Consider the following 57,671-nt stretch of genomic DNA (forward strand, 5'->3'; position numbering starts at 1 on the left):
GTTAGATTACTCATTTAATAATAATTTAATATCCTGTTTTAATTCTGTTATTTGATCTTTGAAACCATGTTCATCTAAAGCCCTATAATATATTATTGGATTTCCGTGCTCATCATATCTTGAACGAATATTTCCATTTTTATCAACCAAAGCAAACAAGCCTGAATGCTCAAACCCTCCGTGCGAAACCTCCCCTTTTCCTGCATACATCTTGAACCCTTTATTGGCCAAGGCATACACTATCTTATCTGGCTTTCCAGTTAATAAATTCCAATTTTTATGATTTATACCGTTTTGTTCTGCATAAGCAAGTAAACTTTGAGGTGTATCTAATTCAGGAGTTATAGTAAAAGAGGCTATTCCAAATTTAGGATTTCCCATAAATTCATTTTGAATTTCAACCATCTTTCTATTCATAATTGGACATATTGTAGGACATGTTGCAAAGAAAAACTCAACCACGTATACTTTTCCTTCATAATCTTTATTTGTTATTAAATTCCCATTTTGATTCGTAAACTCAAAATTAGGAACTTTGTTAAAAGTATGAAGATTAGCCGACTGAAAATGTTTTATTATTTTAGGGATGGAATAGACTCCAAATAATAAAATTATAAATGAAATGCCTACGTAAGAATAATTACCTTTTTTCATTTGAAATACGATTTTTTCTTCTGTCTTCACTTCTATTCTTCTTCAATGCAAAACTATACTCGGCAAGAACTACTTTAACATCGTCGTGCATATCTCCCTTTAATTCTGCTACTGATCTCATATTATAACCAAATAAATCGACCTTTTTTAATTCGTTTATCGTTGATTTACCTCTTCTTTGGTTATTTTCTTTGTCAATTATAAATGCTTTCTTCGAATGATAATTGCCGTCTAAACTCTCATTTGTCTTAAGAATTTCATAAAGAGCTTCTATTTCATTCTCAGAGACAAATAAAAACTTCCACTTTATCAAATTAGTGTTTATACTAAGTTTTTTCTTTAATTTCTCCACCTTCTGTTCTTCTTTCTTCGTAACTAAAGAGACTAATTGAAAATCAGTATATCCATAAAATTTCTTATAAACTTTTTCATTAAGATTAAAAATTTCTGCATCTGCCAATGCTATATCATTACCTAAAAAAGTCAATACAGTTACTTTATTTTCAAAGGTGTGTTCTTTATTTAAAAAAGAAAGATCAATTACTCCTTTGGACACTATTGGTAATTTACCAAAATTATGCGTGCTAAACTGTAATGAAATATAAAACAATAATGGCACTATAAAGAGTATAAATAATACTATAAACTTTTGCTTCCTACTCATTTTAGATTTGTTTTAAGACAAAAAAAGGTGGTCTTTAACCACCTCTCTTTTGTTTTATATTTTACCACTTTACTAGTGGCCCCAATGTGTCGTATAAATAACCTCCTTCAATAAGTATTAATGTTACTAGATAACATATAAGAAATACAGCTGTCCAAACCACCGAGCGTCTAAACCATGTTTTTTCACCCTCGAGGTGCATAAATGCCCATGCAATATAATATGCTTTCACAATAGTTAAGATAATAAATATCCAGTTCAAAAAACTAGTTCCCAAAAAACCGCTTAAGTAAAGTGAATCTGGCTTATAGATTCCTAATACTACCTCAACTGCAGTTATTATTGATAAGATTGCTAGAACAATCCAGATTCTTTTCGTATTCGATTCGTGTGCGTGACCTGCCATTGTTTACTATTTTTTAATAATTATACCAAGTAGAAAAAAGTAAATACAAATACCCACACTAAATCAACAAAGTGCCAATATAAGCCAACTTTTTCAACCATTTCATAATGCCCTCTTTTTTCGTACGTTCCTAAAACAACATTAAAAAAGATAATAATATTTAGAACAATTCCCGAAAAAACATGAAATCCATGGAAACCTGTTATGAAGAAAAAGAAATCTGCAAATATAGGGTTTCCGTATTCATTTTGAATTAAATTAGCTCCTTCAACAACACCTGTAGCTTTCTTTAATTGCGCTAAACTTTCCTCTCTTGATAAGATAATTTTTTGTTTTGTATCTGGATTAATTCTTTCAGTTCTTATAAGTAAAGAAGGATCGTTTTTAAATGCTTTTTGAACTTGAGTAATAGAATAGTTAGATATCGTCTTCTCACCTTCAAACCATAAACCATTCTTTCTCGAATGCTCCACCCTACCATCAACTCTCTCATTGTATACAAAATCAGCCAATGCTACTTGATGACCGTCTTTGACAAACTGCAATATATGATTATCCGATGTTTTCAGTGCCCCGTAAGAACCATTTATAAAAGTTTTCCACTCCCATGCTTGCGAGCCAACGAAGATTAGACCAAAAACAATAGTAACAAACATATATCCTGCTACTTTTCGCTGTTTCATCTGATGTCCTGCATCTACTGCTAACACCATTGTTACAGATGAAACAATAAGAATAAACGTCATAAATGCAACATATATCATAGGGTAATTACCGTGAAAAAATGGTATATGAGTAAATACTTCGTCAGCGATAGGCCAAGAGTTAATAAATTTAAAGCGAGTTAATCCATAAGCCGCCAAGAATCCAGAAAAGGTTAACGCATCTGATAATATGAAAAACCACATCATCATTTTACCGTAACTAGCTCCAAATGGTTTTACACCACCTCCGCTCCAAGTCTCTTTTTTGTCAGAATCTACAGCAATATTTGCTTCCATAAATACTTTTTTGTTATTTCTCGTTATTTTTGTTAAAACAATGCTTCAAAATTACGCATTTTTAATTACCTAATAAAATAGAAAAAGAAAAATAGATAAATCCACAAAACATCAACGAAATGCCAGAAGATTGCACCTAGTTCAAACCCAAGCATATTAGCACTTGAGTACTTCTTTTTAAAATGATTATAAATTACAACCAATAATACCAAAACTCCAGCTATTAAGTGGATAACATGCATAAACGTAATCCCTATAATAAATGAAGTCGAAACTGTGCTTTCGGGGCCTGTGAAATACAAACCCATTTCTTTTAATTGATTAAAACCGATATATTGGAACCAAATAAATCCAAGCCCCAAAATAAAAGTCGTTACTAAGAGTATAAAAGATTTAGGTAATTGGTTCTTTTTTAAGGCTTTTTGAGAGAGCCACAATGTAAAACTACTTAATAAGATAAATATGGTGCTCAAGTAGAAGGCTTGTGGAAGACCAAAGCTAACCCAATCCTCCCTTTTCATACTTATAACATAGGCACTCGTTAAACCTGCGAAAAACATAACCATACTTATCATGGAAACCCATAACATTGGCTTTGCTGACTTCCTTCTACCTTGTCTTAATTCATCATCAATTGTTTCTATTTGTTCAGTCATTAGTGTAAAAATTTATCTATTACATATATTATAGGTACCACCGTTATATAAAAAACACTTACTAGCATTAATTTTCTCGCATCTGAATTATCTTGTGACTTATAAAGTTTAAAAGCTCTCCATAACATAAGTCCTCCCAACAAAAATATAACAAAAGCTGTATAAGAATAAATATAAAATTCTCCGGTTACCTTCAATACAGGGGCTATAGAAACCAACATCATAATGCAGGTATAAAAAATAATTTGTATCACTGCTCCTTTATCCTTCTTATCCATTGGAAGCATATGTAAACCTGCTTTACTATATTCTTCGTATTGTAACCAACCAATAGCCCAAAAATGAGGAAATTGCCAAAAAAACTGTATCATAAACAAAAAGCCAGCTTCAATACCGAATTTTCCTGTTGCTGCAACCCACCCTAACATAAACGGAATAGCACCTGGTATTGCTCCTACAAAAACAGCTAACGGTGTATATGATTTTAGGGGAGTATAGGCTGAAGTATATAAAAAAATAGAAATGGCTCCAAATAAAGCGCATTTCGGATGTATTCCATACAATATTGACAACCCCGTTATTGTAAAAGAAACAGCTATAATCATGGCTGTAGTAACAGACATCCGCCCAGAAGGCAACGGTCTATTTTTAGTTCTTGTCATTATTGAATCAATATCCTTTTCGATAATCTGATTAAATGCATTCGAAGCCCCAACCATAAAATACCCTCCTATACCTAATAATAGGACGATAGTATAATTAATTTCATCTACGCCTAGAAGATAACCTGTAATTGATGTAAACACCACGCTAACTGATAACCCAACTTTAGTAAGTTGCTTAAAATCAGAAAAAAGTGTTTTGATAGTTATTTTATTTTGTATTGCTGAAACAGAACTCACTGATTTTTCAAACTTTTTTGCAAAGATATTTCTTTCTAATTTAACATCCGAATTTTTTGAAATTATTTAAAAAAAAAGAAAAAGGACTTTGTAATTAAAAAAAACAATTTATATTTGCATCCGCGTTCAAATAGCGCGACGTTCATTAAAATAAATGAATCGACTACGCGAAAGTAGCTCAGGGGTAGAGCATCACCTTGCCAAGGTGAGGGTCGCGGGTTCAAATCCCGTCTTTCGCTCCAAGATTTATCAAAATTTACGCTGAAGTGGTGGAATTGGTAGACACGTTGGACTTAAAATCCAATGAGCCGTAATGCTCGTGCGGGTTCAAGTCCCGCCTTCAGTACTAAGACTTATTCAAGAATAAGCTTAAATTTAGTTATTGTCGATAACTATAAAGCAGAAGTGGTGGAATTGGTAGACACGTTGGACTTAAAATCCAATGGGCCGTAATGCCCGTGCGGGTTCAAGTCCCGCCTTCTGTACAAAAACCTTAACATTTATTTGTTAAGGTTTTTTTTGTGAAAATTAGTTTGCTTTTCATAAAATTAAATTTTTAATTGTTTTAATTACGTATTTTTGTTTAACAATAACTAGATATAATGAAACAAAAAAACACAAATACTTGGGTTAGTTGGAATGAAAACTTAAAGTACAACTTCGAAAAGCTATATAAAGTCACCACTGAAGAAGAACTTCAAGAAGCAATATCTTCGAATGAAAAAATTCGTTTTTTTGGAAGTAAGCAATCTTCGGCTGATATTGCCGCTGGAACAAATGCATTGATAGATATGACTGGCTACAATAAGATTGTTTCTTACGACTACAATAAAAAAACAATTACAGTTCAATCTGGTTTAATTTTAAGAGAGTTATTAGAGGCAATTGAAGCTGTTGGTTGGTGTATTTCTTGTTTACCAGACATTAACACTATTACAATTGGTGGCGCATTGGCAACTGGCACACACGGTACAAGTGGTAAATTATTAAGCGAATACATGATTGAATGTAATTTGGTATTAGCTGATGGTAGCTTAAAAAAAATTACAAAAGAGGATCCGTTGATGGATGCTGTTCGCGTTTCTTTGGGAATGTTAGGTGTAATGTCTACGATCACTTTTCAGTGTGAAGAAGAATATACGCTTCATGTAAAGGAAGGTCCTGAGAAAGATAGCGAGTGGCTACCAAAAATAAAAAGCAGATTAAAGAAACATGATTTTTTAAGAATTTTATGGTTACCCCATACTGACAGAGGATATGTTATTACAGGTGATAAAATTGATCCAGAGACTGAAGTTACAGAAAATTTAGGACCTAGATATTTGAAACATAGAAGGAATGCTTCAAAGATTTTATACAAATACACTCATATTTTTCCTTGGTTAACTGCCATTGCAAATAAGTTGTTATACAGAGGATTTTTCAGTGCAAAAAAAGAACATAAAGGATCTCTTTACCAAGCAACCGTAACTAAATCAAGAGGTTCCACTTTGGAATTAGCTGAATGGACTATAGCACTGGATAAGTTTCCAAAAGTTTTTGCAGAATTAAAAAGAGAACTGAACAAATGGGGTAACAAATCTTTTGTCCATATCCCAATGGATGTTCGCTTCGTATACCAAGATAAATCCTGGTTGAGTTACGCTTATGGGCATGATACTGTAACTATGGGTTGTGTTTCTAGAAATGCCGCAACTGCAGATACTTATGAAGCTTTTAAAAGTGTTGAAAAAATATTCATTAAACATGGAGGAAGACCTCATTGGGGGAAACGCTTTGTGGCTAAGGATGCAGAACTTTCTAAAATTTATCCTATGTGGGAAGACTTTAAAAGATTAAGAAGCGAATTAGATCCAACCAATAAATTTTTGAATCCATATTTAACCAATTTAGTTAATGAAAAAAACAAAGTTAATGCAATTGCCTAAAGGTTTTCTATTCGATTTTGATGGTGTAATAGTTAATAGTTTCCAAAGCCATAGAAGTGCATGGGAATCAGCCTTTAAAGAATTATTTCATAAAGAACTTCCTGCATTTCCCATGGAATTAGCAGGAGCTTCTCCTTATAAAATAGCCGAATATTATGCAAGTACAGTTGGTAAAGAAAATCAGTTTAAAGATTTATATTTTTTGAAAGACGAGCATTTAAATAAATTTTTTAAAGTACCTGAATTATTGCCTGGTATACGAGAAATTACCTTTTTTTTAAAGGAAAATAACACACCTTACGGAATTGCAAGTAATGCAACGAGACAATTCTTAAAAAACAGTATTTATCATTTAAATATTGATTTTGAAACTTATTTTGGAGTTCAAGATTATAAAAAACCAAAACCAGCACCAGAAGCTTATATTACTTTAGCGAATAAACTGGGTTTTACAGTGTCAGATTTTAAAGATATTTGGGTTTTTGAAGATAGCTTAACAGGAACTACTGCAGCGAAGTTAGCAGGGATGGTTCCTATTGGAATTTTAACCCAATATTCAGACTCTGAGTTAAGAGAAGCTGGAAGTCAATTTATTTTTCCCACAGTCTTAGAAGCTTTTGAGTATTTAAAAACTCACGTCACTCAGAAATGAGAATAACCGAGGACTCTAAGAATAAAAAAGACTTACCTTGTTTTTAGTAACATCTTGTATTTTTTCAGTATCAAATCCTAGTTACCAAGTATTTTCACTCTTATTCGTTGCCTTATTTTTGTTTTCTAGAGAAGAAAAATAGATACTAAATTTGTTTCTCAAATATAAGTTTTATAATTTGAGTGGCGTGTTTTTGTATATCAGCTAACAATTGACCCAACACAATTTTACCTTTTTTATAATAATTGGTCGACCACAAACAGTTTCTACTTGTTTCACAACATCTACTTTTATCTGCAAATACTATAGTTTTGTCATATAACAACGACAACTTGTTTTTTGCTTTGAAATTTAAAATCTAATCAGCAGATCTTCTCACCATCAAAATGTACTGTAAATATTTTGTACATGGATTTAAATCATTATCATTGAACACAACTCCCAAAACTTAGGCAAAGTTATAAGTATTCAATAAATTAATATTTATTCTTTGAGTTTATTTGTCAGCTAACTTTTTACAAAAGCAACTCTAACACTAACAACCAACAAGTTTTTCTTTTTTTACAAAAAAGATCGCCTAAATAACTTAGACGACCCTAATCACCGGTTTATTATGTTTATCTGCTACTTTTGTTCAATAACATCCCAATGCTCCACTATCTTTTGATTTTCTAATCTAAATAAATCGGCAAATAAATAATTATCACCCCCAAATATTCCTTTTGAATATACTAAAACCATGTCACCCTTCGCAAATGAAGTCACTATCTCTTCATATTTCAAAGTTATTCCTTGGTTTTTTAAATAGTCTAATAAAACATACAACCCTTTAACATCATCTTGAACTGTTGGATTATGCTGAATTAGTATTCCGTTATTAAAAAAATCGGGAAGTGTTTCATATTTACCATCTATCCAAACATTTTTTATAAATTTATTTATGTGTGTTAAGTTTGAAACTGTATTATTAGATTTTGTGGATACTAGTTTTGCTCCTTCAAACATTCTATTCTCCGAAATTTGATTTTTTGGCACCTTTTGAATAGTTGTATATATTTTTTTATCTCCTGTTATTTCCAAAAGAGCCATATGAGCATACTTTTCTCCACCTCTTTTTGATTCAAAATGAGCAAAAATTTGATTTTCGTTAGAAAATAGTCTGTGCACTTTAACTTCTTCTTCCTTCTCAAAATGACTCATTATTAAGTCTTTTTTTTCTTGCTCATTAACTACATCTAACAATACCTCTGCTAATTTTTTTGGTTGAGAAAAATTAGGACAATGGCTACTATTAAGCGTATATACTTTAAGTACATTTCCCTTATACATGCTTTTTTGTATTTCTATAGGAATAGCTTTATCTTCCGTTGTTTCAATATAATACTTAGGAATTCTTCCGAAATTCTTATCTGTTATCTGTAATTTATACTTTAATGGTGATAAAGGCTCTGAAACTATGTATGGTTTAATATTAACATCGTAAAATTCCTGAGAAACATCATGAACGAGAGCATTTTTTTGTTGATTTTCATTAATATACGCAGAATAACCATCGTCTGACACCTTAAAATTATCTACAGCATTAGAGCCTGAAACCCCTTGAACTGCTCCTAAAAAAGAGCTCTCATTAGGAAGTAAAAATGCAGCCATATAAACAAGGCTTTTTACTTTATTTGGTCTTAACTCTGCCACCCTACTAATGGTTATTCCATTAAAACTATGCCCTACCAGTATCACTGGTTTATCTTGCTCGTCTAAAATACTTACCAAGGTGTTAACATAATCATCCATAGTAATATCCGATGCAGGTGTGCCATCACTTCCATGTCCCGGTAAATCGGGAGCTATAACTTTATGGCCTTTATTTGTTAAAATAGGAACTATATTTTCCCATTGCCATTTTCCCAACCAAGCAGAATGAACCAAAACATAAGTTTCTTTTGGTAAATTATCTATTGAGTTATCATTGATATTCGTCTCTCCTTTACATCCTAAAAGAGCAAGAAGTAGGCTTAGAAAAAGCAGCTTAAATTTGATCATTTTTTTGTTTTTTAAATTATTGATCAAAAATATAACAGGACAACTGACCTAATTTGTACCTTTAGGTACAAGTAATAAAATAAATCACTATTAAGCATAATACTCAATAGAAAACAACAAAAAGAAACATAACACTTGAAGTACGCTTAAAAAGTAAACCCCTTCAATAAAGTATAAAAAACTTATTTTTCCTATGTGAAGTCAATACAGGTATAAATAAGCAAAAAATTATAAACATATTTGTAATCACCAATAAAAAAAAACGTCTAACTAAAAACAGATTCTAAATTCAATTTAATATGCAAAAAATATTTTTTCTTTTAAGTCTGATTCTCTTCACAAATACTTACAGCCAAACAAGTATTTTTAATTCATTACTAAAAAAACATGTTAATAACAAGGGAAATGTAAACTACAAAGCTTTTAAAAATGAGGAATCAAAACTTCAAGAGTATCTAAATTACTTAGAAAGGACTACTCCTCAAAAAAACTGGTCTCCTGCTAAGAGTAAAGCTTTTTGGATCAATACCTACAACGCTTACACTATCAAACTAATATTAGACAATTATCCTTTAAAAAGTATTACTACCATTAAAGAAAAAGGCAAGGGCGCATGGGATATACAATTTGTAAAAGTTGGAGGTAAAAATTACACACTAAACCATATTGAACATGAAATATTAAGGAAAAAATTTAACGATCCCAAAATTCATGTTGGTGTAAATTGTGCTTCCGGATCTTGCCCTCAATTAGGGAATTTCGCTTTTACTGAAGCTAATTATGACGTCAAAACTACCCTGTTACTAAAAAAATTCATTAATAATCCACAAAAGAATAAAATCTCTCATAATGAAATTCAACTTTCAAAAATATTTGATTGGTTCAAATCTGATTTTACTCAAAATGGTTCTATTATTGATTTTCTTAATAAATATTCTAACACAAAAATTAGTACAACGGCAAAAATTAAATATTTAGAGTATGATTGGAGCCTGAATGGGAAATAACTTTTTTTCAAAATAAATTTTGATAATACATTTTGTATTTTTATCACTTTGAGTGAATTTAGAAATAGACTATTGAATCATTTTTTTTTATAATATTTGATTTCTTCAACATCATTGAGCCTATTTCAAGCATAAAACTAGCAATTAATAAAGAAATAAGATATATGTCTAAAACGTACTATGACCCAACAGATCTAAAAAAATTTGGTAAAATAACGGAATGGAGCGAAGAACTTGGTAACAAATTTTTTGATTATTATGGAAAAGTTTTCGAAGAAGGAGCTTTAACCGCCAGAGAAAAAAGTTTAATAGCACTCGCTGTGGCTCATACAGAACAATGCCCATATTGCATTGATGCTTATTCAAAAGATGGTTTACAAAGAGGTATTACTAAAGAGGAAATGATGGAAGCGATTCATGTTGGAGCGGCAATCAAAAGTGGCGCAACACTTGTTCATGGAGTTCAAATGATGAATAAAGTAAATAAATTAGATATGTAGCAAAATCTAATTAAAAAATGACATCAAGTAGTTTTCGACGGCACTTGACCTTATAAATCATAAAATACAGAATGAAAAAATCTTTACTAGCTAGGAATAATGATTTGGCAAATACAAAGCGTCAATTGGAAATTTTATCCAACGGAATTTTTAAAAATGAACTTCCAACCTTTGCTGATAAAATAAAAGAGACAGGTCAATTTCCTTTAAAGCCAAGAAAACTGGAAGTTCTTCAAATTAATGTTGGGTATATGTGTAATCAAGTTTGTGCACATTGTCATGTTGATGCAGGGCCAGATAGAAAAGAAATCATGACTACTGAAACTATGAAACAATGTTTAGATGTAATTCGTAGAACAGGAGCTCATACCTTAGATCTAACGGGAGGAGCTCCAGAGATGAACCCTAATTTTAGATGGTTTGTTGAAGAAGCTTCCAAAGCCGGTATAAAGGATTTTATTGTCCGTTCAAACCTAACCATCATAAGAGCTAATAAAAAATATTTTAACCTGCCAGAATTCTTCAAAAAGCATAACGTTCATGTTGTTTCATCGATGCCTCACTGGACAAGAGGAAAAACTGATAAACAAAGAGGTAATGGCGTTTTTGACAAATCGATTAAAGCGCTTCAAGAATTAAATGCCATTGGTTATGGTGTTGAGGGGACAGGTCTAAAACTTGACCTAGTCTATAATCCTTCTGGAGCATTTCTTCCTGGAGATCAAATCTCCATGGAAAAAGATTTTAAAAAGGCTCTTGCCGAAGACTTTAACATAACTTTTAACAACCTATTTGCAATTACTAACTTACCTATTAGTAGATTTTTAGATTATTTAATTGCCTCTGAAAATTACGAAGATTACATGTACACTTTAGTAGAAGCCTACAATCCTAAGGCAGTTGAAAATGTAATGTGTACCAATACGTTATCTGTAAGTTGGGATGGGTATTTATATGATTGTGATTTTAATCAGATGCTTAATCTTAAAGTTTCTAGCAGAGTACAACATATTTCTGAATATAACGAGGAACTATTAACTAACAGAAACATTATTATTAATCAACATTGTTATGGTTGTACGGCTGGTGCTGGAAGTAGCTGTCAAGGAACTGTAGCATAAATTGTTAACCATGAAGAAAATACTACTGTTACTACTTTTTCTTTTAATAGTTTCTGTCAGTGCTCAAAAAAAGGAGTTGAAACTGTTATTAAAAAAACACAATAATGAGAGCATTCCTTACATAAGCGTTGATGAATTAAAAAAAGAACTTTCAAAAGTTATTCTTCTAGACGCAAGAGAACCGATAGAGTTTAAAGTAAGTCATATCAAGAATGCCTTACCTGTTGGCTATAATTATTTTAACATCCAAAACACCGTTTCATTAATAAAGAATAAGAATACCAAGGTTATTGTATATTGCTCTATTGGAATTCGGTCTGAGGATATTGCTGAAGAGCTAAAGAAAGCAGGCTTTTTAAATGTTTACAACCTTTACGGTGGGATTTTTGAATGGAAAAACAAAGAAAATATAGTTGTTTCAAACGAAAATAAACTAACAGAACAAATTCATATTTATAGTAAAGAATGGGGAAAATGGTTATTAAAAGGTAAAAAGGTCTACTAACTCCCCCTAAAAAATCGTGTTAAACTTAAAATAACCCTAATTAAATTTTACTTCCTTTTAAAACAGAATTTATTTAATTGTAAACAATCTTATTCTATTTTCCCGTATGCTTTTTTTATCACTTCTAATGCTGGTTTATTTTGAGGAGTAAATCTATTGTTATTATTCCCACCAACTTGGCCATGATTATGGAACCACTTCCATAAAAACCCCCCTGCAAACCATGATTCATCCCAGAATTCTTCGTACAAAACTTCCAGTGCTTTTTTTTGTGATTCTAGATCTACATTTCCCTCTATTGTATTTGAATTCCAAGGTTCTTTTCCTGTATAAGAAACACTTCTGTATCCGTACTCTGTAAATAAAACTGGCTTTTCAAACTTATCTTTAACAGCAATAATTTCTTTCTTGTATTTGTTCCATCCTTTCTTAAAATCTTCTTTTGACGGTGACTCTTCATCACTTAGAGGAAAATAAGCATCAACTCCTATATAATCTAACACGTTCCAAAGATCTATTTTATGATATTCATCCCAATTAGCAGCATACGTTATTTTACCGGTATACACTTTTCTTACCTCTTTTATCAGATCGTTCCAATATTCTGGTCTTTTAACTACAAACCGTTCTAGTTCAGTGCCAACGCAAAATAAATGCGCTTTCACTTTTTGAGCAACCTTAGCAAAGGTTAAAATAAATTTAGTATAATTTTTTTCTAATTTTTTCCAGTCGCTTTCTGTCTTCATATTTATCAACCCAGTATATTCTCCTTGCCAAACCCATATTTGGGGTTTAATCATAATCTGAACCTGCTCTCTGTGGAATTTCTCAGCATATTGTTCAACACCTTCAGAGGTCTCTCCAAACCATTGTTTTGAAGCATTAAATTGCACCTCTGGAGAACTTATATTTTCTATGAAAGCATATGGCATCAAGGCTACGAAATTTGCCAAAACCTCTTTAACTGGAAGCGTGTGTTTAAAATTTATTTGATCCGATGAAGCAACAAAACTAACTCCATTAACTTTTTTTCTTTGACTCTCGCAAGATGTATGAAGACAAATAATTCCAAAGATAAAAAGCCATTTAATCTTAATTTTCATAGTCGCAAGTTACCTTTTTTATAATAACCCAACAACTAAAGCATTGGTAAACAGCACAAAAATATTAACACTCAACTCACACTACTATATCTAGGGACCTTATCTATTTTTCGACAAAAAGCTAAAAAAAACACTAAAAAACCTTTAAAACAAAGGATTAACCAACACAAAAAAGCAATCAACAAAATAATCGAATAAGCAGTAATTAACGGCTTTCTTAGAAGTTTATAATTGCATTATTTGCAAAAATTAAGAAATTTAAATTTCTTTCAGTTTAATACGATTATATTTCTATTTCATTAAAGTTAGAACTATAAGATTCGTATGTTTCACGATTAACTCAAATTAGAATACTACTAAAAAATTAACTACTTAACTCTTTTGGTTAATGTTTTGGTCATTTAAAGAGCGTTTTATGTATTGATTCCCAAAATATAAAATGATGTTAGCATTTTTCTTAATTAAAGTAACTTTATACTCTGAAATTTAGTCAATCTGCAAAAAGATATATACTTGATTCAAAGCTCTTAAAAAAACACAATAACCTCAATCGCTATTTATAATCATTCTAAATTTATTTTATTCATTAAGTTATTAACTTTAATGACGACCTAATTTTCAAATCAACTTTTTTATGGAACATGTTGTAATTATTGGTAATGGGATTTCTGGAATTACAGCCGCTAGGCACATTAGAAAATTGTCTGATAAGAAAATCACGATCATTTCAAGTGAAACGAAGTACTTCTTTTCAAGAACAGCACTTATGTATGTTTATATGGGACACATGAAGTTTGAACACACTCAACCTTATGAACCTTGGTTTTGGAGAAAAAACAATATTGATTTGAAGGAAGGAACCGTTACGAAAATTCATCCTTTGGCTAAAAAAATACAGTTTGACAATGATGAAATCATGACATATGATAAGCTCATTATTGCAACAGGCTCAAAACCTAATAAATTCGGATGGCCCGGTCAGGAGGCAAAAGGAGTTTTTGGAATGTACCATAAACAAGATTTAGAAAAGCTCGAAAAGTATGCTCCTGATAACAAAAAATGCAAAAGAGCTGTTATAATTGGCGGAGGACTTATAGGAATAGAACTTGCAGAAATGCTTCACAGTAGAAATATTCCCGTAACTTTTTTAGTTCGTGAAAGTAGTTTCTGGAACAGCGTATTGCCTAAAGGTGAGTCTGCAATGATTAATAGAGAAATTTTAGAGAATCAAATCGATTTACGTTTAGGAGTGAACTTAAAAGAAATTAAAACAGATACAAACGGAAAAGCTAAATCAGTAATTATAGCTGAAACAGGCGAAGAGATTGAATGTAATGTGGTAGGGCTAACCGCTGGAGTATCACCTAATGTTGATTTTTTAAGAGATAGCGATATTGAAATTGGAAAAGGCGTAAAAGTAAACAGATTTTTAGAAACAAGCATTCCAAATATTTATGCAATTGGTGATTGTGCCGAGCAACATGAGCCCATCGGAGAAAGAAGAGCTATTGAAGCAGTATGGTATACAGGAAGAATGATGGGTGAAACCGTAGCTCAAACCATTTGTGGTAACAAATTAGAATACAAACCTGGACATTGGTTTAACTCAGCAAAGTTTATTGATATCGAATATCAAACTTATGGATGGGTTTGGGCAAAAACTAGAGAAAACGAAGCTCGTTTCTACTGGGAACATAAAAGTGGTAAGAAATGTATTCATGTTAATTTCGATAAAAACACTCGAAAGTTTATTGGTATTAACACTTTTGGAATACGAATGAGACATGAGTTTTTTGACAGAGTTCTTACGAATGGTGAAAGCATAGATCATGTTATTGAGCATTTAGCCGACGCTAACTTTGATCCAGAATTTTACAAACTTCACGAACCCGAAATTGTTCAAAAATTCAACCAAGAAAACAATACTAATATTAAATTAAAAAAGAAAAGCTGGAAACGCATTTTTAGCAGAGTTTAAAATATGAAAGCAATCAAACAACTTGGCCTTGTACTATTTTTACTTGGATTAGCCGTATTTTCAGCAAGTCTATTTACTGGTTCTTTTAATTTAACTTCTGCTGAATTAGAAAACTATATCAAAGAAAAAGGATTTAAAAGTGAGATCATAAAAGATGAGTTGGCGAAAGCAGTGATCACTGATGAACCATTGAATATTTTTGAATTTTCATCAAGAGCACGTCAAGCTTTTAACAACACAAATGACCATTATGATCAACTTATTGCAAAATACGATGCTGAAAAAAATTGGGATTTAAAAGGAGCTCAATTTCAGTATAAAATCTATGGAAAACCGCATACTTTAAGTTATGACTTAGCTAAAAAAGCTGGCAAAGGTTATATCAAAGAAAATCCAGGTTTAGTATGGTTTTTAACTTTTGGCCTTGGTATCATTGGAGCTTTGTTATTTATAATTCCAAATGTAGTTTTATTAGGCCCTAAAGGAATTAAAAACAATGGTATTTACTTAGAATCGAGTACAAATAGAGGTTGGATTGCCTGGCTAGTATTATTTTACCTAGTGCTATTTTATATCCTCCTATACTTTTTACCAGATTATGTTGTGAATTGGACCTTTATTTTAGATCCTATTAGCAAAACTTTAAACGGAGGAGCTGCAAGTCAATGGTTCGTATATGGTTTCTTGTATTGTGTAATCATGACTGTTATGGGAGTACGTATGTACATTAAATACCGCCATAACAATTACCAAATTGTTCGTACTACTTCTGTTTTATTCTTTCAGATAGTATTCGCTTTCTTAATTCCTGAAATTATGACAAGCTTGAACATGCCTGGATATGACTTTAAAAATGCTTTCCCTTTAGACTATGATTTCTTTTTTGAATGGAATTTAGCTTCTTTATCAAAAAGTGGTGGTATTGGTGTTTTTATTCTGGTATGGGGAGTATTATTAACCTTAGTTTTTGTTCCTGTCATGGTTTATTTCTTTGGTAAAAGATGGTACTGTTCGTGGGTATGTGGATGTGGAGGTCTTGCAGAAACTTTGGGAGACCCTTACCGTCAACATTCAAACAAAACCTTAAAAGCATGGAAACTTGAACGTTGGGTAATTCATGCTGTATTGGTATTCTCTGTTATTATGACGATCGTTACATTGTACTGTTATTTTACTGGTGCTTCTTCTTTTCTTGGAATTAACTCTCAAGGAATTAAAGATGCCTATAGCTTCTTAATCGGTGCGTGGTTTGCTGGTGTTATTGGAACTGGGTTTTACCCAATATTTGGAAATAGAGTTTGGTGTCGATTCGGCTGTCCTTTAGCTGCATATCTTGGCTTGGTTCAACGATTTAAATCTCGCTTCAGAATTACCACAAATGGAGGGCAATGTATTTCTTGTGGTAACTGTTCTACGTACTGTGAACAAGGTATTGACGTAAGGGCCTATGCACAAAAGGGTGAAAATATTGTTCGTGCCAGTTGTGTAGGATGTGGAATATGCTCTGCGGTATGCCCTAGAGGAGTTTTAAAATTAGAAAACGGACCAGAAGAAGGTAGAATTAATCCAACGGATGTTTTACTTGGGAACGATATTGACTTAATGACATTAGTTAATGACAGTAAATAAGTCAAGTAAAAAAGCAGAATAATGATTAAAAAGAATATTGCTTTACTTTTTCTAGTTGTTTTCTACCAACAGATATGGTGTCAAAGAATATATTATAAAAACTATTATGCTAACGGAAACTTAAAGGAAGAAGGATGGCTAGTAGGCAATAAAAAAATCGATTATTGGAAATTTTATTACAAAAATAAAGCACTAAAAAAAGAAGGGGGTTATAAAAACAATCTTCCTACAAATTATTGGTACTTTTACCACAAAGATGGGAAGAAAGTAAAAGAAGGACATTTTGTTAATGGCAAACAAAATAAATGGTGGTTATACTATGATAAAATGGGAAACGTTAATCATAAATGTCAACTGAAAAATGACAAAAAAGATGGATATTGTTTACTTTATCGAAAAAAACAATTAATAAAAGCTGTTAAATTTAAAAACGGTGAAAAAATAAATGAGTGGTCTGACTTTTCCTCTTTTAAAAAAGAGAATGATCTGAATGATTTAAGATAAAAATGAACCAAATAATTAAAGTTATTATTCCTGCTTATAATGAACAAGATTCTATTGCAAATGTAATAAATGACGTCCCCACTATAGTTGATGAAATAATCGTTGTAAGTAATAATTCTACTGATAATACTGAATTAAATGCTAAAAATGCTGGAGCAACTGTTCTAAAAGAGTCACGAAGAGGTTATGGATATGCTTGTTTGAAAGGAATGAATTACATTGCTAATCAAGCTATAAAACCTACAATTTTGGTATTTCTTGACGGAGATTATTCTGATTATCCCGAGCAGTTAACTGAAATAATTGCCCCGATAATTAATGAAAACATTGATTTCGTCATTGGAACCAGAATTAAACAATTACGTGAAAAAGGCGCTATGACACCGCAACAAATTTTTGGAAACTGGTTGGCTACTTTTTTAATGAAACTCTTTTTTAAAGCTAAATTCACGGACCTTGGTCCTTTCAGAGCAATTAAATATGAAAAACTTCTAAAATTAAATATGGAAGACAAAACCTATGGATGGACTGTTGAGATGCAGTTAAAATCTATAAAACAACAACTTACTTATAAAGAAATTAATGTGAAGTATAGAAACAGAATAGGTATTTCAAAAGTTTCAGGAACCGTTAAAGGTACTATCTTTGCAGGCATAAAAATTTTAGGTTGGATATTTAAATATAGTTTCAAATAATGATTTTAGAATATATTGTAATCGTTTTATACACAATATCGCTAGTTCTAATTTTAATGTATGCGTTAGCTCAATTAAATCTACTTTTCAATTATTTAAAAGCAAATAAAAAGCAAGATGATTCACCCAAATTTGATTTGACAAAATCAGAAGAGGTTCCTTATGTAACTATTCAATTACCAGTTTACAATGAGCTGTATGTAATGGAGCGTTTGTTAAACAATATTGCCAAAATAAACTACCCAAGTGATAAGCTTGAAATTCAAGTACTTGATGATTCTACTGATGAATCAATAGAGACTACATCAAAACATATTGAAAAACTGCAAAAAAGCGGGTTAGATATTCAGCATATTAGACGAAAAAACAGAAACGGATTTAAAGCAGGGGCATTAAAAGAAGGTTTAAAAACTGCTAAAGGAGATTTCATTGCTATTTTCGATGCGGACTTTTTACCCAAACCCTGTTGGTTGACCAAAACAGTTCCCTTTTTTAAAGACTCTAAAATTGGAGTTGTTCAAACACGTTGGGGACATATTAATCGAAATTATTCTACATTAACCAAAATTCAAGCGTTTGCTCTTGATGCTCATTTTACGTTAGAACAAGTAGGTAGAAATAGTAAGGGGCACTTTATTAATTTTAATGGTACAGCTGGTATTTGGCGTAAAAAATGTATTTATGATGCTGGAAATTGGGAAGGAGACACTTTAACAGAAGATCTAGACCTGAGTTACCGAGCTCAATTAAAAAATTGGAAATTTAAGTACTTAGAAGATGTAGAAACACCAGCAGAACTTCCTGTAATTATTAGTGCTGCTCGTTCACAACAGTTTAGATGGAATAAAGGAGGTGCAGAAAATTTTCAAAAAATGTTAAAACGTGTTATTATGAGTAAAGATTTTTCTATTAAAACAAAAATACATGGTGTTTTACATTTATTAAATAGTTCAATGTTTACCTGTATTTTTATAGTAGCAATTCTAAGTATTCCAATGCTATATATAAAAAATGAATACGCGCACTTAAAAATTTACTTTTTAGTAATGAGTTTCTTTATAGTTAGTACACTTATTTTCTTTATTTGTTATTGGTATATGTACAAGAAAACTTATGGTGGTGGCTTTATGAATTTCATAAAATATATTGGAGCTTTCTTATCTTTTTTCTCAATAGCAATGGGGTTTTCTCTTCATAATACCATTGCTGTTCTTGAAGGGCACATTGGTAAAAAAAGTGAATTTGTTAGAACTCCTAAATTTAATATAAAATCTCTTACTGACAGTTGGGGAAATAATAAGTATATCAAAAAAGAGCTCTCATTAAATATCATTATTGAAGGTCTATTAGCTATATACTTTGCCTTTGGTATGTACAGTGCGTTTATCGTTGGTGATCAAGGTGGTGACTTTGGTCTATTTCCTTTTCATTTAATGCTTTTTATAGGTTTTGCGTATGTGTTCTATAAGTCTATATTTTCAAAAGCTTAATGATATTATCAGGAAATATAGCTTGATAGTAACCTTAATTATCTTAATTTTATATTTCTTATTTGCATTTTTACTTGAAAGAGCCTCTTTTTACTCTTTGCTAGCCTTATGGAGTAGTTTGTTTGCTGGTTCCTACCTTTTATTTCGTTCCCAAAAAGAAAACTTTCGCTTTTTATGTGGAGTTTCCATATTATTTAGACTGGTTTTTCTATTTGCCATTCCAAACTTATCGCAAGACTTTTATCGTTTTATTTGGGATGGAAGAATGCTTTTTGAAGGATTTAATCCCTACCTATCATTACCAGAAGCCTTTATTGAAATGGGAAAACAACCTATAAATGAAGCTACTGAACTTTACAAAGGAATGGGGGAAATGAATGGAAGCCATTTTACAAATTACCCTCCTATTAACCAACTGTGTTTTTATATTGCCGCGTTATTGGGGAATCATAGTATTTTTATTTCCATAGCAGTAATGCATATAATAATCATTGTAGCTGATCTGGGTATTCTTTTATATGGAAAAAAACTATTAAAACTACTAGAACTACCTATATCAAATATTTTCTTTTACATTTTAAATCCATTTGTGATAATTGAATTAACAGGTAATTTACATTTTGAACCTGTAATGCTTTTTTTTCTTGTTTTTTCGTTATATAAGCTAGCTAAAAATAAATGGATAATAGCTGCTATATCTTTAGCATTTTCAATATCGGTAAAATTAATACCGCTACTTTTATTACCCATAATATTCAATTATTTCGTAAATAAAAAAATGTCCTTTTTTAATGGTATGAAAAAATTAATTGCTTTTTATACTCTAGTGTTACTTACACTTATAATAACTTTTAGCCCTTTCATATCCAATGACTTTTTTGCAAACTATATAAATTCTATTGGACTTTGGTTTAGAAGTTTTGAATTTAATGCTAGCTTTTATTATGTTGCTAGAGAAATAGGATATTTGTTTAGAGGATACAATGAAATCGCAATTATAGGAAAGATAATGCCTTTAATAGCAACATCATTCATCATTTGCATAACTTTTTTTAGAAAAAATGAGGGACTTCAAGAATTAATCACGGCAATGCTTTTGTCCTTATCTTTCTATTATTTAACATCAACAACTGTACATCCATGGTATTTAGCAACATTAGTTTGTCTAAGTTGCTTCACTAAATATCGATTCTCTGTTGCTTGGAGCTTTCTTATTGTACTTAGTTACCAAGCATATTCTAATACTCCATGGAAAGAAAATTTGTGGATTATTTTTATTGAATATATAGTAGTTTTTGTAATCATTTCATACGAACTAAAGTTTATCAAAACCAATTTAAAGATAAATCTAAACTAACAAATTAATTACATCATTTATAATCGTTTTTCGTATTATTGTTTTTTTACTATTCACCACATTTATATGAAAAGGCTAACAATAAAAGACATTGCCAAATATCTTAATGTTTCAATCTCTACAGTTTCTAAAGCATTAAATGACAGCTATGAAATAAGCGAAACTACCAAAGAAAGAATTAGAAAATTTGCTAAAGAAAATAATTACAGGCCTAATATTACTGCTGTTAATTTAAAAAATAAAAAAACTAAAACTATTGGTATCTTAATACCAAATATGCTAAACTACTTCCTAGCACAAGTATTTAAGGGAATTGAAACAATAGCAAGTAAAAATGGTTATAAAATTATTTCTTGTATCTCGAATGAATCCTACGAAAAAGAATTAGAAGCTGTTAAAATGTTATCAAACGGTAGTATTGATGGTCTTATACTTTCCTTGGCTGAGGAAACACTGAGAAAAAGAAATTTTCTTCATTTTCAGGATGCAATTGATAACGGTATTCCTATTGTGATGTTTGATAGAGTAGCTCAAAATATTGAATGCGATAAAGTAATTACAAATGATTTTGAAGGCACCGTAACTACAGTGAAACATCTTTATAAAACTGGTCATAAAAACATCGCTTTTATTTCAACAATCAGTGACTTAAAAGTTGGAGAAAGAAGGTATTTAGGATATATCAAAGGTCTTGAAGACCTTAACATTCCTCTTAATAAAAATATAGTAGTTAACATTTTTGAAGAAGATTACAAGAAGTATGAAACAATACTAGCTCCAATATTTGAAAAAAATCCAATAGACAGTGTAATTACAACAGATGAATCATCTGCTATTGCTGCTATGAAAGTAGCGACTAAAATGGGCTATAATATTCCTAGAGATTTCTCTGTAATTTCTTTTTCAAATGGAATACTAGCAAGGCATTCAAGCCCAAAAATGACTACAGTAAGCCAGCATGGTGAAATAATGGGAGCCACTGCAGCTAGAATGTTAATAAACAAACTAGAAAGAAAAGTGAAGCATATTGAAACAAAAGTAATTAAGACCGACTTAGTTGTAAGAGAATCAACGAGATCAATCAAGTATTAATAAACAAAACCCACTCAAAAAAATCTGAGTGGGAAAAATTGCTATGAAAAAGAAAAAGAAAGTGGTTTATTCAACCACGAAGCAAATTTAGAAAACTTTTTCTTTTCCACAAATTTTTTATTAAAAAATATTACTTATTATATTACATAATCTTTTCTTTTACCATATTTCCTTTTTTAAAATAAGCAATTTCGGATTCTCGACAATAAGCTATCCCTTTTTCATTAAATTTTAGTTGATGTCCATACTTGCTTACCCAGCCTATTTGTTTAGAAGGATTGCCCACCACTAAAGCATATTGAGGAATATTTTTAGTAACAACAGTACCTGCGCCGATTAACGCATATTCTCCAATCGTAACTCCACAAATAATCGTTGCATTCGCTCCAATAGAAGCGCCTTGCTTTACAAGAGTAGTTTTAAACTCATTTTTACGATCAAATTCACTTCTGGGATTTAACACATTAGTAAATACCATTGAAGGACCTAAAAAAACATTATCTTCACATACAACACCCGTATAAATAGATACGTTATTTTGAACCTTTACATTTTCTCCAAGAACAACCTCAGGTGCAATAAAAACATTCTGCCCTATAGTGCAATTTTCGCCAATTTTAGCGTTAAACATAACATGGCTAAAGTGCCATATTTTAGTTCCATTACCAATTATACTTCCTTTATCTATAACAGAAGTTTCATGGACAAAATATTGTTGATTAAAATCCATAAATACAAATGTAATAAACACAACAAATAATATTAACCAAGTTATTAACTTAATCAAGATGATCTGCTATAATGAATTGCAAACTTTTAAGTATTCTCTTTTTCTTACGTGTATTGTATATTGAATGATTAGTGATTTAAAATCATAAAAAAAGAGCAACAAATTTGTTGCTCTTTTTTTGTATATATTTTATTATTTTACTCTACATTAAACGTGATTGGTAAAGTATATCCTACACGTACAGCTCTACCCCTTTGTTTTCCAGGCTCCATCTTGGGAAGCTTCTTAGCAATACGTATTGCTTCTTGCTTTAACCTTGGATGCGGAGCTCTTGCTTTTACATCTTCTATATTTCCTGTTTTTCCAATCTTAAAAACAAGATATATTCTTTTCTTTCCTGGAGCTAAACCTAATTCATTCGCCAAATCAGCATCAAAATATCTTTGAACATGTTTGTTCATCTTTTCATTAAGACAAGATTTTTTTTGAGCCTTTGATCCTTTACACCCTGGAAATACTGGTACATCTTCTATAATAGAGAAAGGTACATCCTCTACTACCTCCTCTTCTTCTTCAACTTCTTCAATTTCTTCAACTACTACTGCCTCTGCTTCATCAGTCTCTGTTGACTCAATGATAGTTTCTTCAACTTCTTGTTCATCTTCAACTATTTCAATTTTTTCAGGTGCTGGAGGTGGTGGTGTATTCTTAGGAGGTGGAATAACTTCTTGCTGTATTTCAAAGGTTTCTTCTTCAACATCAGCTGACATGTTACTTTCTCCAAGTTCTCCGTACTCTTTGTCGTACGTCTTATTTTCGATAGCAACGTATGTCATAAATAAAGCTAAAACCAATCCTAACTGAACAAACAGCTTGCTGTAGTTCTCAAGATTTGATTTTGGATTTTTCTTAATTTCCATCCTTTCTGTTTTTAATAGTGTGCTAATTTAATTAATTTATTTTAACTTTTACAAGCTATTTTTTCGAAAAACTATCTTTTTTGTAAAAAAAAGCATTGAATAATACAAAAGCTAAAAGTACACCTATCAGATTAGCTATGATATCATAATATTCTCCTACCCTATGTCTCGTAAAGACTTCTTGAGATACCTCAATAAGTATACCATAAAAAAAACACATAACTATTATCAACAATGAGTTGTGCTTTTTAAAAGAAAATAACCAAAATAATGTTAAAAAAAAATAGGCTATAGAATGTTCAATTTTATCAAAATGCTTGATCTTAACTGGTGGACTGTCAAATTTAACTAAACCTAAAATAGCAATACTTATCGTAATAAATATCGCTATTAAAAGCATAATTTTATGATGACGGAATAAGGTCTTTATAATCTTCATCTGTTAGTAAACTCTCCATTTGGGTAGTATCAGAAACCTTAACTTTAATTAACCAACCTTCTCCATATGGGTCTGTATTAACCAATTCAGGTTCATCTTCCAAGGCCTCATTAAATTCAACTATTTCTCCTGTTAAAGGCATAAATAAGTCCGATACAGTTTTTACAGCCTCTACAGAGCCAAAAACCTCCTCAACTTCAACTGTTTCATCTAATGTATCTACATCAACGTAAACAATATCGCCTAACTCTCCTTGAGCGAAATCTGTAATCCCTACAGTAGCTATATCATCTTCTATTTTAACCCACTCGTGATCTTTTGTGTATTTTAATTCTGATGGAATGTTCATTGCTTTGTTTGTTTTTATTCTTGATTATTTTTAATTTCCTAAATTATAAACTAGGTTTAATCCTGCATTAATTGATTGTCTTGGAAATGTTGTTGAAATTGCATAATTAAATGTTTGATGATTGTAATAAAAAGATGCCGTTATGTTTTTACTTAAATTATAATCTGCTAAAAACTTAATACCAAACAATCTTTCCCCACCTGTAACTTGATTATTGCTATCGTCAACATTTCTGATTAACGTAAGGTTGTCTCTCAAGGAGATATCTGCTCTTAAATTAACATCCCCTTTCAACGTCTCTTTTTTCCCAGTAAATCGAGTTACAAATTTAACATCTCTTATCTTATATCCAAATCCAAACACATATTCTGTTCCATTAATATCTGTAATTGTATTATTATTAAAATTTAAAGTTAAACTTCTATCTCTTCTAATCTCTCCTTTAAATGAAAGTGCACTTTTCATTCTAAAATCAACTTTTATTAATGGTGAAAATTCGTCAATTAATGTTACCGATGATATCAATAAATCTGGTTGAAAATTCCCAGAAGTATTTCCTACACCTGGCTCATATTGTAAATTATTGGTGTAATTTCCTAGTGTATAAGATGATTTATATCCGTGAGTAAGCGTAAACGACGAGAAATTTTTCTTAAACCATTTATACTTCATTAAACCATTGTAGCGCAATGTCCAGTTAGGAATTGGTATGTTTCTAAACGGACTCGTACTTACAGCATCAGGAGTTTTTCCTGAATAAGCCGCTAAAAACGCAGGAAGCATTGCTTGTTGACCGTTTTCTTTAAATGCAGGATCATCAGGGTTAACAGGTCTATTAAAGCCAGATTCAGCATAAAGTTTGTTTGCTATTGTTCCTCTGTAATCTCTAAAGTTTTGATATAAAATATCTCCGTCAGTAAACATCGTAGATAACATAAAATGACTAATACTAAAATCTCCTGTTTCAAAAGGCTTAATGGTGTTATTTTGTTCAAAAACATCTTCCCCATTTCCATTTACTCCTGTTTTAATAATATCAAGTTGTTGCGTTAATCTTCTAGTTTGAATTCTATTTCCCCTCAAATCAATGGTGAGACTCTTTAGAGGTTTAACAGAAATATTATAATCTAATTTGGTATTACTGTTTTTACCGTAATTTTTATTATAATAAGTATCATTAGGATTATTGGGGTCTCTAGTAACTAACCATCCATTATCTATAGCGTTCCTAATCATATCTGTCTGACTTCCAAAAACAAATCCTAAAGAAGGTGCTAAACCTCCCCCATAACTATTTCTACCTAAAAACCCAACTGATGGCTTATATCCTTGCAAAAGCGTACCATTATTTTGACTATAACTAATTTTAGCCCTCTTTACAGAGGTTAATACATCATAAAGACCTTTCAATGCTTTTTGACTAAAACTAGCATTTTTCCTCAATTTTAATCTTTCTAAATTTTGGTTTTCGCCTAATTTCAAAGAACCTTTTTTAACAGGTTGCTTTTTAGCTTTTTTAGCTAAGAGCTTATCTAATTTTAATGTTTTATAAAAACGTCCAAAATCTACGGTAGTATTTAGGTTGTGGGTATTGGCATTCTGAATCATATTCCCAACCTTGTCGCTTACATTACCTGTTTCTACCATCTGACCATTAATCTCTTCAATAATTGGACTTTGCGACGCTCCTTGCCAGTCAAAATCTGCTGTGTACCCATAATCTGCCGTTATAAATCCTAAAAACGGAATTTTATTTATAGGCACCTTGTACGTTCCGTTTAATTTCTGGTGGTACGTATTGGGCCTTCCAATGTTGAAAAACTTATCATAAAGCTCCAAATCTTCAGTCTTACCAAAGCTGTCATAAATGAAACTATTTGTTGCATTAAAATTAAGTTGTAATGACTTTGTTAGATCAAAGCCAACCGTGTAATCCCAATCAAACATAAAGTTACGCTGTTTCAACTCTGGTTGTGGAGTCAAACCTTCTATTAAATTTCTTGATCTTTGTGAGCTAAAATTTCTTTTGATCCTTGAATTTACTGAGATAGATTTAGGTACTGGGTTAAAATTCAAGTCTTTGATAAATTTTAAATATTTACTTCCTAAAATCTTAGTCTTTTTAAATGGTTCTATGATAAAAGGCTTGAAATTAAAATTATAGCTTGCTCCTGCCATCAAGTTTTGATTAAGATATTTTTCAATATTATAATCTCTATGGTATTCTTCATTGAAAGAATAAGATGCTGAAAAATTCTCTACGTCGTAAAATTTTTGTTTTTTCTTACTCTCTGGGTTTCTATTCTTTTTAACATTAATGAAACTAATACTTTTTCTACGTGTGTAATCTTGAGCGTTTGCTATATTTTTTCTTGCCTGGACATTATTTGAATTTTCTGCCGCAGTGCGTGCTTGCTCTAATGTAATATCTTGTGATTGAGGGTCAAATTTTGGATCACGAAACTCTTCTCCATAGGTATAATTCATGGGTATTTGCATGTTCCATTTCTTAGGCATCATTTTGCCTAACTGAACATTTGTTGCTACATTATATTGTTTTACCTCTTCAAGACTTCTTTGTTGAACACGATCCTCAACGTTTCCAAAACCAATAGTAGACATTCTTCCACCAACAGAAAAATTCATAACATCGGCAAGGTTAGCATCAGCATTCATAACAGCTGCCCAACCTCCTTTATTATCAAAACCTACCGCTCTCAATTCATTATACCAAACCTCTATAGATTTTGGACTTGGAGATGTATTTTTCACTCCTAAACTAACAGTCCTAATTTGAGCCAAAGTAGGGTTTCCTTTTACCGATATTTTAAGACCATTAGAGCTCGTCCCAGAAAACAAATCTGTAACAGACGAACCTGCAGGACGTTGCAACTTCAACCCTGATAAATCCTCTAAAATCACATCTAAATTATTTTCCTCTGGCCATACTTGGCTTGCTACAGGAGTACCTCCCAAAGCAGAATAAACCAACGGTTTTTCTATTTCATAGTAATTTTCGTTTAAATCAGTCCCCAAACGAATAATAGCAACAGCTCCTGCATCTTGTCCTTGACCTGGATTTGCAACGGGATCTTCGGCGTGCAAAAACATTCGCATCTTTTTATATCGTCGCATGTCAATACTTATATTCTTGTATATTGTGCGAATAGAATCTGCTGGTAGGTCTGTTACTTTTAAAGTAACTGATTGTTCATTTTGCCTTTGAATTCTATTCGTTCCTTGTAATAATTCTCGTTGAATTCCTGGTGGCAACTCGTACTTATCACCATTCTGTTCAATATTAACAACTCCAATTTCAAAATTGTTTAATTGATCGTTAGGAACTGACTGCACGTACCTTCTCCAATCACTTCTTACAAGCTCTAATTCTCCAAAACGCAAAACAACAGGCATTTTAAAACGTGTTAAAAACATTCTTGCAAAACGGATACTATTGAAGTCAGAGATACCGTTTATTGGCGTACCCGACCTAACAGGAATTCTAAATTGATACCATCTGGTTGTTCTTTCAGTTCCATTGGGGCGTGTTACTTGTGTATCTTTTATATCTACAATATGATTAAAACCAATACCTCTATTCAAGTCAACTTTATCTAACGATACTTCATATTCGTAATAACTACTCACAGGATTCATCGTTTGGTCCTTATTAATATCTTCTGTATCTGGATACGTAGTCGATGAAGTTGGATAGGTTTCTGAAGATTGCTCAGGTGTTGGAGAATTTCCTTGCGTATTATTATAATTCTTGTAACGAGATAAAATAGATGCATTTGCATTGTCTAAGTCACCACCTCTAAAAAACTGAAAATTGTCTCCCGCTGGATCTGGAAATTGATTGTAATTTCTTCCTCCTACAGGCACGTTGAATCTTGCTTTTTCTTCACTATCATTTAATCCATCTAAACCAAGATCCTGATTACTCCTTGCTGCAGGGTCTGAAGCAAAAGCATACAAAATTGACGGATTAATTGGAGTAAGCCCCCAAACAGACTCTCTCACGTTACTTCCTACAGTCTTTAACCCATCTTCGGGGAGTCCATTTTCATACTGTTTACTTCCATCACGTAAGATATCTTCTGAAATATTACCTAAATTAATTACCAGCTTACCTACTTGGTTTGCAATATCAGCTGGTTTAATTCCAACAGGTACTCCTTCTTGAGTAGTTAATGAATAATTATCATAAGGATCCATCAGCCAAAATTGAATGTACTCTACATTTGCCTGTTCAAAATTGTTAGTTGTTAATGAGCGCATAATTCCTCCCCAATTATTTTCTGGATTTGTTAGGGTAACACTATTCCCTCCAGGATCAACACTTACCTCACTTGCATTCGCATTAAAATTATAGGGACCTCTCTCTGAAGGATAGTACGCCAGATCTAATGTTCTTACCAAGTTTTGCTGCGTAATATCTAGATCAAGATCAAAAAGTTCCTCAAATCGAATTTGGCGAACCTCATCTCTTGAAAGCTCATTTTCGTCAATATTACTGGGCCTATTAACAGTTCCATAAAACAATTGATCTACGTTGTACCAAGCAATCTTTGCTCTATGATCATTATATGCTATATTGTTATTCTCTTTTCCATCATCTTCAAAGCCTTGCGATTCTGGAGTACTCGCTAAAAACCATTGTTGAGGTGAGTTTAAATTAATCGGAATCTGCGATGCTTCAAAATCGTCTAAATAAGAAGTAGCTGTACCGTTTACATCAATTCCACTAGGCGATCCCGGTAATAAATAAGCCATGTCTGCTCTCACTGAGACTTTAGATGGAGCCTCTGTTTCTACAAAAGGGAGTTTGTTGGCTAACTTCGTTAAAAAAGGCGCCTCTGCTGAGTAATCAAAATTTAACCCCAGCATTACGTTATCTATGGGTTCTCCTCCAAAATTAACTTTAGGCGTAATTGGGCGTTCACTAACATTTAAAAATGTACCTCCTAAAGTAAAATCATCTGAAAATCGGTGTTCTACATCAATACCTATGAACGTCTTTCTTTGTTGATTAAAAAAAGTATTGTTTTCGACGGTCGCGTTAATTGGAATTCCCGAAGCCTCCAGCCCAGGATCAAGAATCTGAACTCTCCCCAATTGATAATCTACCACATAATCTACTCCTTCAACAAGAGTTCTTCCTCCTGCTGTAACATTAACCGACCCTCTTGGAATATTGAAAGCACCCAAAGAAATACCTCTGCTTGTTTCAGATTTATAATACCCTTTTAAAAAGAATTTATCCTTGTTCTGATATTCGTTCTTGGCTTGAATTTTAGTGGTTAAATACAATTCTTCAAATAAAAATTTCTTATCATCGTTTGCATTTATTAGTTCACTATCTAAATATGAATTTGAACCAAATGGCTCTGGGTCTGGAAAAATAATGTATCCCTTTTCGGAATTTACAGTAGACCCCTCTACAAAATCAAAATAACCATCTCCTCCAGTTATCTGATTTTGACTCTGATCTAAACGATCAATATGAAAAATTTGCATTAAGGGTTTCTTTTTTATATCACCATCCGATGCATTCTGCAATGTGTTCTGTAGTATCCCTGTTTCATCATCTCTATATAACAACTCAAAACGAAATCCTTCATTTCTTAGTGGATATGCTCCCAAAGCATAAACATTTTTCATCATTAATTGCCATGTCGGAAATGGCTGAGGTGGCACAGCCCCTGGTCTTGTAGTTGTTAAAATCTCACTTCGTAACAACTTAACTCCCAAGTTCGCAGGTGCTACCACTCCATCGTTAGAAAATTCTCCTACTTTAAAAACAGTCTCGTTTGTTGAGGCTCCAACCACAGTGTATTCATAAGCAACAGCCAACACCTCTCCATCTAGCAACCTGTTATTCAACGAAATAAATCCTAATTGCGGATGTAATCTGTATTCATTGGGTCTTAACTTTCTTGCGTTTTGTAAATATGAAAAGTCTGTTCCTTGCGTAACTCCTGTAATTCCTTCGTTCTCAAAGGCACTTTGCATTGTTGCGATATCTCTTATGCCTCCATTCTCTACTAAGAGCCTATTAAGTTTATTTACACCGTTGTAGGGTAGATTTACCCCATTTGCCTGAATAGGTGTAATGGAAGGATCTACAACCAAATTATTAACAAGATTATTAGAAAGAGGCGTTGTATTTGACTCTCCCAAATCTGCAATTGCAACAATACTTCTAAAATCATCAACTGCCTGTGCTCTATTAGTTTTCCAGACCTCAATTCTTGTAATGTTAATAGGGCTATTAATTAACGGATACTGTGCAAGTGCTTTTTTATAATTTTCTCTAAAATACTGAGCAAGGAAAAAGTGTTTATCATTATCATAATCAGAGGCTCTGAACTCAAATTCCTGAAGAGCTGCTCCTCCTTCAGCAACAACGGTTCTTGATTGTGAATTTTGCTGAGAGAATGCAGCAGTTACTCTCGTTTTTCCAAACTGAAGCTCCGTTTTAACCCCAAATAAGGCTTGTGCTCCATTTATCAAAGAGTTTTTAATCGGCATGCTTATATTACCCGCATCAATACCTTGAATAATATCGTCTTCTGTTGGTGTATACTCAAGCTTTATCAAATTTTGGAAATTAAAGGTAGATTGAGTATCATAGTTTGTTGTTACTTTCAATCTTGTTCCAATTTGAGCCTGTAAACTAGCACTAATCTGTTGGTCGAAATCAAAAGTAAAACTACTTTGCTGATCAATCGATATCTGAGGGTTTTCATTATTTTGATATACCCCACCTAACTTTATGTTTACCTGACCTCTTGGAATTACCTCAACTGTATTTCCTCCAAAGATGGATTCAAAAAACTTAGAATTAACATAATATTTAGGCAGTAAATTTTTTCTCCCCCCTTTTTTTCCGCCCTTTCTATCATCAGCAGCGTTAACTTTTTCTTTAAAGTAAGATGCAATATCTTTATCTAGTCGATACTTTTCATATTCTTTTGGTGTTAAAAAAATAGGAGTACCAATTAGATAATTTCCAATTTTCTCTACAAGCACAAATTTGTTAAGTACTTTATCATATGCTACCTGTAACTCTGACGGATTATTTAAAAAAAGTTTTCCTTTTTGATCATGATTAAAATTGTATTTAAGTGGTATTATGGTATCCATAACTGCACTATTATTGGTAACACTTTGTGAAAACGAAACAACACTTACCAATAGGGCAAGTGCTGTAAATAATTTATTCGTAAATGTATTTTTCAACTTTTTTATAAGTTTTTTAACGCCTGCTTTATAAGCTCTTCTATTGATGCATCAGGCCTTCCCTTTAATATTTTATTGATAACTTTTTCGGCTTGTTTCCGAGCAAATCCTAAGACTTCTAAAGCAGATAACGCTTCTTCTTTATTTGTATTGTTCTGAATCACAGAAACTTCTTCCAATTCAAATACCTTAAGTATTTTATCTTTTAAGTCAACAACGATCCTTTGAGCCGTTTTTGCTCCAATCCCTTTGGCTGATTGAATTAACTTAAAATTCTCAGAAGCTATCGCTTGTTGAATTTCTTCAGAAGTCATTGAGGAAAGCATTGTTCTTGCCGTACTTGGACCAACACCTGAAACCGATATAAGTAACTTAAAAACTTCTCGTTCATTTTTACTAATAAAACCATACAGGGTATGAGCGTCCTCTCTAATAGATAAATGAGTATACAAAAGAATATTTTCCTCATTGGATAATGAAGAATATGTGTTTAAAGAAATATGGAGTAAATACCCTATTCCATTACAATCAATAATAACAGTTGTTGGATTTTTCTCAACAAGCTTTCCCCTTATTTGTGTTATCATTTATCTTTTTTTTCTTAATGACTAATGTAGAAAAATTATTTGTTTTTAAAAATTATCGCTTTTAATGTTTTTCAAAAATCTAAGCTTTTTTTATCACAGCCCTATTCTGAGCATCAACTACAGCTAAAGCAGCCATATTTACCATTTCATCGACACTCGCTCCTAATTGAATAATGTGAACAGGCTTACTCATACCTAGCAAAATTGGACCAATTGACTCTATTTCATTAATTTGTTTCATTAACTTGTAGGTTATGTTAGCTGCATCTAAATTTGGAAATATCAAAACATTTACTTTTTTTCCGTTTAATTTAGAAAAAGGAAACTCTTTAGCTAAAAGCTCTGGATTTAAAGCAAAGTCTGCTTGTAATTCACCATCAACAATTACGCTTGGGTGATTTCTATGGATATAAGATATTGCCTCTCTAATTTTCACTGAACTTTCAGATTTTGTAGAACCAAAATTAGAGAAACCTAGCATTGCAATATTAGGCTTCATTCCAAACATCTTGGCTAATGCAGATGTTAATTGGGTTATCTTAGCTAAATCTTTTGCTGTTGGATTTACGTTAATCGTAGTATCAGACAAAAACATTGGACCTTGCTTTGTTAACATTAGGTTAGCTGCGGCCACCCTAGTAACCCCTTTATCTTTCTCTATCAATTCTAAAATTGGGCGAACAACAGAAGGATATGGTCTTGAATATCCTGTTATTAAAGCATCTGCTTCTCCTGAATTAACCATCATTGCGGCAAAATAATTGCGTTCACGCATCATCTTTTTTGCTTCAAATAAGGTAACTCCTTTTCGTTGTCTTGATTTCCAAAATACTTCTGCATAGCGATTTCTCTTTTCTTCTTCTTCATCTGTTTTTGGATCTAAAATTGGAACTTCATCATCAAAACCTAGCTCCTCTTTTAATTCCAAAATAAGTTCTTTCCTTCCAAGTAAAATTGGAAACCCTATTTTTTCTTCGAATACTCTTTGAGCAGCCTTCAAAACATCTAAGTGGTCTGCTTCTGCAAATACAATTTTCTTTGGATCTTTTTTAGCACGATTATGCAATAATCTTATTTCTTTTGTTCCAGTGCCCGATCGATCCATTAATTCTTCTCTATATTTCTCCCAATCTTCTATAGGCTCCTTAGCTACTCCTGAATCCATAGCTGCTTTTGCTATCGCTGGCGGTATTTCATAAATTAGCCTAGGATCAAATGGTTTAGGAATAATATAATCTTTTCCAAAAGAAAGGCTAATTTCATCATAAACTATATTAACCTGCTCGGGCACTGATTTTTTTGCAAGATCCGCCAAAGCCTTTACAGCAGCTAACTTCATGGCTTCATTTATCTTGGTTGCACGAACGTCCAATGCACCTCTAAATATGAATGGAAAGCCTAATACATTATTTACTTGATTTGGATGGTCTGATCTACCTGTCGCCATGATAATATCCTCTCTTGTTTTTACAGCTAAATCATAGGAAATCTCTGGCTCAGGATTTGCCATTGCAAAAACTATAGGGTTTTTAGCCATTGAAAGTAACATTTCTGGAGTTACCACATTTCCTTTTGAAAGCCCTATAAAAACATCTGCATTATGCATTGCCTCTTCTAGTGAACTAACATTTTTATCGGATGCGAATTCTTCTTTCTGAGAAGTCAAGTTATCTCTATCTTTTCTGATAACCCCTTTACTATCACACATGACTACATTTTCCCTTTTAGCTCCAAGTGCAAGATATAAACGAGTACATGATATGGCCGCTGCACCCGCCCCGTTCACAACTATCTGAACTTCTGCAATATTCTTTCCATTGATTTCTAATGCATTTATTAATGCCGCCGCAGAAATGATTGCTGTACCGTGTTGATCATCATGCATTACTGGAATATCCAATTCTTCTTTTAGCCTTCTTTCTATTTCAAAAGCCTCAGGAGCTTTTATATCTTCCAAATTAATTCCTCCAAATGTTGGAGCAATTGCCTTGACTGTTTCTACAAATTTATCAACATCTGTTACATCTACCTCAATATCAAAAACATCAATATCTGCAAAAATCTTAAAAAGCACTCCTTTTCCTTCCATAACGGGTTTTGAAGCTTCTGGACCAATATCTCCTAAACCTAAAACCGCTGTTCCATTAGAAATTACGGCTACTAAATTACTTTTAGATGTATATTTATATACGTTATTTTTATCTTTTGCTATTTCTAAACATGGCTCTGCAACTCCTGGAGAATAGGCTAATGATAAGTCATGTTGGGTTGCATATTTTTTAGTGGGTACTACGGAAATTTTCCCTGGTGTAGGTTTAGCGTGATATAATAAAGCTTCTCGTCTTTTTCTTGATTCGCTCATAAAAGTGTTGTTTGTATTAACTTACAAATATAAGCTTTGTATTTGAGTAACAAATTCACAACCCGATAAAAGTCATTTTTTATTATCTTACATAACATCATATTTAAACTAAATAACCCTATCTATTTTTTGTATTCCTCAAAGTAATAAAAAACGTTGAACTAAAAAAAATGGAACACAATACAAACAACAGCTAGAAAAACTGATCTTCAAGAAACAATAATTTAAGTGAATGAAATTTTTGAATAAGTTTGTGAGTATACTGGATCGAAACTAATTGGATAACAGCATAATATTATTAGAAACCTAGACATACCTAAAGTTACATTTAAAATACTTTGGAACTCACTTAAAGCACACAAAAATTGTCATGCGATCATTAAAAACGCAACGAAACATGGTAAATATTGCTGGATAATTGCAGACTTTACTATTGACTTAGACGCAAATAAAATCCCTTGCAGTTATATCGCTAGAAGAAAATCTGTTCCGGAAGGTGTTGTCAAAAAGATTGAGCCTATCTACAACACACTTATTAACTATTGAAAGATTAAAAAGTGCAAGATATAGTTATCTCTATTTTCAGATATTTTTAAAAAAAGAGTTTAAAATGAACTACCATAAATTTGATATTGGTCTATTCTAAGAAGAAATCAGAAAAAAGCATAATCAAAAGAGAAGTTCTATTGAAAGAGGATTTAACTGTTTTTTGTAATTAAAAGCCTTTTAACTATTTCAAACATTTAATTATAAGGAACATCAGCAATTATATGCAAAAAAGGTTTCCCTTGTGTTTTTTATTTAATAAAGTTATGTTTGTGTATAATTAAACTTACAAAAAATGAACACAAACCTGTCCCCCCGTCCAACAAAAATAATTGATGAAGAAGTTAAATGGGATAAATCAAAAATCATCATTAGTAAAACTGATTTAAAAGGTACAATTTTATACATGAATGATGCTTTTGAGGAAGCTTCAGAATACAATAAAGTTGAACTTATCGGAGAACCACATAATATTATTAGGCATCCAGATATGCCTAAAATTGTTTTTAAAGTCCTCTGGAATTCACTAAAAAAGGAGGAAAACTTTAATGCTATTGTAAAAAATTTATCAAGGTCTGGCCGCTATTATTGGGTAATCACTGATTTTGAGATCGAAAGAGATGAAAACGGAAAAGCCATTGGCTACACAGGAAGAAGAAAGGCTATCCAAAATAGCATTATTGATCAAATAGCTCCATTTTATAAAACTTTACTTGAAATTGAACAAATCAAAGGAGAAAAAGCTAGTGAGCTCTATTTTGAAGCATTTTTAAAAGAAGAAGTTAAAATGAATTATGATGAATTCGTAGTTAGTTTGTTCGAAGAAGAAAGTAACAAAGAAAAAAATGCTAAATCCATTAAAAAAGGGCTTAATTGGTTTTTCTTTGGTGATTAACAAACAATTAAATATAAATAATATTTTTATAACAAGAATACATGAGTTACCACTCGTTTTTTAGTGGGCTCCTGTATTTGTTAAGCAACCGAATCAACAAAAATCTTTTGAATAGAGCTTTAAAAAAAGAGACTGCTTCACAAAATAAAAAACAATCTCCTTAATTTAATAAATTTTATACTGTTGCCAATTTATCAATCACAGAAGCTTCAATAAGAATAGGCTCTTCATTATTATATGTTATTTCTCCTGAAAAATTTTGTCCGTCGTCCTTTGAAATGATTTGTATTTCTATAACACGCTGTGCAACTCTACCTCCAATAATAAAACATCCACCAGGGTGCCATGGAGAAACCTCTCCATTCCATTGATTTTGAACACTATAAACATTACCCATTACATGAATTGCTTTTACTCCAATAACTCCTTCATTCTCATAAGTCATTGTTCCCAATAAAGTTTTACCATTATCCTCTGAATCCATATCTATAGATACTGGATGTTGTCTATCTCGGGCACCTAAAACAAAAACTCCTTCGGGACTCTGTGAATCACTTATCTCTTCATGCTGGTTTTTTATTTCATATGCGCTTCCCGAAATCTTTTCTCCTTCAAAAAGAATTGATTCTTCTCCCTCGTAAGTTACCTTTCCTATCAAATCTAACCCTTCCGATGTAGCACTTGCTTTTAAAGCAACGACATTCTGCCCATCTCTTCCTCCAATAACCCAATTACCGCCATCATTCCAAGTATCTCCCCATTCATTTTTAACCTTATAATTATTCCCAACAACCTGAACTCCCTTGAAGCCAATTGGTCCCTCGCCTTGATAAGTTATGGTTCCAGCAAGAGTTTTACCTCCATCTTCAGATTTAATATTAACATCTACAATTAATTGATTACTTCTTGAACCTAAAACGTAGATTCCCCCATTCTGAAATGGGGAATTTCCCCATTTGTTTTGAACTTGATAAATTGACATTTTTAACTAAATTTGGTTAATAAATTCCAATTACGAAGAAGAGTAGCAACTAATAAAGAACTAATTTTCAACTACGTAATTGAGAGTACTAAAACTAAATTTAATTACTCAAAAAAACAACTTAGGAATAACTCAAAAAAAACACTTCGCTCATTACCCCCTCAATTCCCCTTAAAAAAAAGCAAACTCAAAAAACTCAAAAACAAACCTTTAACGTACTTTAAAGAAAACAACCCCTAAAACAAAATAGTAAAAACACTTATATAAATTTACACACTAACCCTTATATAATTTTAAAAAATAATACTTCCCTCTTTCTTTTTTGTAAGAGATGTTAGTCTACTGAAGAAATTTTATGTTTCGTTGAAGACCTGAGAATTTAGTCCTCTTAACTGCTGATTTTTTAAATACCTTTCCAAAGGTCTCTTGCGTCAATTCTTGCCAATCCCTAGTATCCATCTCCAACAACTCTTTGTGTGGATTAAATAATGGCTCTGAATGGGGCTTAGAAAATCTATTCCAAGGACACACATCTTGACAAATATCACATCCAAACATCCATCCCTCTGTTTTATTTTTAAATTCATTTGGGATTGCGTCTTTTAATTCAATAGTCAAATATGAAATACATTTACTACCATCAACTGTACTATTGGATAATATTGCTTGTGTTGGACACGCATCAATACATCTTGTACAACTACCGCAGTGGTCTGTTTGAAATGGGTAATCATAAGAAAGCTCAATATCAACAATTAATTCTGCCAAAAAGAAGAAAGACCCTTCTTGCTTTTGTATTAATAGAGAATTTTTACCATTCCACCCCATGCCTGATCTCTCTGCCCATGACCTTTCCAACACAGGGGCTGAATCAACAAAACAACGTCCTGAAACCTCACCGATCTCATCGTTGATTAACTGCAATAATTCCTTTAGCTTATCTTTAATAACATAATGATAGTCTTGGCCATATGCGTACTTTGATATTTTATATTCTTTTGACTTTTGTTGATTTGCTGGAAAATAATTATACGACAATGAAATTACAGATTTTGCTCCTTCAACCAACAACCTTGGATCTAATCTTTTTTCAAAATGATTTTCCATGTAATGCATCTGTCCATGATATCCTTTCTTTAACCACTTTTCTAAACGAGGAGCTTCTTCTTCCAAAAATTCGGCTTTAGCAACCCCACAATTTAAAAAACCAAGACGCTTTGCTTGCTCTTTTATAAAACTACTATACTGATCTCTTAAGGTATCTCCCAAAACTGTTTCTTTTTTGCAAAATTATCAAAACTTTTACTTTTATACTTTTCTTATTATTTTGTTTGCAAATAAATACAGACCTTTGTTCGTTATGTATATGTTATCTAAACTATTTCTTGCTAATAACTTTTGTAAGTAATAATTATAGTATAACTTTAAGGATGTGAATCCATTTGTCGTTTAATTTAAAATCTAAATGTGTGAAAAAGTTTTATAAAGCTATCTTAGGAATTATCTTTTTTTTATTTCTTTCATTGTTAATTGCCCCTGTACTATTTCAAGATAAAATTATTTCTTTGGTAAAAGAGGCAGCAAATGAAAATTTAAATGCGAAAATTGATTTTTCAGATGTTAATCTTAGCTTCTTTAGCGATTTTCCAAATGCCTCGATTGGTATCGAAAATATTTCCGTAATAAATACGGAGCCTTTCGAAGGAGATACATTAATTTTTGCCAAAGATATTAATGGAACCATAAAACTTACTGATCTTTTTAGAGAAAAGAAGAGTTTAAATTCTTTTTCAATTAATAATGCTAAGATTAATATTCTTACAAACCTACAAGGGATTGCAAATTATAATATAACTAAAAACACCACAAACAAAAAAACTGAAAACTCAAAACCTTCTTCTTTCGAATTTTCGATCGAAAGTTACAGCATAACAAACTCTAAAATAAAATATTACGATGAAAAAAGTAAGACAATCGTACTTTTAGAAGATTTTAACCATAATGGAAAAGGAGACTTCTCACAAAAAAATAGTGAATTAAAAACAATAACAAGTAGTTCTGTTTCTATCGCAATGGAAGGCACAAACTATGCCAAAGAACAGAAAATATCACTTGATGCTCTATTGGGAATGGATCTGGTAAATAATAAGTTTTCGTTTCTTAAAAATGAGGCTAAATTAAATAATCTTCCTTTGATTTTTAATGGTTTTGTTAAGTTAAATGATCGCAATCAAGAAATATCTATAAACTTCAAAACTCCTTCTTCAGACTTTAAGAACTTCCTAGGATTAATTCCAGAAACTTATGCAAAAAACGTTTCCAATGTAAAAACTTCGGGTAATTTCAGTGTTTCTGGTAAAATAGAGGGTATTCTTGATCAAATAACAATTCCAAATATAAATATTGCTTTAAGTTCAGAAAATGCCTCTTTTAAATATCCCGAGTTACCAAAAAGTGTAAAGAATATTTATATTAATACAACTATTAAAAATACGACAGGTAAAATAGATAATACCTTTGTAACTATTGATAATTTATCTTTTAAAATTGATGAAGATGTTTTTTCTGGTAACGGTAATATTCATAATTTAACAACGAACCCGTTAATTAATGCCAAGCTAAAAGGAACTTTAAACCTAGCTAACTTGACTAAAGCCTACCCTGTTAAATTAGATAATGAACTAAGTGGTATTCTTAAAGCCAATCTTCAAACAAAATTTGATGTTAATGCTATTAAAAATAATATAATTAATCGTATCAAAAATAACGGAACAGTTCAAATCAATGATTTCTTGTATTCTTCGAATGATATTGTCAACTCTATTAATATTAAAAAATCCAAAGTTAATTTTACTCCAGAAAAAATTTCATTAGATGAATTTCAAGCCTATACAGGTAATAGTGATATAGATGCTACTGGACAAATTAACAATCTTCTTGGTTTCTTACTGTCTGATAAAAAACTACAAGGGACTTTCAATGTAGCTTCATCTAATTTCTATATCAGTGATTTCATGGAAGAGAACAACGAAGAAATTCAAAAAAAGCAAACAAGTGAAACATCAAGCAAAAGTTCCTTGAAAATACCAGCCTTTCTTGATTGTAAAATAAATGCAAATGCAAAAAATGTATTTTATGATAATTTAACTTTGTCAAACGTTAAAGGAACTCTTTGGTTGAAAGATCAGAAGGCTACTTTTAAAAATATAAAAGCAGGAATTTTTAATGGCCAAGTCTCTTTGAATGGAGAAGTAGATACTCGAAAAGAACAACCAACATTTTCTATGAAACTTGGTGTTGATTCATTTGATATTTCTCAATCTTTTAATGCTATGGATTTACTACAATCATTAAGCCCTATTGCTGGATCAATGAATGGAAAACTTAATTCTGACATTAGCTTATCCGGTAGTTTAAACGATGATTTCACCCCAAATCTAAAAACAATATCGGGAAAGGCTCTTGCTCATTTACTTGACACTAAAATTGACCCAAAAAAGACAAAAGCTTTGAGTTTATTGGATGGGCAGCTATCTTTTATAGATATGACCAAATTAAATTTATCAGATATCAAAACCAAACTATCCTTTGAAAATGGAAAAGTGAATGTAGCGCCGTTCAAACTTAAATATAAAGATATCGGAATTAATATCGGTGGAAGTCATGGTTTTGATCAAAGCGTTAATTATAATTTGACTCTTGATGTTCCAGCTAAATATTTTGGGAGTGAAGTTTCTGGGCTTTTAGCAAAACTTAATAAAAAAGATCAGAATATGTCTGTTCCTGTAACAGCCAAAATTACAGGAAATATGTCCTCTCCAAGTGTCCAAACAGATCTAACTTCTTCTACTTCAAAATTAACTAAACAATTAATTCAACAACAAAAAGAAAGTTTAGTTAACAATACTATTGGAAATTTACTAGGTGGATCAAAAAAAGATTCTACTAAGAAAAGCCCAAAGGATATTAAAAAAGAAGCTGTAAACAAAGTTAAAGATGCTTTTGGAGGTTTGTTTGGTAAAAAGAAAAAAAAATAACTTTTTTATTACACATTAGATTTTTGTTAAAATCTTATTTTAAAGTCTCACTATGTTAAACTAACATTCTTATATAGTAATGACTATAAAATTTTTATATTTAAAACAAATTAAATCTAATGGATTTTTTTGAAAAATTAATAGTCACTTTTACTTTACTTATTTTATCTAATTCAACTTTTGGGCAATTGATTGGAAAAGTATCAGATAAGCAGGGTAACCCAATACCTTTCGCAAGTGTTTATTTAGAAGGTAGTGTTACAGGGACGACAACAAACAATAATGGTAATTACTCTCTTGAAATCAAAAAAAAAGGCATATATACAGTTGTTTTTCAATTTTTGGGATTTGAAACTCAAAAAAAAGAGTTCAATTTCAGTGGCTATACAACGCTTAACATTATACTCCTTGAAGAACAAATTTCATTAGAAGAAGTACAGGTAAGCTCTAAGGAGAATCCTGCTGATATAATAATTCAAAAAACTATTGATAACAAAAAACTAAGTAAAAGTAAATTATCTAAGTATACAGCTAATTTCTACTCAAGAGGTATGTTAAAAATAAATAAAGCTCCTCAGAAATTTTTAGGAAATGAAATCGGCAATTTGGGAGGTAATTTGGATTCTACAAGAAGCGGCATCATATATCTTTCTGAAACCATATCAGTTATTAAGCATCAAAAAAAAACAAAAATATTTAATGAACAAATCATTGCCTCAAAAGTTGCGGGAGAAAATAATGGGATTAGTTTTAACCAAGCCGAAGAAGTAAATTTCGATTTTTATGAGAACTCTTTTAATTTAGATGATACCGAAATGATATCACCGATTGCAAATAACGCTTTTGGTTATTATAAATACAAATTAGTAGGCACAATTTATAATAAAAACGGCAGACTGATAAATAAAATACAACTCATTCCTAAACGTAAAAATGATCGTGTTTTCTCAGGGCACATATATATTGTCGAAAATGACTGGGCAATCTACGGAGTAGATGTGCTTGTTTCGGGTATGCAGGCAGGAATTCCTTTTGTAAAGGAATTAAAGATTAAACAAAATTACAACTATGTTAAAAAATTTGATATTTGGGCTAAAACCACTCAAATAATTGATGTAGATGCTGGTATATTCAAATTTAATTTTGAAGGACGCTTCTCAGCAACATATTCAAACTATAATTTCGCTCCCAATTTTGATGATTCGACCTTTACAAATGAAGTATTGTCTTTCTCAGAAAATGCCACAAAAAAAGACACTTCATATTGGAATAAAACAAGACCAATCCCCTTGACTAAAGAAGAGGTTTCAGACTATCAAAAAAAAGATAGTCTTATGATTATTAAAAAATCAAAAAAACACCTTGACTCTATTGATAATAAACAAAATAAATTCAAGTTATTGAATATAATTACAGGCTACACCTTCCGAAACACTTATAAGAAATGGTCTGTTTCACTTTCATCTCCAATTAAAAAACTTGCATTCAATACCGTTCAAGGTTGGAACTCTACTATTGGTATAGGCTATAAGAAAAAGTATGACAACAAAGGAAAACATTTAAATATTGGCCTTAATACTAACTATGGTTTTTCAGATCAAAGGCTAAGACCTTCTGGATTCCTATCCTATAAGTGGAACAATAGAACATATCCGATTTTATCATTTTCAGGAGGAACTACTATAACACAGTTCAATACTCAAAATCCTATATCTCCGCTTTGGAACACCATTAGCTCTATTTACTTTGAAAGGAACTATATGAAAATTTACGAAAAGACTTTTGCTAAAATTTCATTCTCACGTGAAATAGTTAATGGAGTTCATCTATTCTCAAACATTGAATACGCTAATAGAACTGCTTTATTTAATACTACAAATTACGTAATGTTCCCAAGGAAAAACATTAGTTATACCTCCAACAATCCCGAGACTCCCTTTAATTTTGATACTTCTTTTGAAGGCCATAACATATGGTCTATTAACATTAATGCAAAAATTCGTTTCGGACAAAAATATTTATCGTATCCAAACCAGAAAATAAAACTAGGAAATTCAAAATATCCGTCTTTGAATGTTGGTTTTCGAAAAAATTTTGGCGCTTCTAATACTGAATGGAATTCTGACCTTGTGTTTTCTCAATTATCTCAGGATTTTGCTATAGGTCACTGGGGGATTATTGCTTATGAAGCCAAAGGAGGCACCTTCCTTAAGAAAAAAAATATTCAATTTATAGATTATGTACACTTTAATGGGAACAGATTATTATTTGCCCCTAACGATAATTATGTTGACAACTTTCTTGCACTTCCCTACTATAACTTAAGTACTAATGATAAATATGGAGAATTGCATATGGAACACAATTTTAAAGGTGCTATATTAAACAGAGTTCCCTACCTAGATTTATTGAAATTCCATTTGGTAGTAGGCTCAAAAGGATTGTTTACAGCAAACAACAGACCTTATTCAGAGTTTTCATTTGGTTTGGATAATATCGGTTTTGGAAAGTGGCGCTTTTTAAGAATCGATTTTGTACGCTCTAACTTTAATGACAACACCGAAAATAGAATCATAATTGGAATACGGCTTTAAATAGCCTTTGGGCAACCATTCCTTAAAAAAATTAAAACACTAGTAAACAGAACTTTGTATATTGTAAATCAAAAAAGTTTATTAGTTATGGTTACCATCAACAAAATTAAAATTTCCCGTAGCCTTTTTGTGGGAATTCTCTTTTCTTATATTTTTTTTTCTTGTTCAGAAGAAGAAGGAAAAACACCCACTAATGAAACCTCGAACTTACTTGAATTTTCTGAAACTCTATCTGTAGGAGCTAATGCATGGCTAGTTAATGGTGATATGAGAAACCGCGAAATTATTAATGAATTAGGAATTTCCAATTGGACAAAAGCATCAGATAAATTTCGAATTTATTTTAAAACAGCACATTCTGGCGACTTAAACGTTGGGTTAAGGTTAAAAACCAGAGCCAAAGGTACTAAACTCAAGTTTAGTCTTGATAATCAGGTTAAAGAAATTATAGTTAACAATACTTCAATTGAAGACATAGAAATTGGTAAGTTTTCAATTGCTGAACCTGGCTATAAATACATAGAAATAAGTTGTGTCGAAAACAAAGGAACAAAAATAGCTGATATTTCAAACTTACTTTTAGGAGGCGATGCTGCTAAAGAAATTGACTTTATACCTAGTAAAAGCATCTATTTTGGAAGAAGAGGACCTTCAGTTCATATGAGCTATGAAATACCAAATAACAAGCAAGTTACTTGGTTTTATAATGAACTAAAGGTGCCTAATAATCAAGATAAATTAGGCTCATTTTTTATGGCTAATGGATGTTCTGAAGGATATTTTGGAATTCAAGTAAACTCTAAGACTGAGAGACGAATTTTGTTTTCAATATGGAGTGCCTACTCAACAGATAACCCCAACGAAGTCCCGGAAGATTTTAAAGTTACTAATCTAGGAAATGGGGATGATGTAACTGTACAAGACTTTGGAAATGAAGGCTCAGGAAAGCAATGTTTTAAAAGGTATTTTTGGAAATCTAATACAACGTACAAATTTTTACTTAAAGTAACACCATCAAAGAATAATGCGACAATTTATACAGCTTTCTTTTTTTCTCCAGAAAAAAAGAAATGGGAATTTATTGCAAGCCTAAGAAGGCCGAAAACAAATACATATTTGAAAAACCCTCATTCATTTCTAGAAAATTTTTATACAAGCACAGGTGATCAGACTAGAAAAGTTTTCCTTTCAAATCAGTGGGCATATACTACCAGTAATCAATGGATTGAATTAAAAAATGGTAAATTTACCGTTGACGCAACTGGAACGAATAGAGATCGATTAGACTTTCAAGGTGGTACTGAAGGATCAATGTTTTTCTTGAAAAATTGTGGTTTTTTTAATCTACCCACAAGTCCTTATACCAATTTTTCAAGAGAACCAACAAATAAAAAACCAAATATTAATTTTGATAATTTAGCAAAATTAATTCCTTAATTTTTAAAAATCATAGAAATAATCGTTCTTCTATTTTGAAAGCTTAAACTATTTAAAAAGCAGCATTTTAAGCAATAGCTTAATCTTTTAATTGTTAAAAAATTAAACACTTCATTAATCCATGAAAGACATATATCCTATATCATTTCAAGTAAATTTATATTGGTCATGTTAAATCTAATCTATTTTGTGTACCAATCTAGTATTTGAATAATTTAACACACAAATTATATCATTCCTCAAGCCTAATTGTTTGTATTTATTGAAGAATCATCTATTCAACTTTAGGTATTTATTCCTTCTAACAACAATATGGTAATCTTGAGCAAGATTAATTTTTAAGTATTAAGAAAAACAAGTGATTGAACTGATAAAAGTAAACCATTTTTTATCTTTTCTAACACATTATAACACTGTACAATTTTAACATGTCACTATTAAAATATTTTACTCATTCTCTTTTTTGATGATCCCAAGTCGTTTTGCTCTTTCTTCCCAGTTCTTTCTTGCAAAGCTCTGTAAATCTGCTACATTATCACTTTCATCCATTATTTCAAAACCTAATAGTGTTTCAATAACATCTTCTTGGGTAACCAATCCACTTACTGCTCCAAACTCATCTACCACCAAAGCCAAATGCTCTCTTTTCTCTATAAGTCTTTCAAACAAATCAGGAATAGATAAGTCTCGCTTCGCGACAATAATTTCCCTTTTAATATTTTTTAATGGTTCTTCTCCTTTTCCATTTACCAATGACAACAACAATTGATCTTTTAAAAAGTACCCCGTTATATTGTCTGTTTTTTCTGCATAAACAGGAATTCTAGAAAATCGTAACGGTTGATTTTCATCAAAAAACGATTGAATTGTTTGATTTTCGTCAGCTGATTTAAGGACTGTTCTCGGCGTCATAATATGATTCGCTTGCACTTCTTTAAAACCGATCATATTACGTATTACCTTACTTTCATTCTCCTTAAAAACACCTTCTTTCTCTGCAATATCAGTCATCACCGTAAAGTCTTCTCTACTGAGGACACTCTCGCCATGACCTCCTTTTTCTCCAATTAACTTTGTTGTCAATTGTAATATCCATAATATTCCTGTCCATCGTAAAGGAAATATAAGAATTTTTAAAGCTTTGGCTGTAAAATTAGCCAGACCTTTCCAATAAGTTGCTCCAATAGTTTTAGGAATAATTTCAGAAACCACCAAAATTAAAATTGTCATAATAGCTGATACTATTCCAACAACATTTATTCCTAAGATTTCAAATTTATAAGGAAGTTGTTCTGCTTGTACACCAACTAAAATTGCACCAACAGTGTGTGCTATCGTGTTTACAGTTAATATCGCAATTAATGGTTTATCGACATCTTTTTTTAATGCTTCTAAGTCATCAGCATAATTTTTACCTTCTTTCTTTTTTACATTTACAAATGTTGGCGTTACACTTAACAAAACAGCCTCTAAAATAGAACATAGAAAAGAGAAAAGTATTGATAGTGTCGCGTAAATCAGTAATAAAGTCATATTTATTAATTTTTAGCTAAAATAAATAAAAAAGACCGTCCTACTGGACGATCTTATAAATCAATTAATTAAATTTATTATTTTTCTAGTGCTTGCTTTAGTATTGCATGAGCTTCATCTGCTTTAGACATTTTCGCATACTCTAAAGCCGTATATCCATTTGAAGATTTAGTATTTAATTTTGCTCCTTCTTTAATTAGGAGCTTTAATATTTTAACTTGATTATAACGTGCTGCGTACATAATTGGGGTCAATCCAAGCGATTTTCTATTGATATTAGTTCCATTCTTTATAAAAGCCTTTACGCTTTCATAATTTCCTGACCTAATCATTTTACAAAATGTACTAGGACCTTTAAGGTCTGCTTTATATGATTCATAAATTTCACTTTTATTTGTTGAGGCATTTACTGATGTAAATGAAACTAAAATGATAAAGGTGGTTAATACAATTCTTTTCATGGTTGTAATTTTAATTTTATAATATATCTAAAAGACTCTTCACTTTTTAAAATGTTACATATTAAACAATTAGTTAACAATTATTTAGCATGAATTAACATTTTCGAATACGCATCCTTTATTTTTATAGTTACCCCTTATTTAACTATTATCAAAAGTGAACTCTTAGCTTATCCTAAAAACTTAAGAGTTAACACCATAAAAATTTCATTTTAGAAAAAACAATTATCAAGTTTCTAACTTACCAAAAGCAAAAAAACAAATAAACACCTGTAAATAAGGGTTTTATTTTTTATTTTTTAATATATTTAACAGAACTTATGTTTTTCGGCTACTCTTTTAGATGCATATAACATTTGAACATAGCTATTTTAGTATTAGCTCTTATTCAGGAAACAAAAAGCTGCCATAAAAAACTAAGGAAGAAATATTTATAATTCAACATGAAAATTGTTAGTACATAAAGAACTTAATAATAACTTATAAAAATAAAAAAATGAATGCATTAGCTACGCAAATACCTTGGTGCTGGATAATTCCCATAATAGTTGGAGTTATATGCGCTTTTTTGGGTTATCTTTTAGGAAGATTATTTAAAAGCGATAATTCTGGTGACAAACGCGAATTAGATGAATTAACTTCAAAACTAAAATCTTGCGAAAGCCAAAAAAACTTTCTAAAATCAGAGTTAGAAGCACAAAAAACAAAAAGTTTTGAATTAGAAAAAGGATTATCGTCTAAAAACAATAATATTACCAAAGTGTCTGTTAAAGAAAAAAGCTTTGATTCAGCATTAGCTAAAACTGTATTTGGAAAAAAAATAAAGCATAATGATCTAAAAATAATTGAAGGAATTGGGCCTAAAATTGAAGGTTTATTTCACCAGTTTAATATCAAAACATGGAAAGATCTTTCAGAAACTTCAATAGAAAAATGCCAAGAAGTATTAAATAGCGGTGGCGATCGGTATAGAATACATAAACCCGGAACATGGCCCAAACAGGCCAAACTAGCTTACGATGGAAAATGGAAAGAACTTCTTGAATGGCAAGATAAACTAGATGGCGGAAAAATCTGACCAAAATCATTAAAATATCAATAGTAAAACCTTACACCTGTAAGGTTTTTTTTATCTATATTAAAATTCAATCTTTGATTATCATTTTTAAATTATTTTTGATCCTAACTAAATTTTATTAGATGAAAATCATTGATCTATCAAAACCCATAAAAAACAACAAACAAGATCCTTGGTTTATGAAGGTAAAAATTAAGCATAAACCGCATAAAAAAGCAAAATGGTTGATTCGTTTTTTAGGACTCCCTTTTAAATTATTTCCCAAAGGATTTTCTGGCTGGGCTGACGACACCATTCAAAAAATGGGTGTTCACTCTACTACGCATATTGATGCCCCATGGCATTACTCACCTACAACAAATGGAAAAAAATCAAAAACTATAGATGAAATTCCTTTGGAATGGTGCTTTGGAGAAGGCATTGTTATTGACATGAAGCACAAGCCTGATTTTGAAGTAATTACAGTTAAGGATATCAAAACATACCTATCAAAAAACAAACTGGCATTAAGAGAAAACATGATTGTTTTAATAAAAACTGGTCGTGATAAGTTTAATGGAACAAAGGACTTTCATAAAAAAGGGACAGGAATGAGTGCAGAAGCAACAGAATGGTTAATTGATCAAGGAATCAAAATAATGGGTATTGATGCTTGGGGATGGGATTTACCTCTTCCCTACCTAATTAAAAAAGCGAAAGAAACCAATGATCCAGAGTTATTCTGGGAGGCTCATTTGGTTGGAAAAAATAAGGAGTATTGTCACATGGAACAATTAGTAAATCTTGATGCATTACCTCTATCAGGATTTAAAGTTGCTGTTTTTCCTTTAAAAATTGTTGGTGCTTCAGCTGCACCTGCAAGAGTAGTTGCCATGCTTGATTAAATATTTAAAAACAGCTATCCTACTTGTCTTTTAGGCCATCGAAAAAAGAAATCGATTAATAAACATAAATAGTAACCAACAATCGACATCGTTAAAATTTTAATATTATTGCGGTTCATAAAGTTTCTTATTTCTAAAACTAAACTTGAAAAGAAGTATAATTTTAATACGGTAAATAATCTCTAAAGCTAGTTTTTAATTATATTTTACCTTACGAATAACTCGTAAAACTTCTTTGTATTCTATATATGTCTTTTTTCTCTCCAAGCTACGGATATAAGTTTTAACTTTTTTTAATTTTTCAGCAGCTTCTGAAAAGCCATTTATATAACAGATAAGATAAGATGTAGGTATTTTGAGAAGATCTTCACGCTCCATTGCTGATAAAGGTATTTTTTTTTCTATTTTAGAAACAAGCGAGTTATTACTATTATAAATATGATGCAATGCCTTTCTGTCAAATTGGGGAGGTTTAAACAAAAATTCTGTAGCAATATCATGTCGTCCATTTTCCTTGAAATTAATAATCGTTTTCTCTAAAGGATAATACTTATACTCCTTATCAATACCAAGTAATATATATTCGGTAATGATAAAACAGTTTTCATTAAACGAAATTTTCACCTCATCTAAATCTGAATAAAACAACCTAACTTGCTCGTTAATCAACTCTATATCCACCCTCGAAAAATATTCTTCTCCGTTAACTAAGGATTTTTTACCAGCCCAACACAAAACAAATTGTTCACTAAAAACCTTATATTGTGGGTTATACTCTTTCTTATGTCGATTATAAAAGTCAAAGACCCCATTTAAAGTAAGCTCTATATTATTTCTTGCATGTTTTTCAATAGCTTCCACAATAGGCTTATTAGTATTTGTTAAAATTAATTCATCTTCAACAGGTAAAGAATTACTACCTACTCTATAAAAAATAGTGTTTTTGGGGTACTTCCAAGCTGTTTTTGATAATGAGGTAACCTCCTTATTTGGAAAAATAGTAACTAATCCAATTACCTTATAACGAGGCAATCTCGGAAAATGAACATTTTCATAACTAATTTTGGGTGGGTTGACAAGATATGCATTGACTAAGTTTTGAATCTTGCTATCATCAAAAAAATCAACTCCAATAATTTTATTTTCCTCATCCTGTACACCTATTACTATATAGGAATTATTATCAGGATTCGAATTTGATAACGCACAAACATGTTTCACAAACTTTGCTTTACCTTCTCTTGATTGTAGAGATAGCTTTTGTTTCTTATCATAAAAGCTATTCTCATCATTTTTTGAAAGTAAACTTTTTATTAAAAGCCTTTTATTAATCATATTAGGGTAATTTATATCCTTGACTCTCTACAAATAAAGCGAACTGATTATCTTTTTTTATTTCAATTATAAAGCTATAAATCATAACAGATTATTTATTTGGACTTGATCGTCTTTATAATAAGCATAAACAGTTGATATGTAAATTTTTCAATATTTACTATACACTCTTAAAAATGTACCCAATAAAATTATTAAATACTTTCGACTTAACTTCTATATTATACTGAATACTAGATCACTTAGACACTAATTGAGTTTTTACTTAAATATACTATATTTCTTTATACCTTTCTGAAGTAACCTCTTTACAAGACAGCCATTACCAGTATTAATGTAATCAATGAGAGTAAAGCCACCCCTAAACAAAACCTAATTAAACCACTTATTTTTAAGTTATTACAACTTTTAATCCGCTATTTCTAAAAAACACACCCTTCATAACGTTGAAACATTTATCCATTTTTATTCAAAATTGTAGCGCTAGCTTGCGCCGTTGGATATACAATTAAATCTTCAATATTAACGTGGTAAGGTCTCGTAACAACAAAGTGAATTATGTCTGCTATATCTTCTGGTTGAAGTGCTTTGTAACCCTGGTATACACCTTTAGCTCTATCTTTATCTCCTTTAAATCGAACTTCTGAAAATTCAGTTTCAACTAACCCTGGATGGATTGCTCCTACACGAATATTATGCTGGTTCAAATCAATTCTCATCCCTTTATTCAAGGCATCTACAGCATATTTTGAAGCACAATATACATTACCATTTGGATAAACTTCTTTACTTGCAATAGACCCTATATTAAGAATGAAACCCTGTTTTTGTTTTATCATTTCAGGAATAATCATCTTTGTTACATATAATAGACCCTTTACATTCCCATCAATCATAGCGTCCCAATCATCAAGACTTCCTTCTTGAATTGGACTTAATCCATGGGCATTTCCTGCATTGTTTATCAAAATATCGATGGGTTTAAAATCGTCAGGCAAGGTCTCAAAAGCTTTTTGAACCTCACTTTGATAGCGTACATCAAACAAAAGTGTTTGTACTTCTGAATAATTGCTTAACTCCTCTTTCAGTAATTCTAGACGCTTAGCACGTCTTCCACAAATGACTAAATTAATACCACTTTTAGCAAATAATCTCGCGGTAGCTTCGCCTATTCCAGAAGTTGCTCCGGTTATAAAAGCTGTTTTTCTCATTATTATAAATATCTATTTTAGTTTTAAAAAACCAATATATGAAACTATCTAGATTCATTAAAATGCTGATTTAAAGAGGAATTTAATAAAAAATATATATATTTTATCAAATCAAATATTAAAAAAAGAAAAACCGCCCCCTTTGGGACGGTTTTTCAATTGGCTATTGAATTATAACCAACCAAAAATCAACTAACCAAACTTTATTGTAAATTTCTTCTTTCTATTGTTTTTCTTTCTATTTTAGATCTTTTCCTTCCGTTACTTTTCGAAATAGTATTTGAACTCGTTTTAGATGTGCGATTGCCATTATTTCTAAGATGCCTTATGAAACCTCTTCCTGCAAAAGTATATGTCGTTTCTGAATTTATGTGATACAAGGCTACGGTCTCTGAGTTTATAACGCGCAATTCAAATACCTCAGTATCGCCCTCTTCATAATTAAGTGTTAAAATTTTAAGGTTATCAGTATCTCTTACATTTGCCACTTCATAAAGCCCAACAAAATCCCAAGCAATACGGTCAATATTGATGCCAAATGGATCTTGAGATGAATAAAATGTTACATCATCTTGAGGTGTAAACTGTAAATAATGCTCTCTATCAAAGGCATTTGGGACTCCACCTTCAGAATCAATTCTTTCCCAAGCCACATATTCTTGTAAAAAGTACTCTATATTATCATAAAATAATTTATCATAATCAAACCTGTCTCTTTGGTAGCCGACTAAGTAATAACTAACATTTTGAGATAAATAATCAATTCTTATTTCATTACTAGACAATTGAATTACTTCAAAATCATAATTTCCATCCAAACTATGTTGCGTCTCTAAAACTGTATTGAATACTCCATACCTGCCTACTTGTAGACCAAATCCATCTCCTGTCATTCCTACATCAACAATATTATTATTCGCATACATCCTTCCATTAAAAAAGGACAAGGTAAATGCCTTTGAAACAAACGGCACATCCCCATTACCCTCTGTTCTATGATAATCTACATACCATAAATCGTAACTAGAAATTAATTCATTAAGTGAAATACCACCTTCAACAGGAATATCAGTAACTATTCGATCTTCACTAACAAAAACACATGAGCTTAAAACTCCTACTGCTATCAATAATGTAAATAGTAATTTAAAACGATTCATAAACATCCATTTTGTGGTTCAATTTGATAATTTCAAATTACGTGCCAAAAAATTAGTTATTTAAGATAATTACGAAAAAAAGTAACTCACAGCATAATAAAAAAGAGCTATCTACAATTGTAGACAGCTCTTTTTTTATCTTTTTAAGATGTATTATTAGAAATTATAATTAACTCCTAAACCAAAAACTTCTCTGGTTTGAAAACCTTCAAAAGCGTTATCATCATAAATTGCTTGTAATGCTAAGTTCGCTGATAAGTATTTATTGATTTTCATAATCACATTCATCGTGTAATCAATATCAATATTTTTAGCTTCCTCGATATAATTACTATATAAGTTTAGTATGTTTTCGATCGATACATTTTCCATTATATTAAACTTGTAATAACCATTGATAGAAGCACCAATCTCATAACGCGTTGACTCTCCTAAATCAACTCCAAATGCTGGAGCTAAATCAGAACTCAGTACTATTAGTTTCGAAGTAGCTGGAGCAATATTCACTTTTAAGTTATCTGATTTTTTCCACAACATACCTGGTCCAAACTGAAAATACGCTGGAGAAAAAAAATGAGATAATTGTACACCACCTACATCTGTTGAAGACATTTGAGTTTTAAAATTAAAAAATGCAGAATAGTACCAGTTTTCAGTAGCTTTCTTACCAACTACAGAATTAAATTCAAGACGGTCATCTGTTTTTTGAGTTTGTTCTGAATCTAACTTCGTTAACCCGTAAGATGCTATAATTTTATTATCCCAAGTCCAATCACCCTTAGCATAATTAAAATCATAGTTTAATCCTAACGTTCCTGATATATTATCGGTTCCTCCAGCTAACCAATTGTTAAATGCGGATTGGTTAAATAGAAAAGTAACAACACCGCTTTTTTTCCATCCTTCTTTTTTTTCTTCTGTCGCCTCTTGGCCTTTAACGGTCATTGCCGTTAATAAAATTGTAATAGCTAATAATTTTTTCATATTAATATCCTTTTTGATTTTTAGACACACAAATCTAACTGTTTTCATTAGCTTAAGACAACGTTATTTTGAAAAAGTCACCTTTTTATGAAAAGATAATTCAATCTTAAATCAACTATTATTTTCTTTCTATAGTAATTACTGTTCTTTTAAACGTATCCTTATAAGGATCAAGTTTCCTTAAGTAATGAAGTTTAGTATGTAATGATCATCGGTTTATTCGATAATATGGTTACATCCAATAAAAAGGGTAAAACTATGAAGAAAGTTTATCTAAAAAATCTTTTATTGATTAGTATTTTACTTTATCGAAGTTTGGACTCTTAAAAAGTAAACAAAAAATTAGACCTAAAAATTTTTTAATATGCTAAAATTAGCGCTGATTCAATTTATAAAAACTAAGTTATAATTACTTTAGTTACCCATAATCCATTGTTATACCTCTTTATTTTCTTTTAAACAAAGGTACCGTAGAACAAGCTTCGCCAAACATAATGTTTTTTGCTACTGGTTGAATCTTTTGAATTAAAAAAGTATATGCTGAAGGAGGTATCGCCTGGTTAGCGCACCCCTTAATAATTACAGGCTTATCTCTCAGATTTTCAATAGTTAAATTAGCTATAATTTCGTTAAAGATGATCGTTTCTAAAAGTTCTAAATCACCAACCACCACTTTCTTAACATAAGGAGTTAACATGGTTGCCAAGAGCAAGTACGACCAAGATGGAATTATAGCATCAGAACTACAAGTAAGGCTCACATAACAGTTTTTATATTGACTCCAATCATGATCTTTAACACAGGTCCTAAATTCCTTTTCTCTAAGAATAAGACCTTCATAAAGCCAATCTTTAATATCAAAAACAATTCTTTTCCCTTTTGGATAAAGGTCATCTAAATCAATCGTTTGAAGCGGGCTTTTCGCAACCCTATTTATGATTTCATCACTCATTTCTATAAAAGTCCTAATTCAAGCTTAGCCTCTTCACTCATCATTTCCTGTGTCCAGGTCGGATCAAATGTAATCTCTACCTCGCAATTATTAATTTCTTTTAATGTTTTTACTTTCTCTTCTACCTCAACTGGCAATGTCTCAGCTACAGGGCAGTTAGGAGAAGTAAGCGTCATCAATATTTTCGCATCATTTTCTTCCGACACAAAAACATCATAGATCAACCCTAATTCATAAATATCGACTGGAATTTCAGGATCAAAAATAGTTTTTAAAACACGTACTATTTTATCTCCCAACTCTTCAAGTTTATCTTCTGTCATGACTAAAATATTATTTTGCTAATTTGGCTTGTTGAGCCAAAGCATATAATTTAATTTGTTTTACCATTGATACCAACCCATTTGCTCTTGTTGGACTTAAATGTTCTTTTAAACCAATTTCATTGATAAATTCTGTATCTGCTTCTAAAATATCTTTGGGCGATTGTTCTGAAAAAACTCGCAATAAAAGTGCCACAATTCCTTTTGTTAAAATGGCATCGCTGTCCGCAGAAAATTGAACCCTGTCTTGATTTAACTCAGAATGTAACCATACTTTAGATTGACAACCTTTAATTAAGTTTTCATCCAATTTGTATGATTCATTGATTAACGGTAATGATCTCCCTAACTCAATTATATATTCATATCGCTCCATCCAATCTTCAAACATAGAGAACTCATCAATAATTTCTTGTTGTATTTCTTTGATAGTCATTTTTTAGAACTATTTTTGCACAGTCAAAATAATTTTGTTTCAAAGAGCAAAATTACGACAAAAAAAGGCATTTTTATGCTTTATATTAATAAAGTAAACCGAAATATTAATTTTTGTAAGGTATTCATAAGAATACAGACAAAGTATAACAAAGATCTATCAAATAGGTAATATTGAGTTGATCAAACAACGTATTTTTATTTAAAATATTTTTGATAAAAACGACCTATTTGAATAAAGACGCGCAATTAACACTATGAGTAAACTATTAGCTGTTGGTACAGTAGCTTTTGATGCCATTGAAACTCCTTTTGGTAAAACAGATAAAATTTTAGGGGGGTCTGGAACTTTTGTGGGTTTGGCTGCCTCGCAATTTGGAGTCACTACGGGAGTGGTTTCTGTGGTTGGTGGAGATTTCCCTCAATCATACTTAGATATGATGCAAAGTAAAGGGATTAACACAGATGGTATTGAAATTGTAAAAGATGGTAAAACATTTTTTTGGAGTGGAAAATATCATAATGATATGAACTCTCGAGACACCCTAGTAACTGAATTAAATGTTTTAGAACACTTTAAACCTATTGTTCCTCAAGAATTTAAAGATGCTGAAATCGTGATGTTAGGAAACCTTCATCCTTTAACACAAGCTTCTGTTCTTGACCAGATGAGTAAACGCCCAAAACTGGTCGTTTTGGATACGATGAACTTTTGGATGGATATCGCTTTAAATGACTTACACGAGGTTTTAAAACGTGTTGATGTAATAACTATTAACGACGAAGAGGCTAGACAACTAAGTGGTGAATATTCGTTAGTAAACGCAGCTAAAAAAATTCATGAGATGGGACCTAAGTTTGTTGTTATCAAAAAAGGAGAACACGGAGCCATTTTGTTTAACGAAGGAAAAATGTTCTATGCACCAGCTTTACCTTTAGCTGAGGTATTTGATCCAACAGGTGCTGGAGATACATTTGCTGGTGGTTTTTGTGGTTACCTAACAAAAACAGAAGACATATCATTTGAAAACATGAAAAATGCTATAATCTACGGATCAAACTTAGCCTCTTTTTGTGTTGAAAAATTTGGAACTGAACGAATGGAAAAGCTAACAAAAAAAGAAGTGCTGCATCGTTTGCAAGCATTTAAAGAGTTAACACAATTTGATATCGAACTATCATAAAATGAATCCGCGGGTTAACTGCGGATTTTTTTATTTAAAAAATATAAGAAAACACAACTAAACACTTTTTAAATAATGAGTGATGCTATTAAACATGAATGTGGGATTGCTTTAGTGCGATTATTAAAACCCCTAGAATACTACAAAGAAAAATATGGTACTGCTTTTTACGGTGTAAATAAAATGTACTTATTAATGGAAAAGCAGCACAATCGTGGGCAAGACGGTGCTGGAATTGCTAGTATTAAATTTAATGTTGAACCTGGTACTAGATACATTAGCAGAATTCGTTCAAATAAAACCCAACCTATTCAAGATATATTTGGACAAATAAATGAACGAATTAATGGTATTTTTGAAAAAAACCCTGATAAAACTGACGATATTCAATGGCAAGAGGAAAACATGCCATATATTGGAAATCTTTTCCTTGGTCATGTTCGTTATGGAACTTTTGGAGGGAATAGTATTGAAAATGTACATCCTTTTTTGCGTCAGAGTAACTGGCGTCATCAAAGTTTGATAGTAGCAGGAAACTTTAATATGACAAACTCTAGTCAGTTAATGAAAGAACTAATAGAGCTAGGGCAACATCCAAAAGAATCTACTGATACTGTAACTGTGATGGAAAAGATAGGTCATTTCTTAGAAGATGAGGTGGCTGACACATATATTGAAGCAAAAAAAGCCGGGCTTAATAAAAAAGACTCTTCCCCTTTTATTGAAGAGAACTTAGATTTGCAACGTATTTTAAAAAGATCATCAAAAAACTGGGATGGTGGATATGCTATGGCTGGCTTGCTAGGACATGGAGATGCTTTTGTATTTAGAGATCCTTCTGCAATTCGTCCTGCATTTTACTATCAAGATGACGAAGTTGTTGTAGTGGCTTCTGAGCGTCCTGTTATCCAAACTGTGTTTAATGTAAATATCGACACTATTAAAGAAATTGAAAGAGGACATGCTTTAATTATTAAAAAAAGTGGTAAGACAACCATGGCTCCAATTTTAGAGCAAAAGCCAAAGAAATCGTGTTCTTTTGAAAGAATTTACTTTTCTAGAGGCAGTGATGCTTCCATTTATACTGAACGAAAAAATCTTGGTAAATATGTTTTTCCAGACGT

Annotated in this window: 48 protein-coding genes and 3 tRNA genes (2 of these 51 only partly in view); 24 read left to right on the forward strand and 27 right to left on the reverse strand. The window is 31.4% G+C overall.

The features are described 5' to 3' along the window. The 7 genes from ACSIGE_RS08285 to cyoE form a co-directional block, all read right to left on the reverse strand. Positions 1-14, reverse strand: partial view of a DUF420 domain-containing protein gene (locus ACSIGE_RS08285; protein WP_440879405.1) — the start only. 517 nt of this gene lie to the left of the window's left edge; 14 of the gene's 531 nt are visible here — the first part of the coding sequence; the start codon lies at positions 12-14; its stop codon lies off the left edge, out of view. After that, positions 7-654 carry an SCO family protein gene (locus ACSIGE_RS08290; protein WP_440879406.1) on the reverse strand — a complete coding sequence of 216 codons (648 nt, stop codon included), beginning with the start codon at positions 652-654 and terminating at the stop codon, positions 7-9. The genes ACSIGE_RS08285 and ACSIGE_RS08290 overlap by 8 nt, the downstream gene beginning before the upstream one ends. Then, a complete protein-coding gene (locus ACSIGE_RS08295; protein ID WP_440879407.1) occupies positions 641-1,318 on the reverse strand; it encodes a hypothetical protein in 678 nt (225 codons plus the stop codon). Before ACSIGE_RS08295 ends, ACSIGE_RS08290 begins: the two co-directional genes overlap by 14 nt. Positions 1,319-1,379: 61 nt before the next feature. Beyond that, a complete protein-coding gene (locus tag ACSIGE_RS08300) occupies positions 1,380-1,724 on the reverse strand; it encodes a cytochrome C oxidase subunit IV family protein (RefSeq protein WP_440879408.1) in 345 nt (114 codons plus the stop codon). Between the two features lie 20 nt (positions 1,725-1,744). Beyond that, on the reverse strand, positions 1,745-2,725 hold the full coding sequence (locus tag ACSIGE_RS08305) for a cytochrome c oxidase subunit 3 (RefSeq protein WP_440879409.1): 981 nt from the start codon (positions 2,723-2,725) through the stop codon (positions 1,745-1,747). Between the two features lie 65 nt (positions 2,726-2,790). Continuing rightward, positions 2,791-3,381, reverse strand: coding sequence for a cytochrome c oxidase subunit 3 (locus ACSIGE_RS08310; RefSeq protein WP_440879410.1), 591 nt, complete (start codon positions 3,379-3,381; stop codon positions 2,791-2,793). After that, positions 3,381-4,283: a heme o synthase gene (gene cyoE / locus ACSIGE_RS08315; RefSeq protein ID WP_440879411.1), complete on the reverse strand. Its 903-nt coding sequence runs from the start codon at positions 4,281-4,283 to the stop codon at positions 3,381-3,383. The genes ACSIGE_RS08310 and cyoE overlap by 1 nt, the downstream gene beginning before the upstream one ends. Before the next feature lie 167 nt (positions 4,284-4,450). On the opposite strand from cyoE, the gene ACSIGE_RS08320 reads away from it, so the two are divergent. The 5 genes from ACSIGE_RS08320 to ACSIGE_RS08340 all read left to right on the forward strand — a co-directional run bounded on the left by ACSIGE_RS08320 (position 4,451) and on the right by ACSIGE_RS08340 (position 6,863). After that, positions 4,451-4,525: transfer RNA gene (locus tag ACSIGE_RS08320), tRNA-Gly, on the forward strand. Positions 4,526-4,543: 18 nt separating this feature from the next. Continuing rightward, a tRNA-Leu gene (locus ACSIGE_RS08325) sits at positions 4,544-4,629 on the forward strand. A gap of 53 nt (positions 4,630-4,682) precedes the next feature. After that, positions 4,683-4,768 (forward strand) — tRNA-Leu (locus tag ACSIGE_RS08330). A 117-nt stretch (positions 4,769-4,885) separates the two neighbouring features. Continuing rightward, complete coding sequence (locus ACSIGE_RS08335; protein ID WP_440879412.1) at positions 4,886-6,211, forward strand: D-arabinono-1,4-lactone oxidase; 1,326 nt, start codon at positions 4,886-4,888, stop codon at positions 6,209-6,211. Next, entirely contained in the window at positions 6,180-6,863 is a 684-nt protein-coding gene (locus tag ACSIGE_RS08340) for an HAD family hydrolase (protein ID WP_440879413.1), read from the forward strand. Before ACSIGE_RS08335 ends, ACSIGE_RS08340 begins: the two co-directional genes overlap by 32 nt. 624 nt (positions 6,864-7,487) lie before the next feature. Here ACSIGE_RS08340 and ACSIGE_RS08345 read toward each other — a convergent pair. Then, on the reverse strand, positions 7,488-8,903 hold the full coding sequence (locus tag ACSIGE_RS08345; RefSeq protein ID WP_440879414.1) for an alpha/beta fold hydrolase: 1,416 nt from the start codon (positions 8,901-8,903) through the stop codon (positions 7,488-7,490). A gap of 299 nt (positions 8,904-9,202) precedes the next feature. Here ACSIGE_RS08345 and ACSIGE_RS08350 point away from each other — a divergent pair, with 299 nt between their 5' ends. From ACSIGE_RS08350 to ACSIGE_RS08365, 4 genes are all read left to right on the forward strand, one after another. Then, a complete protein-coding gene (locus ACSIGE_RS08350; protein ID WP_440879415.1) occupies positions 9,203-9,910 on the forward strand; it encodes a DUF547 domain-containing protein in 708 nt (235 codons plus the stop codon). 164 nt (positions 9,911-10,074) lie between these two features. After that, positions 10,075-10,410: an arsenosugar biosynthesis-associated peroxidase-like protein gene (locus tag ACSIGE_RS08355; RefSeq protein WP_440879416.1), complete on the forward strand. Its 336-nt coding sequence runs from the start codon at positions 10,075-10,077 to the stop codon at positions 10,408-10,410. A gap of 71 nt (positions 10,411-10,481) precedes the next feature. Then, positions 10,482-11,531, forward strand: a complete 1,050-nt coding sequence (gene arsS, locus ACSIGE_RS08360; RefSeq protein ID WP_440879417.1) for an arsenosugar biosynthesis radical SAM (seleno)protein ArsS — start codon at positions 10,482-10,484, stop codon at positions 11,529-11,531. 10 nt (positions 11,532-11,541) lie between these two features. Beyond that, positions 11,542-12,036 carry a rhodanese-like domain-containing protein gene (locus ACSIGE_RS08365; protein WP_440879418.1) on the forward strand — a complete coding sequence of 165 codons (495 nt, stop codon included), beginning with the start codon at positions 11,542-11,544 and terminating at the stop codon, positions 12,034-12,036. An 89-nt stretch (positions 12,037-12,125) separates the two neighbouring features. Here the strand turns inward: ACSIGE_RS08365 and ACSIGE_RS08370 are convergent, their stop codons facing one another. Beyond that, positions 12,126-13,139: a glycoside hydrolase family 113 gene (locus tag ACSIGE_RS08370; RefSeq protein WP_440879419.1), complete on the reverse strand. Its 1,014-nt coding sequence runs from the start codon at positions 13,137-13,139 to the stop codon at positions 12,126-12,128. A gap of 634 nt (positions 13,140-13,773) precedes the next feature. Here ACSIGE_RS08370 and ACSIGE_RS08375 point away from each other — a divergent pair. From ACSIGE_RS08375 to ACSIGE_RS08405, 7 genes are all read left to right on the forward strand, one after another. After that, positions 13,774-15,117: an NAD(P)/FAD-dependent oxidoreductase gene (locus tag ACSIGE_RS08375; RefSeq protein WP_440879420.1), complete on the forward strand. Its 1,344-nt coding sequence runs from the start codon at positions 13,774-13,776 to the stop codon at positions 15,115-15,117. Positions 15,118-15,120: 3 nt separating this feature from the next. Further along, positions 15,121-16,746, forward strand: a complete 1,626-nt coding sequence (locus ACSIGE_RS08380) for a 4Fe-4S binding protein (protein WP_440879421.1) — start codon at positions 15,121-15,123, stop codon at positions 16,744-16,746. Positions 16,747-16,767: 21 nt separating this feature from the next. Beyond that, positions 16,768-17,250, forward strand: coding sequence for a toxin-antitoxin system YwqK family antitoxin (locus ACSIGE_RS08385; protein ID WP_440879422.1), 483 nt, complete (start codon positions 16,768-16,770; stop codon positions 17,248-17,250). A gap of 2 nt (positions 17,251-17,252) precedes the next feature. Then, positions 17,253-17,945 carry a glycosyltransferase family 2 protein gene (locus ACSIGE_RS08390; protein ID WP_440879423.1) on the forward strand — a complete coding sequence of 231 codons (693 nt, stop codon included), beginning with the start codon at positions 17,253-17,255 and terminating at the stop codon, positions 17,943-17,945. After that, the gene (locus ACSIGE_RS08395; protein ID WP_440879424.1) at positions 17,945-19,435 is read left to right on the forward strand and encodes a cellulose synthase family protein; all 1,491 of its coding nucleotides are present in this window, start codon (positions 17,945-17,947) and stop codon (positions 19,433-19,435) included. Before ACSIGE_RS08390 ends, ACSIGE_RS08395 begins: the two co-directional genes overlap by 1 nt. Beyond that, positions 19,401-20,792 (forward strand): mannosyltransferase, encoded by a 1,392-nt coding sequence (locus tag ACSIGE_RS08400; RefSeq protein ID WP_440879425.1) that lies wholly within the window; start codon positions 19,401-19,403, stop codon positions 20,790-20,792. The genes ACSIGE_RS08395 and ACSIGE_RS08400 overlap by 35 nt, the downstream gene beginning before the upstream one ends. 66 nt (positions 20,793-20,858) lie before the next feature. Next, positions 20,859-21,884, forward strand: coding sequence for a LacI family DNA-binding transcriptional regulator (locus ACSIGE_RS08405; RefSeq protein ID WP_440879426.1), 1,026 nt, complete (start codon positions 20,859-20,861; stop codon positions 21,882-21,884). A 142-nt stretch (positions 21,885-22,026) separates the two neighbouring features. Here ACSIGE_RS08405 and ACSIGE_RS08410 read toward each other — a convergent pair whose 3' ends face one another. The 7 genes from ACSIGE_RS08410 to ACSIGE_RS08440 form a co-directional block, all read right to left on the reverse strand. After that, positions 22,027-22,614, reverse strand: coding sequence for a DapH/DapD/GlmU-related protein (locus ACSIGE_RS08410; RefSeq protein WP_440879427.1), 588 nt, complete (start codon positions 22,612-22,614; stop codon positions 22,027-22,029). 197 nt (positions 22,615-22,811) lie between these two features. Further along, positions 22,812-23,534 carry an energy transducer TonB gene (locus tag ACSIGE_RS08415; protein WP_440879428.1) on the reverse strand — a complete coding sequence of 241 codons (723 nt, stop codon included), beginning with the start codon at positions 23,532-23,534 and terminating at the stop codon, positions 22,812-22,814. A gap of 55 nt (positions 23,535-23,589) precedes the next feature. Continuing rightward, positions 23,590-23,973 (reverse strand): VanZ family protein, encoded by a 384-nt coding sequence (locus ACSIGE_RS08420; RefSeq protein WP_440879429.1) that lies wholly within the window; start codon positions 23,971-23,973, stop codon positions 23,590-23,592. Next, entirely contained in the window at positions 23,939-24,322 is a 384-nt protein-coding gene (gene gcvH / locus ACSIGE_RS08425; RefSeq protein ID WP_440879430.1) for a glycine cleavage system protein GcvH, read from the reverse strand. The genes ACSIGE_RS08420 and gcvH overlap by 35 nt, the downstream gene beginning before the upstream one ends. A 30-nt stretch (positions 24,323-24,352) precedes the next feature. Beyond that, positions 24,353-31,567, reverse strand: coding sequence for a cell surface protein SprA (gene sprA / locus ACSIGE_RS08430; RefSeq protein ID WP_440879431.1), 7,215 nt, complete (start codon positions 31,565-31,567; stop codon positions 24,353-24,355). A gap of 5 nt (positions 31,568-31,572) precedes the next feature. Beyond that, positions 31,573-32,154 (reverse strand): Holliday junction branch migration protein RuvA, encoded by a 582-nt coding sequence (gene ruvA, locus ACSIGE_RS08435; protein WP_440879432.1) that lies wholly within the window; start codon positions 32,152-32,154, stop codon positions 31,573-31,575. 79 nt (positions 32,155-32,233) lie between these two features. Further along, positions 32,234-34,516: an NADP-dependent malic enzyme gene (locus ACSIGE_RS08440; protein WP_440879433.1), complete on the reverse strand. Its 2,283-nt coding sequence runs from the start codon at positions 34,514-34,516 to the stop codon at positions 32,234-32,236. Between the two features lie 841 nt (positions 34,517-35,357). Here ACSIGE_RS08440 and ACSIGE_RS08445 point away from each other — a divergent pair. After that, positions 35,358-35,957 (forward strand): PAS domain-containing protein, encoded by a 600-nt coding sequence (locus tag ACSIGE_RS08445; protein ID WP_440879434.1) that lies wholly within the window; start codon positions 35,358-35,360, stop codon positions 35,955-35,957. A 175-nt stretch (positions 35,958-36,132) separates the two neighbouring features. On the opposite strand, the gene ACSIGE_RS08450 is transcribed toward ACSIGE_RS08445, so the two are convergent. Next, a complete protein-coding gene (locus ACSIGE_RS08450) occupies positions 36,133-36,939 on the reverse strand; it encodes a hypothetical protein (RefSeq protein ID WP_440879435.1) in 807 nt (268 codons plus the stop codon). A 339-nt stretch (positions 36,940-37,278) separates the two neighbouring features. Continuing rightward, positions 37,279-38,208, reverse strand: a complete 930-nt coding sequence (gene queG, locus ACSIGE_RS08455) for a tRNA epoxyqueuosine(34) reductase QueG (RefSeq protein ID WP_440879436.1) — start codon at positions 38,206-38,208, stop codon at positions 37,279-37,281. A 200-nt stretch (positions 38,209-38,408) separates the two neighbouring features. Here queG and ACSIGE_RS08460 point away from each other — a divergent pair, with 200 nt between their 5' ends. The 3 genes from ACSIGE_RS08460 (at position 38,409) to ACSIGE_RS08470 (ending at position 45,007) form a co-directional block, all read left to right on the forward strand. Continuing rightward, positions 38,409-40,976 carry an AsmA family protein gene (locus tag ACSIGE_RS08460; protein ID WP_440879437.1) on the forward strand — a complete coding sequence of 856 codons (2,568 nt, stop codon included), beginning with the start codon at positions 38,409-38,411 and terminating at the stop codon, positions 40,974-40,976. 119 nt (positions 40,977-41,095) lie between these two features. After that, positions 41,096-43,570 (forward strand): DUF5686 family protein, encoded by a 2,475-nt coding sequence (locus ACSIGE_RS08465; protein ID WP_440879438.1) that lies wholly within the window; start codon positions 41,096-41,098, stop codon positions 43,568-43,570. Positions 43,571-43,657: 87 nt separating this feature from the next. Next, complete coding sequence (locus ACSIGE_RS08470) at positions 43,658-45,007, forward strand: DUF3472 domain-containing protein (RefSeq protein WP_440879439.1); 1,350 nt, start codon at positions 43,658-43,660, stop codon at positions 45,005-45,007. Between the two features lie 447 nt (positions 45,008-45,454). Here ACSIGE_RS08470 and ACSIGE_RS08475 read toward each other — a convergent pair whose 3' ends face one another. Next, complete coding sequence (locus tag ACSIGE_RS08475; protein WP_440879440.1) at positions 45,455-46,540, reverse strand: CNNM domain-containing protein; 1,086 nt, start codon at positions 46,538-46,540, stop codon at positions 45,455-45,457. A gap of 77 nt (positions 46,541-46,617) precedes the next feature. Next, positions 46,618-47,001, reverse strand: a complete 384-nt coding sequence (locus tag ACSIGE_RS08480; RefSeq protein WP_440879441.1) for an ankyrin repeat domain-containing protein — start codon at positions 46,999-47,001, stop codon at positions 46,618-46,620. 496 nt (positions 47,002-47,497) lie between these two features. Here ACSIGE_RS08480 and ACSIGE_RS08485 point away from each other — a divergent pair, with 496 nt between their 5' ends. After that, on the forward strand, positions 47,498-48,079 hold the full coding sequence (locus ACSIGE_RS08485; RefSeq protein ID WP_440879442.1) for a hypothetical protein: 582 nt from the start codon (positions 47,498-47,500) through the stop codon (positions 48,077-48,079). A gap of 122 nt (positions 48,080-48,201) precedes the next feature. Beyond that, entirely contained in the window at positions 48,202-48,963 is a 762-nt protein-coding gene (locus ACSIGE_RS08490) for a cyclase family protein (RefSeq protein WP_440879443.1), read from the forward strand. Positions 48,964-49,158: 195 nt separating this feature from the next. On the opposite strand, the gene ACSIGE_RS08495 is transcribed toward ACSIGE_RS08490, so the two are convergent. The 7 genes from ACSIGE_RS08495 to ACSIGE_RS08525 all read right to left on the reverse strand — a co-directional run bounded on the left by ACSIGE_RS08495 (position 49,159) and on the right by ACSIGE_RS08525 (position 55,364). Next, complete coding sequence (locus ACSIGE_RS08495; RefSeq protein ID WP_440879444.1) at positions 49,159-50,298, reverse strand: ATP-binding protein; 1,140 nt, start codon at positions 50,296-50,298, stop codon at positions 49,159-49,161. Between the two features lie 455 nt (positions 50,299-50,753). Beyond that, a complete protein-coding gene (locus ACSIGE_RS08500) occupies positions 50,754-51,509 on the reverse strand; it encodes an SDR family NAD(P)-dependent oxidoreductase (protein ID WP_440879445.1) in 756 nt (251 codons plus the stop codon). A gap of 203 nt (positions 51,510-51,712) precedes the next feature. Then, entirely contained in the window at positions 51,713-52,669 is a 957-nt protein-coding gene (locus ACSIGE_RS08505) for a hypothetical protein (RefSeq protein ID WP_440879446.1), read from the reverse strand. Between the two features lie 156 nt (positions 52,670-52,825). Next, complete coding sequence (locus tag ACSIGE_RS08510) at positions 52,826-53,653, reverse strand: DUF3078 domain-containing protein (RefSeq protein ID WP_440879447.1); 828 nt, start codon at positions 53,651-53,653, stop codon at positions 52,826-52,828. 445 nt (positions 53,654-54,098) lie between these two features. Continuing rightward, positions 54,099-54,605 carry a DUF2480 family protein gene (locus ACSIGE_RS08515; protein ID WP_440879448.1) on the reverse strand — a complete coding sequence of 169 codons (507 nt, stop codon included), beginning with the start codon at positions 54,603-54,605 and terminating at the stop codon, positions 54,099-54,101. A 2-nt stretch (positions 54,606-54,607) separates the two neighbouring features. Further along, positions 54,608-54,928, reverse strand: a complete 321-nt coding sequence (locus ACSIGE_RS08520) for a DUF59 domain-containing protein (RefSeq protein WP_440879449.1) — start codon at positions 54,926-54,928, stop codon at positions 54,608-54,610. Positions 54,929-54,938: 10 nt separating this feature from the next. Further along, positions 54,939-55,364: a SufE family protein gene (locus tag ACSIGE_RS08525; protein WP_440879450.1), complete on the reverse strand. Its 426-nt coding sequence runs from the start codon at positions 55,362-55,364 to the stop codon at positions 54,939-54,941. A 256-nt stretch (positions 55,365-55,620) separates the two neighbouring features. On the opposite strand from ACSIGE_RS08525, the gene ACSIGE_RS08530 reads away from it, so the two are divergent. Beyond that, positions 55,621-56,547 (forward strand): PfkB family carbohydrate kinase, encoded by a 927-nt coding sequence (locus ACSIGE_RS08530; protein WP_440879451.1) that lies wholly within the window; start codon positions 55,621-55,623, stop codon positions 56,545-56,547. Positions 56,548-56,622: 75 nt separating this feature from the next. After that, positions 56,623-57,671 carry the 5' portion of an amidophosphoribosyltransferase gene (locus ACSIGE_RS08535; RefSeq protein WP_440879452.1) on the forward strand. The gene runs 850 nt beyond the window's last position, so the window shows 1,049 of its 1,899 coding nt (coding positions 1-1,049); the start codon lies at positions 56,623-56,625; the stop codon falls past the right edge of the window.

Origin of the sequence: Tenacibaculum profundi (assembly GCF_052050075.1) — a bacterium.
GTDB lineage: Bacteria > Bacteroidota > Bacteroidia > Flavobacteriales > Flavobacteriaceae > Polaribacter.

What these genes read in the sequence shown, in the direction of transcription:
- ACSIGE_RS08290 (WP_440879406.1), bottom strand. Translation starts at nt 654, where the DNA reads ATGAAAAAAGGTAATTATTCTTACGTAGGCATTTCATTTATAATTTTA.
- ACSIGE_RS08295 (WP_440879407.1), bottom strand. Translation starts at nt 1,318, where the DNA reads ATGAGTAGGAAGCAAAAGTTTATAGTATTATTTATACTCTTTATAGTG.
- ACSIGE_RS08300 (WP_440879408.1), bottom strand. Translation starts at nt 1,724, where the DNA reads ATGGCAGGTCACGCACACGAATCGAATACGAAAAGAATCTGGATTGTT.
- ACSIGE_RS08305 (WP_440879409.1), bottom strand. Translation starts at nt 2,725, where the DNA reads ATGGAAGCAAATATTGCTGTAGATTCTGACAAAAAAGAGACTTGGAGC.
- ACSIGE_RS08310 (WP_440879410.1), bottom strand. Translation starts at nt 3,381, where the DNA reads ATGACTGAACAAATAGAAACAATTGATGATGAATTAAGACAAGGTAGA.
- ACSIGE_RS08335 (WP_440879412.1), top strand. Translation starts at nt 4,886, where the DNA reads ATGAAACAAAAAAACACAAATACTTGGGTTAGTTGGAATGAAAACTTA.
- ACSIGE_RS08340 (WP_440879413.1), top strand. Translation starts at nt 6,180, where the DNA reads ATGAAAAAAACAAAGTTAATGCAATTGCCTAAAGGTTTTCTATTCGAT.
- ACSIGE_RS08345 (WP_440879414.1), bottom strand. Translation starts at nt 8,903, where the DNA reads ATGATCAAATTTAAGCTGCTTTTTCTAAGCCTACTTCTTGCTCTTTTA.
- ACSIGE_RS08350 (WP_440879415.1), top strand. Translation starts at nt 9,203, where the DNA reads ATGCAAAAAATATTTTTTCTTTTAAGTCTGATTCTCTTCACAAATACT.
- ACSIGE_RS08355 (WP_440879416.1), top strand. Translation starts at nt 10,075, where the DNA reads ATGTCTAAAACGTACTATGACCCAACAGATCTAAAAAAATTTGGTAAA.
- arsS (WP_440879417.1), top strand. Translation starts at nt 10,482, where the DNA reads ATGAAAAAATCTTTACTAGCTAGGAATAATGATTTGGCAAATACAAAG.
- ACSIGE_RS08365 (WP_440879418.1), top strand. Translation starts at nt 11,542, where the DNA reads ATGAAGAAAATACTACTGTTACTACTTTTTCTTTTAATAGTTTCTGTC.
- ACSIGE_RS08370 (WP_440879419.1), bottom strand. Translation starts at nt 13,139, where the DNA reads ATGAAAATTAAGATTAAATGGCTTTTTATCTTTGGAATTATTTGTCTT.
- ACSIGE_RS08375 (WP_440879420.1), top strand. Translation starts at nt 13,774, where the DNA reads ATGGAACATGTTGTAATTATTGGTAATGGGATTTCTGGAATTACAGCC.
- ACSIGE_RS08380 (WP_440879421.1), top strand. Translation starts at nt 15,121, where the DNA reads ATGAAAGCAATCAAACAACTTGGCCTTGTACTATTTTTACTTGGATTA.
- ACSIGE_RS08385 (WP_440879422.1), top strand. Translation starts at nt 16,768, where the DNA reads ATGATTAAAAAGAATATTGCTTTACTTTTTCTAGTTGTTTTCTACCAA.
- ACSIGE_RS08390 (WP_440879423.1), top strand. Translation starts at nt 17,253, where the DNA reads ATGAACCAAATAATTAAAGTTATTATTCCTGCTTATAATGAACAAGAT.
- ACSIGE_RS08395 (WP_440879424.1), top strand. Translation starts at nt 17,945, where the DNA reads ATGATTTTAGAATATATTGTAATCGTTTTATACACAATATCGCTAGTT.
- ACSIGE_RS08400 (WP_440879425.1), top strand. Translation starts at nt 19,401, where the DNA reads ATGTGTTCTATAAGTCTATATTTTCAAAAGCTTAATGATATTATCAGG.
- ACSIGE_RS08405 (WP_440879426.1), top strand. Translation starts at nt 20,859, where the DNA reads ATGAAAAGGCTAACAATAAAAGACATTGCCAAATATCTTAATGTTTCA.
- ACSIGE_RS08410 (WP_440879427.1), bottom strand. Translation starts at nt 22,614, where the DNA reads ATGGATTTTAATCAACAATATTTTGTCCATGAAACTTCTGTTATAGAT.
- ACSIGE_RS08415 (WP_440879428.1), bottom strand. Translation starts at nt 23,534, where the DNA reads ATGGAAATTAAGAAAAATCCAAAATCAAATCTTGAGAACTACAGCAAG.
- ACSIGE_RS08420 (WP_440879429.1), bottom strand. Translation starts at nt 23,973, where the DNA reads ATGAAGATTATAAAGACCTTATTCCGTCATCATAAAATTATGCTTTTA.
- gcvH (WP_440879430.1), bottom strand. Translation starts at nt 24,322, where the DNA reads ATGAACATTCCATCAGAATTAAAATACACAAAAGATCACGAGTGGGTT.
- ruvA (WP_440879432.1), bottom strand. Translation starts at nt 32,154, where the DNA reads ATGATAACACAAATAAGGGGAAAGCTTGTTGAGAAAAATCCAACAACT.
- ACSIGE_RS08440 (WP_440879433.1), bottom strand. Translation starts at nt 34,516, where the DNA reads ATGAGCGAATCAAGAAAAAGACGAGAAGCTTTATTATATCACGCTAAA.
- ACSIGE_RS08445 (WP_440879434.1), top strand. Translation starts at nt 35,358, where the DNA reads ATGAACACAAACCTGTCCCCCCGTCCAACAAAAATAATTGATGAAGAA.
- ACSIGE_RS08450 (WP_440879435.1), bottom strand. Translation starts at nt 36,939, where the DNA reads ATGTCAATTTATCAAGTTCAAAACAAATGGGGAAATTCCCCATTTCAG.
- ACSIGE_RS08465 (WP_440879438.1), top strand. Translation starts at nt 41,096, where the DNA reads ATGGATTTTTTTGAAAAATTAATAGTCACTTTTACTTTACTTATTTTA.
- ACSIGE_RS08470 (WP_440879439.1), top strand. Translation starts at nt 43,658, where the DNA reads ATGGTTACCATCAACAAAATTAAAATTTCCCGTAGCCTTTTTGTGGGA.
- ACSIGE_RS08475 (WP_440879440.1), bottom strand. Translation starts at nt 46,540, where the DNA reads ATGACTTTATTACTGATTTACGCGACACTATCAATACTTTTCTCTTTT.
- ACSIGE_RS08480 (WP_440879441.1), bottom strand. Translation starts at nt 47,001, where the DNA reads ATGAAAAGAATTGTATTAACCACCTTTATCATTTTAGTTTCATTTACA.
- ACSIGE_RS08485 (WP_440879442.1), top strand. Translation starts at nt 47,498, where the DNA reads ATGAATGCATTAGCTACGCAAATACCTTGGTGCTGGATAATTCCCATA.
- ACSIGE_RS08490 (WP_440879443.1), top strand. Translation starts at nt 48,202, where the DNA reads ATGAAAATCATTGATCTATCAAAACCCATAAAAAACAACAAACAAGAT.
- ACSIGE_RS08495 (WP_440879444.1), bottom strand. Translation starts at nt 50,298, where the DNA reads ATGATTAATAAAAGGCTTTTAATAAAAAGTTTACTTTCAAAAAATGAT.
- ACSIGE_RS08500 (WP_440879445.1), bottom strand. Translation starts at nt 51,509, where the DNA reads ATGAGAAAAACAGCTTTTATAACCGGAGCAACTTCTGGAATAGGCGAA.
- ACSIGE_RS08505 (WP_440879446.1), bottom strand. Translation starts at nt 52,669, where the DNA reads ATGAATCGTTTTAAATTACTATTTACATTATTGATAGCAGTAGGAGTT.
- ACSIGE_RS08510 (WP_440879447.1), bottom strand. Translation starts at nt 53,653, where the DNA reads ATGAAAAAATTATTAGCTATTACAATTTTATTAACGGCAATGACCGTT.
- ACSIGE_RS08515 (WP_440879448.1), bottom strand. Translation starts at nt 54,605, where the DNA reads ATGAGTGATGAAATCATAAATAGGGTTGCGAAAAGCCCGCTTCAAACG.
- ACSIGE_RS08520 (WP_440879449.1), bottom strand. Translation starts at nt 54,928, where the DNA reads ATGACAGAAGATAAACTTGAAGAGTTGGGAGATAAAATAGTACGTGTT.
- ACSIGE_RS08525 (WP_440879450.1), bottom strand. Translation starts at nt 55,364, where the DNA reads ATGACTATCAAAGAAATACAACAAGAAATTATTGATGAGTTCTCTATG.
- ACSIGE_RS08530 (WP_440879451.1), top strand. Translation starts at nt 55,621, where the DNA reads ATGAGTAAACTATTAGCTGTTGGTACAGTAGCTTTTGATGCCATTGAA.